Origin of the sequence: Streptomyces sp. NPDC058308 (assembly GCF_042880275.1) — a bacterium.
Classification (GTDB): Bacteria; Actinomycetota; Actinomycetes; order Streptomycetales; family Streptomycetaceae; genus Streptomyces.
This window is the reverse complement of sequence record NZ_JBHVZA010000022.1, coordinates 119,215-163,453: the sequence shown is the minus strand read 5'-3', so window position 1 is coordinate 163,453 and position 44,239 is coordinate 119,215. Positions and strand designations below refer to the sequence as shown.

39 protein-coding genes are annotated in these 44,239 nt (G+C 71.5%); 13 read left to right on the top strand and 26 right to left on the bottom strand.

Annotation, left to right across the window (positions count from 1 at the left end; translation table 11 throughout):
* Positions 1-137: 137 nt before the first annotated feature.
* Entirely contained in the window at positions 138-518 is a 381-nt protein-coding gene (locus ACFVYL_RS27470; RefSeq protein WP_389720326.1) for an ATP-binding protein, read from the bottom strand.
* Between the two features lie 183 nt (positions 519-701).
* Entirely contained in the window at positions 702-1,871 is a 1,170-nt protein-coding gene (locus tag ACFVYL_RS27465; protein WP_389720324.1) for an adenosine deaminase, read from the bottom strand.
* A 102-nt stretch (positions 1,872-1,973) separates the two neighbouring features.
* Here ACFVYL_RS27465 and ACFVYL_RS27460 point away from each other — a divergent pair, with 102 nt between their 5' ends.
* Positions 1,974-2,738: an alpha/beta hydrolase gene (locus tag ACFVYL_RS27460; protein ID WP_389720322.1), complete on the top strand. Its 765-nt coding sequence runs from the start codon at positions 1,974-1,976 to the stop codon at positions 2,736-2,738.
* Between the two features lie 46 nt (positions 2,739-2,784).
* Here the strand turns inward: ACFVYL_RS27460 and ACFVYL_RS27455 are convergent, their stop codons facing one another.
* Positions 2,785-3,813 carry a LysR family transcriptional regulator gene (locus ACFVYL_RS27455; protein WP_389720319.1) on the bottom strand — a complete coding sequence of 343 codons (1,029 nt, stop codon included), beginning with the start codon at positions 3,811-3,813 and terminating at the stop codon, positions 2,785-2,787.
* Between the two features lie 62 nt (positions 3,814-3,875).
* On the opposite strand from ACFVYL_RS27455, the gene ACFVYL_RS27450 reads away from it, so the two are divergent.
* Complete coding sequence (locus ACFVYL_RS27450; protein ID WP_389720316.1) at positions 3,876-5,177, top strand: MFS transporter; 1,302 nt, start codon at positions 3,876-3,878, stop codon at positions 5,175-5,177.
* A gap of 112 nt (positions 5,178-5,289) precedes the next feature.
* Positions 5,290-6,273 carry a sigma-70 family RNA polymerase sigma factor gene (locus ACFVYL_RS27445; protein WP_389720313.1) on the top strand — a complete coding sequence of 328 codons (984 nt, stop codon included), beginning with the start codon at positions 5,290-5,292 and terminating at the stop codon, positions 6,271-6,273.
* Here ACFVYL_RS27445 and ACFVYL_RS27440 read toward each other — a convergent pair.
* The 11 genes from ACFVYL_RS27440 to ACFVYL_RS27390 all read right to left on the bottom strand — a co-directional run bounded on the left by ACFVYL_RS27440 (position 6,184) and on the right by ACFVYL_RS27390 (position 17,968).
* Positions 6,184-6,573, bottom strand: coding sequence for an STAS domain-containing protein (locus tag ACFVYL_RS27440; RefSeq protein ID WP_389720311.1), 390 nt, complete (start codon positions 6,571-6,573; stop codon positions 6,184-6,186). The genes ACFVYL_RS27445 and ACFVYL_RS27440 overlap by 90 nt on opposite strands.
* 66 nt (positions 6,574-6,639) lie before the next feature.
* Positions 6,640-7,224 carry a Uma2 family endonuclease gene (locus ACFVYL_RS27435; RefSeq protein WP_389720309.1) on the bottom strand — a complete coding sequence of 195 codons (585 nt, stop codon included), beginning with the start codon at positions 7,222-7,224 and terminating at the stop codon, positions 6,640-6,642.
* Between the two features lie 180 nt (positions 7,225-7,404).
* Entirely contained in the window at positions 7,405-8,682 is a 1,278-nt protein-coding gene (locus tag ACFVYL_RS27430; protein ID WP_389720306.1) for a thymidine phosphorylase, read from the bottom strand.
* A gap of 120 nt (positions 8,683-8,802) precedes the next feature.
* The gene (locus tag ACFVYL_RS27425; protein WP_389720304.1) at positions 8,803-9,204 is read right to left on the bottom strand and encodes a cytidine deaminase; all 402 of its coding nucleotides are present in this window, start codon (positions 9,202-9,204) and stop codon (positions 8,803-8,805) included.
* Positions 9,201-10,463, bottom strand: a complete 1,263-nt coding sequence (locus tag ACFVYL_RS27420; RefSeq protein WP_389720302.1) for an ABC transporter permease — start codon at positions 10,461-10,463, stop codon at positions 9,201-9,203. Before ACFVYL_RS27420 ends, ACFVYL_RS27425 begins: the two co-directional genes overlap by 4 nt.
* A complete protein-coding gene (locus ACFVYL_RS27415; protein ID WP_389720300.1) occupies positions 10,460-11,617 on the bottom strand; it encodes an ABC transporter permease in 1,158 nt (385 codons plus the stop codon). The genes ACFVYL_RS27420 and ACFVYL_RS27415 overlap by 4 nt, the downstream gene beginning before the upstream one ends.
* A complete protein-coding gene (locus ACFVYL_RS27410; protein ID WP_389720350.1) occupies positions 11,614-13,194 on the bottom strand; it encodes an ABC transporter ATP-binding protein in 1,581 nt (526 codons plus the stop codon). Before ACFVYL_RS27410 ends, ACFVYL_RS27415 begins: the two co-directional genes overlap by 4 nt.
* Before the next feature lie 235 nt (positions 13,195-13,429).
* Positions 13,430-14,482, bottom strand: coding sequence for a BMP family protein (locus ACFVYL_RS27405; protein ID WP_389720297.1), 1,053 nt, complete (start codon positions 14,480-14,482; stop codon positions 13,430-13,432).
* A gap of 242 nt (positions 14,483-14,724) precedes the next feature.
* Positions 14,725-15,783: a BMP family protein gene (locus tag ACFVYL_RS27400; protein ID WP_389720348.1), complete on the bottom strand. Its 1,059-nt coding sequence runs from the start codon at positions 15,781-15,783 to the stop codon at positions 14,725-14,727.
* Positions 15,784-16,049: 266 nt separating this feature from the next.
* A complete protein-coding gene (locus ACFVYL_RS27395) occupies positions 16,050-17,294 on the bottom strand; it encodes an amidohydrolase (RefSeq protein WP_389720346.1) in 1,245 nt (414 codons plus the stop codon).
* Positions 17,295-17,425: 131 nt separating this feature from the next.
* Positions 17,426-17,968, bottom strand: coding sequence for a hypothetical protein (locus tag ACFVYL_RS27390; protein WP_389720295.1), 543 nt, complete (start codon positions 17,966-17,968; stop codon positions 17,426-17,428).
* A 256-nt stretch (positions 17,969-18,224) separates the two neighbouring features.
* On the opposite strand from ACFVYL_RS27390, the gene ACFVYL_RS27385 reads away from it, so the two are divergent.
* Positions 18,225-19,457, top strand: a complete 1,233-nt coding sequence (locus ACFVYL_RS27385; protein ID WP_389720292.1) for a serine hydrolase domain-containing protein — start codon at positions 18,225-18,227, stop codon at positions 19,455-19,457.
* A gap of 1,117 nt (positions 19,458-20,574) precedes the next feature.
* Here ACFVYL_RS27385 and ACFVYL_RS27380 read toward each other — a convergent pair.
* Entirely contained in the window at positions 20,575-21,060 is a 486-nt protein-coding gene (locus tag ACFVYL_RS27380) for an ATP-binding protein (RefSeq protein ID WP_389720289.1), read from the bottom strand.
* 231 nt (positions 21,061-21,291) lie between these two features.
* Between ACFVYL_RS27380 and ACFVYL_RS27375 the strand changes: the two genes are divergently transcribed.
* From ACFVYL_RS27375 to ACFVYL_RS27360, 4 genes are all read left to right on the top strand, one after another.
* Positions 21,292-22,146 carry a helix-turn-helix domain-containing protein gene (locus tag ACFVYL_RS27375; protein WP_389720286.1) on the top strand — a complete coding sequence of 285 codons (855 nt, stop codon included), beginning with the start codon at positions 21,292-21,294 and terminating at the stop codon, positions 22,144-22,146.
* Positions 22,147-22,160: 14 nt separating this feature from the next.
* Positions 22,161-22,346 (top strand): DUF397 domain-containing protein, encoded by a 186-nt coding sequence (locus ACFVYL_RS27370; RefSeq protein WP_389720283.1) that lies wholly within the window; start codon positions 22,161-22,163, stop codon positions 22,344-22,346.
* A 255-nt stretch (positions 22,347-22,601) separates the two neighbouring features.
* A complete protein-coding gene (locus ACFVYL_RS27365; protein WP_389720281.1) occupies positions 22,602-23,513 on the top strand; it encodes a glutaminase in 912 nt (303 codons plus the stop codon).
* A gap of 9 nt (positions 23,514-23,522) precedes the next feature.
* On the top strand, positions 23,523-23,969 hold the full coding sequence (locus tag ACFVYL_RS27360; protein ID WP_389720279.1) for a protein-tyrosine phosphatase family protein: 447 nt from the start codon (positions 23,523-23,525) through the stop codon (positions 23,967-23,969).
* A 20-nt stretch (positions 23,970-23,989) separates the two neighbouring features.
* Here ACFVYL_RS27360 and ACFVYL_RS27355 read toward each other — a convergent pair whose 3' ends face one another.
* From ACFVYL_RS27355 to ACFVYL_RS27340, 4 genes are read right to left on the bottom strand one after another with little or no spacing between them, the layout of a single operon-like run.
* Entirely contained in the window at positions 23,990-25,099 is a 1,110-nt protein-coding gene (locus ACFVYL_RS27355) for a hypothetical protein (protein WP_389720276.1), read from the bottom strand.
* A 29-nt stretch (positions 25,100-25,128) separates the two neighbouring features.
* Positions 25,129-26,082 (bottom strand): N-acetylneuraminate synthase family protein, encoded by a 954-nt coding sequence (locus tag ACFVYL_RS27350; protein WP_389720273.1) that lies wholly within the window; start codon positions 26,080-26,082, stop codon positions 25,129-25,131.
* A 13-nt stretch (positions 26,083-26,095) separates the two neighbouring features.
* A complete protein-coding gene (locus tag ACFVYL_RS27345) occupies positions 26,096-27,400 on the bottom strand; it encodes a cytidylyltransferase domain-containing protein (RefSeq protein WP_389720271.1) in 1,305 nt (434 codons plus the stop codon).
* A 26-nt stretch (positions 27,401-27,426) separates the two neighbouring features.
* A complete protein-coding gene (locus tag ACFVYL_RS27340; RefSeq protein ID WP_389720270.1) occupies positions 27,427-28,854 on the bottom strand; it encodes a DUF6716 putative glycosyltransferase in 1,428 nt (475 codons plus the stop codon).
* A 198-nt stretch (positions 28,855-29,052) separates the two neighbouring features.
* On the opposite strand from ACFVYL_RS27340, the gene ACFVYL_RS27335 reads away from it, so the two are divergent.
* Genes ACFVYL_RS27335 through ACFVYL_RS27325 form a run of 3 tightly spaced genes read left to right on the top strand, consistent with a single transcriptional unit; the run spans position 29,053 to position 32,554 of the window.
* Positions 29,053-30,030, top strand: coding sequence for a glycosyltransferase family 2 protein (locus tag ACFVYL_RS27335; protein ID WP_389720269.1), 978 nt, complete (start codon positions 29,053-29,055; stop codon positions 30,028-30,030).
* Positions 30,030-31,379 (top strand): polysialyltransferase family glycosyltransferase, encoded by a 1,350-nt coding sequence (locus ACFVYL_RS27330; RefSeq protein ID WP_389720267.1) that lies wholly within the window; start codon positions 30,030-30,032, stop codon positions 31,377-31,379. The genes ACFVYL_RS27335 and ACFVYL_RS27330 overlap by 1 nt, the downstream gene beginning before the upstream one ends.
* A complete protein-coding gene (locus ACFVYL_RS27325; RefSeq protein ID WP_389720266.1) occupies positions 31,376-32,554 on the top strand; it encodes an acyltransferase family protein in 1,179 nt (392 codons plus the stop codon). The genes ACFVYL_RS27330 and ACFVYL_RS27325 overlap by 4 nt, the downstream gene beginning before the upstream one ends.
* A 39-nt stretch (positions 32,555-32,593) precedes the next feature.
* Here the strand turns inward: ACFVYL_RS27325 and leuE are convergent, their stop codons facing one another.
* From leuE to ACFVYL_RS27310, 3 genes are all read right to left on the bottom strand, one after another.
* On the bottom strand, positions 32,594-33,256 hold the full coding sequence (leuE, locus tag ACFVYL_RS27320) for a leucine efflux protein LeuE (protein ID WP_389720265.1): 663 nt from the start codon (positions 33,254-33,256) through the stop codon (positions 32,594-32,596).
* Between the two features lie 79 nt (positions 33,257-33,335).
* Positions 33,336-33,914, bottom strand: coding sequence for a Uma2 family endonuclease (locus ACFVYL_RS27315; RefSeq protein WP_389720264.1), 579 nt, complete (start codon positions 33,912-33,914; stop codon positions 33,336-33,338).
* 85 nt (positions 33,915-33,999) lie between these two features.
* The gene (locus tag ACFVYL_RS27310; protein ID WP_389720262.1) at positions 34,000-35,580 is read right to left on the bottom strand and encodes a methylmalonyl-CoA mutase; all 1,581 of its coding nucleotides are present in this window, start codon (positions 35,578-35,580) and stop codon (positions 34,000-34,002) included.
* A gap of 141 nt (positions 35,581-35,721) precedes the next feature.
* Here ACFVYL_RS27310 and ACFVYL_RS27305 point away from each other — a divergent pair, with 141 nt between their 5' ends.
* Positions 35,722-36,594: a L,D-transpeptidase family protein gene (locus tag ACFVYL_RS27305; protein WP_389720260.1), complete on the top strand. Its 873-nt coding sequence runs from the start codon at positions 35,722-35,724 to the stop codon at positions 36,592-36,594.
* A gap of 253 nt (positions 36,595-36,847) precedes the next feature.
* Here the strand turns inward: ACFVYL_RS27305 and ACFVYL_RS27300 are convergent, their stop codons facing one another.
* The 4 genes from ACFVYL_RS27300 to ACFVYL_RS27285 all read right to left on the bottom strand — a co-directional run bounded on the left by ACFVYL_RS27300 (position 36,848) and on the right by ACFVYL_RS27285 (position 41,165).
* Positions 36,848-37,984, bottom strand: coding sequence for a hypothetical protein (locus ACFVYL_RS27300; protein WP_389720259.1), 1,137 nt, complete (start codon positions 37,982-37,984; stop codon positions 36,848-36,850).
* Entirely contained in the window at positions 37,984-38,649 is a 666-nt protein-coding gene (locus tag ACFVYL_RS27295) for an RNA polymerase sigma factor (RefSeq protein ID WP_389720258.1), read from the bottom strand. The genes ACFVYL_RS27300 and ACFVYL_RS27295 overlap by 1 nt, the downstream gene beginning before the upstream one ends.
* A gap of 306 nt (positions 38,650-38,955) precedes the next feature.
* Complete coding sequence (locus ACFVYL_RS27290; RefSeq protein ID WP_389720257.1) at positions 38,956-40,464, bottom strand: ATP-binding protein; 1,509 nt, start codon at positions 40,462-40,464, stop codon at positions 38,956-38,958.
* Positions 40,465-40,574: 110 nt separating this feature from the next.
* A complete protein-coding gene (locus tag ACFVYL_RS27285) occupies positions 40,575-41,165 on the bottom strand; it encodes an RNA polymerase sigma factor (RefSeq protein WP_389720255.1) in 591 nt (196 codons plus the stop codon).
* 391 nt (positions 41,166-41,556) lie between these two features.
* On the opposite strand from ACFVYL_RS27285, the gene ACFVYL_RS27280 reads away from it, so the two are divergent.
* The gene (locus tag ACFVYL_RS27280) at positions 41,557-44,130 is read left to right on the top strand and encodes an FG-GAP-like repeat-containing protein (protein WP_389720253.1); all 2,574 of its coding nucleotides are present in this window, start codon (positions 41,557-41,559) and stop codon (positions 44,128-44,130) included.
* The last annotated feature ends 109 nt before the right edge of the window (positions 44,131-44,239 follow it).

Below are 44,239 nucleotides of genomic sequence, written 5' to 3'. Positions count from 1 at the left end.
CGACACTCCCCTCGGGGGGGGGGGCCTGCGCCCCCCGCCGCCCCCGCCCGCCCCGCCGGGGGCCCCCTGCGGCCCCTTCCGCGGCGGGGGCCCCCCTCTGGTGAGGGGCGCCCCATCGGCGTACGTGCCGCGTCCGGTCAGCCGAGCGGCAGACCGTTGATGCCGGTGCCGCCCAGGGGCAGGCCGCCGAGCAGGCCCGAGACCGGGGAGCTGGAGTCGCCCGACTTGACGGGGGCGCCGGCTTTTCCGGCCGCCTTCTGCTGACCGAGGAGCGAGGGGACGGTGTTGGCGAGCGTGGGCTGGGCGGCCTGCAGGCCGCCGCTGAGCGCGTTCTGTCCGGCGGCCAGGGACTCGGTGGCGCCGGCCAGGCCCCCGACGGGCACCACCGAGGAGACGGGGCCCAGGGCGGTGGTGGGGTCGGGAACTCCGGCGGCGGCGTTCGCGGCACCGGCACCGGTGGCGGCGAAAGCGGCGCCGAGAGCGGCGACACCGAGGGTCTTGGCGGCAGACTGCTTCATCTTCAATGCGTCCTTGTGTCTTGGCGTCTGAGCTGACGGGGTTGAGCCACGGAATTGAAGGGGGGTCTTTCGGCGGTTCAACGACCGTGCGCAGCCCCAATCACGGTTGGCGGGCAAAGGAAAGCGGCCGGGAGTACAGGACTCCCGGCCGCCGACGCGCCACGCAGGGGCGGACGCCTTTTCTCAGCTCCCGACAGAAGCGCTGGTCGAGACCGTCTGGCGGAACAGCCACTCGGACTTCAGCTCGGCGTAGCCGGGCTTGATCACATCGTTGATCATGGCCAGTCGTTCATCGAAAGGAATGAATGCTGATTTCATCGCATTGACTGTGAACCACTGCATGTCGTCGAGCGTGTAGCCGAACGTGCCGACCAGGTGCTCGAATTCGAGGCTCATGCTGGTGCCCGACATCAGGCGGTTGTCGGTGTTCACCGTCGCGCGGAAGTGCAGCTTGCGCAGCAGACCGATGGGGTGCTCGGCGTACGAAGTGGCCGCGCCGGTCTGGAGGTTGGAGGTCGGGCAGAGCTCCAGCGGGATGCGCTTGTCACGGACGTACGACGCGAGGCGGCCGAGCTGGACCGAACCGTCCTCCTCGACCTTGATGTCGTCGATGATGCGCACGCCGTGGCCGAGGCGGTCGGCGCCGCACCACTGCAGGGCCTGCCAGATCGACGGCAGGCCGAAGGCCTCGCCCGCGTGGATCGTGAAGTGGTTGTTCTCGCGCTTGAGGAACTCGAAGGCGTCGAGGTGGCGGGTGGGCGGGAAGCCCGCCTCGGCGCCCGCGATGTCGAAGCCGACCACGCCGAGATCGCGGTAGCGGTTGGCCAGCTCGGCGATCTCCAGGGCGCGGGCCGCGTGCCGCATGGCGGTGAGCAGCGCGCCCACGCGGATGCGGTGGCCGTTGGCCTTCGCGCGGCGCTCGCCCTCGCGGAAGCCTTCGTTCACCGCCTCGACGACCTCTTCGAGGGTGAGGCCCTGCTCCAGGTGCTGCTCGGGGGCGTACCGGATCTCGGCGTAGACCACGCCGTCCTCGGCGAGGTCCTCTGCGCACTCGGCGGCCACGCGCTTGAGGGCGTCCTTCGTCTGCATCACCGCGCAGGTGTGGGCGAAGGTCTCCAGGTAGCGCGGCAGGGAGCCGGAGTCGGCCGCCTCGCGGAACCAGATCCCGAGCTTGTCGGGGTCGGTCTCGGGCAGTCCCTCGTACCCGCATTCACGGGCGAGGTCGACGATCGTGCCGGGGCGCAGGCCGCCGTCCAGGTGGTCGTGGAGGAGCACCTTCGGGGCGCGGCGGATCTGTTCGGCGCTGGGCGTTTCACGGTCCGTGTGACCGGTCGTGTGTGTCTGGCTCGTCATTTCGGCACTCTAGCGCCTACGCGCGTAGAACTCACTGGTCGATACGTAACAGTGACCCTGCGGACGGGTGGCGTACACCATGGCTTCTGACACTGTTCTGTCATGGCACAGGACGGGACCGCGGGGCCTGCGGGCGCGGCCAGGCTCGGGCGCGTGATCGGAACGGCACCTTCGGCGGTGAGCGGAGCGGTGCTCCTGCTGCCCGGCGGCGCCGAGACGTCCACGCGCAGACCCTCACCGCTGGCGGGCGCCGGCGTGCGGGCGCTGGGGCGCAGGCTCGCCCACGACGGGCGCGCGGCGGGCCTCGCCACGCATGTCGTGCACTACGGCTGCCGCGGCTGGAACGGCGCGCAGGCGCAGCTCGCCCACGACACGGCCTGGGCGGCGGACGAGATCGTACGTCTCTACGGCGACGTCCCCGTCTGCCTGGCCGGAGTGGACATGGGCGGCCGTGCGGCGCTTCGCGCGGGCGGCCACGAGGCGGTCAACTCCGTTCTGGCGATGGCTCCCTGGCTGCCCGAGGACGATGTGGCCGCGCCGCCCGAACCGGTGAAGCAGCTCGCGGGGCGGCGGGTTCTCATCGTGCACGGCACGAACGACGAGCGGACCGACCCCGAGCTGTCGTTCCGGCTCGCCGAGCGGGCGAAGAAGGCGAACCGGGACGTGTGCCGGTTCGAGGTGCACTCCGACGGGCACCGGCTGCACCAGCACCAGTCCGAAGTGCTGGCGCTGGCCTCGGACTTCGTGATGGGGACGCTGTTCGGGGCGGATTTCGCGCGGCCGCTGGAGGACGCGCTTGCGGCGCCGCCGCCGTTGGGGTTGCGGATGCCTCTTGCCTCCGGCTTTGGGCAGTCGCTTCGGAGGTGACCCCGCCACGGGGCTCGGTCCGTCACCGGCTTCGCCGAGTTCGTCCTCAATCGCCGGACGGGCTTGAGATCCCGCCGGGACCGGGCTCGGCGGAGGCGCCGGGGCCGGGCTGCGAAGAGGACGACTGGTGCAGCAGCCGTCCCTTTCTGCTCAGCAGGAACTTCTTGAACGCCGCCACCGGCGGCGTGTCCGGGTGGCCGCCCAGCCAGGCCACGCCGATCTCGCGGACCGCGCGCTGGCCCGTCACGGTCAGCTCCACGACTCCCGGGCGCGGTACGGCCGGTGGCGGCAGGAGCGCCACCCCCAGGCCCGCCGCGACCAGTCCGCGCAGCGTCTCCGCCTCCTCGCCCTCGAAGGCGATGCGGGGCCTGAAGCCCGCGTCCCTGCAGAGGTCGTCCGTGATGCGGCGCAGGCCGTAGCCGGGCTCCAGCGTCACGAACGCCTCCTCCGCCGCCTCGGTGAGGCGGACCCGCTTGCGCGCGGCCAGGCGGTGGTCGTCGGGGACCACAAGACGCAGCCGCTGCTCGTCGAGGCGGCGGGCGACCAGGTCGGGGGCGTCGGGCACGGGCGAGGTGAGGCAGAGGTCGAGCTCGCCCGCGCGCAGCCGCTCGATCATCGCCTCGCCGTAGTTCTGGACGAGACTGAACCGCACCCGCGGATGGTCGGCGCGGAAGGCGCGGATCAGGCCTGGCACGGTCTCCGAGCCCATGGTGTGCAGGAAGCCGAAGGCGACCTTGCCCGACTCCGGGTCGGCGTCCGCGCGCACCGACTCGGCGGCGCGCTCCACCTCGCCGAGCGCCCGCTCGACCGAGCCGAGGAAGGTGCGGCCCGCCGGGGTGAGCGAGACCGTGCGGCCGCGCCGGGCGAACAGGTCGACGCCGAGGTCACGTTCGAGCCGGACGAGTGCGCGGGAGAGCGTCGACTGGGGGATCCCCATCCGGTGGGCGGCGCGCGTCACGTGCTCGGTGCGGGCGACGCCCGCGAAGTAGGCGAGGCGTGGCGCGAGCAGCGTCACGATGTCCTCCGGGTCACTGTTCTGTGACACGCGCGGCTGTGACCTGTGCTGATGCTGCATGGAATGGATTATGGCGTTTCCATGCATTGGACGCATCAAAAAGCCGGCCGTACGTTCGTGGCATGCCTGCTGCCAGTACTGGGGCGTCCGCCACCCATGCGGTCGCCCCCGCCCCGTCGTCACCCTCCCCCTCCGCCCCGGCACCCGACTCCCGGATGACCCCTGGCGGGCCCGGCTACCGCCGGATGAGCTTCGCGCTCTTCCTCGCGGGGGTCGCCACCTTCGCCCTCCTCTACTCCACGCAGGCCCTTCTCCCCCTCGTCTCCGCCGACTTCGGCGTGAGCGCGAGCACGGCGAGCTGGACGGTGTCGGGGGCGACGGGCGCACTGGCTCTCTTCGTCCTGCCGCTGAGCGCGCTCAGCGAGCGCTTCGGGCGGCGCGCGGTGATGACCGCCTCGCTGACCGTCGCCGTCGCCGTCGGCCTCCTCGTCCCCTTCGCCCCCTCGGTCGAGGTGCTGATCGTGCTGCGCGCCGTGCAGGGCGCCGCCCTCGCCGGGCTCCCCGCCTCCGCGATGGCGTTCCTCGCCGAGGAGGTGCGGCCCAAGGCGCTGGTCGCCGCGATCGGCATGTTCGTCGCGGGCAATTCGATCGGCGGCATGAGCGGGCGCATCGTCACCGGCTGGGTCGCGCAGGCCTGGGGCTGGCGCGCGGCGGTCGGCGTGGTCGGCATCGTCGCGGTGCTGTGCGCGGTCGCCTTCCGCGTACTGCTGCCCGCGCCGCGGCACTTCGCCCCGGGCCCGCTCAGCCCCCGGGCCCTCGCGCGCACGGTGCGCGGCCATCTGTCGGACCCGCTGCTCTGCCGGCTCTACGCGATCGGCGCGCTCTTCATGACCGTCTTCGGGGCGGTCTACACGGTGATCGGGTACCGCCTCACCGAGGCGCCGTTCTCGCTTCCGCAGGGCGTCATCGGATCGGTCTTCCTGGTCTACCTCGTCGGCACCGTGTCGTCGGCGGCCGCGGGGAAGCTGGTGGGCCGGCTCGGGCGGCGCGGGGCGCTGTACCTGGCGGTGAGCACGACGGCCGCCGGGCTGCTGCTCTCCCTCTCCCCCTCCCTTGTCCTGGTCCTGCTGGGGCTCGTGCTGATCACCGCGGGGTTCTTCGCGGGGCACGCGGTCGCCTCCTCGTCGGTGAGCCGTACGGCGACCGAGGGCCGGGCGCAGGCTTCGGCGCTCTACCAGTCCGCGTACTACCTGGGCTCCAGCGCGGGCGGCACGCTCGGCGCGGTCGCCTTCCACGCGGGCGGCTGGGCCGGGACCGTGGGCCTCGGCGTCCTCGCGGTGCTCGGCGTCGTGTCGGTGACGGCGTGGGGCTCGCACGCCGCGCGCGTGCGGGAACGGCGCACTCTCCTCGCCCGCTCCTGCTGATTGCACCTGCGGGTTTCCCCACTCCGGGGGCCGTTGTCAGTGGGCTGCGGTAGCTTCCGATGTGTTGGGCCTCACATCGGGCCCATCTCGGGATTGCGCAGGGGTGGGTGGGATGAGCGACATCGCAGGGACGACGACCGATCTGGACGGCACGCTGGAGAAGCACCGGGTCGAACTGACCGGGTACTGCTATCGGATGCTGGGCTCGGCCTTCGAGGCCGAGGACGCCGTGCAGGACACGATGGTGCGGGCCTGGCGCAGTTTCGAGAAGTTCGAGGGACGCTCCAGCGTCCGCTCCTGGCTGTACCGCATCGCGACGAACGTCTGCCTGGACATGCTGAACGCGGGCAACCGCCGCGCCCGCCCCATGGACCTGACCGCCGCCGCCCCACTGGCCCAGGCCGCGCTCAACCCGCGCCCGGACAACACCTGGCTGGAGCCGATGCCGGACGCCCGTATCCTGCCGACGCCGGGCGACCCCGCCGAGGCCGCGGTGGCCAAGGAGTCGGTGCGCCTTGCGTTCGTCGCCGCCCTGCAGAGCCTGCCGCCCAAGCAGCGGGCGGTGCTGATCCTGCGCGAGGTCCTCGCCTGGAAGGCCAGCGAGGTGGCGGAGCTGATCGACACCTCCGTCGCCTCGGTGAACAGCGCGCTGCAGCGGGCCCGCGCCACCCTCGCCGAGCGTCCGGAGGACGACACGGCCGTCTCCGACCCGCTGGACGAGGAGCAGAAGAAGCTCCTCGACCGCTATGTCGCCGCCTTCGAGGGCTATGACATGGCGGCGCTCACAGCGCTGCTCGCCGAGGACGCCATCATGACGATGCCGCCGTTCGACCTGTGGCTCCGCGGTACGGCGGACATCACGGGCTTCATGTCGACGATGGGCGCGTCGTGCGCCGACAGCCGCCTCTTCCCGGTGAATGTGAACGGCACACCGGGCTTCGCGCACTACAAGCCCGACCCGGACAACGGCGGGTTCGCGCCCTGGGCGATCCAGGTCATCGAGATCTCAGCGGGCCGGATCACCGGCTTCCACTGCTTCCTGGACACCGAGCGGTGGTTCCCGCTCTTCGGTCTTGCCCCCCGTCTCGACGACTAGTCCGAGGAGTTCGACCAGGCCGACGAGCCCGAGGAGGGCGAGCAGGGCGGGTCCGGGGTTCCTGAGCCGGATCCGCCGCCCGGCCCTGCGGGCCGCGAGGTGCAGGCGGGCGACGGCTTCGACGGTGGTGAGGTCGGCGGTGGTGACGGCGGAGACGTCACAGATCACGTCGCTCGTCGCGCCGTCGCCGGGTCCGTGCCGGGCGGCGGCGACCTGCTCGCACAGGGACGGAATGTCGCCGGCGCGCAGGGGGCCCTCGATGCGGATGAGGTGCTCTCGGTGCTCTCGGGAATCGGCCACGCAGGGTTGACCGGAGCGGTGGGCGGAACTCATCGGTGATCGCGCCCGGGGTGGGACCTGCCCGCGTCAGTCCGTGGGGAACGCGCTGGTGTCGAGGTCCAGGCCGAAGGGCTCGGGGAGCCTGACGGGTTCCCCGAACTTGCAGGCGCTCAGGACTCGGTAGACGTCGCCTCGAGGTTCGCCGTACAGGGTGATGGTGGGGCCGCCGGGGGCCCAGCGGTCGATGAGGAGGTAGAGGGGGACGCCTGCGGTGGCGTAGGCGGCGGGCTTGCTGATGCGGTCGTGTCGGGCGTTGGAGGGAGAAGTCACCTCGACGACGAGCTCGGCGGCGCCGGCCGGAACGTACGTCTGTGTAGGTTCGACGTCTGTCAGTGGGATCACGACGAGGTCGGGGATGAACATCCCGAGCTTCGACGGCACAGCGACGGACAGCGTCTGAAAGACACCCCAGTCATCCGGAAGCACGGAGTACAGCAGGCGGTGCACTCGCTGCGCGACGAGATTGTGGCCATTGGCAGCACTGGGCGACACAGTGATGACCCCTTCGATGATCTCCACCTTGCTGCCCTCGGGCCACTCCATCTCCTCCCGGAGCCGGACGAGGTCGTTCCAGTCCCGGCCGGGGTCGTGGTCCACGGTGAGTGCGCTCATGGCGGTCTCCTCTTTCGGTGCGTCACCGATCCCAGCATGCCGAACGGGACCGGCGGCGGTCCACCGATCCCGTTCACCCGTACGAGTACGCCCTGGTCAGGGCCCCGCCAGGGGCGCGGGGAACTGCGCGAGCAACCCCCACACCCCCGCGGACGGCAGAGCACCCGCAGAGCCGAGCTCTCAGCCGATCCGCCCCCGCACAATCGCCCCCGGCGAGAACTCCGTCCCCGCGGGCGCGATGTCGTACGACCCCTCCACCGACTCGACCGCGTACGCGAACCGCTCCGGCGTATCCGTGTGCAGGGTCATCAGGGGCGCCCCCGCCTCGACGGAGTCGCCCGGCTTCGCGTGCAGCTCGACGCCCGCGCCCGCCTGGACCACGTCCTCCTTGCGGGCCCGGCCCGCGCCCAGGCGCCACGCGGCGACGCCGACGTCGTACGCGTCGAGGCGGGTCAGGACACCCGACGACGGCGCGGTGACCACATGCCGCTCCCGCGCCACCGGCAGCTCCGCGTCCGGGTCGCCGCCCTGCGCCGCGATCATGCGGCGCCATACGTCCATCGCCGATCCGTCGGCCAGCGCCTTCGCCGGGTCGGCGTCCTTGAGGCCCGCCGCGTCGAGCATCTCGCGGGCCAGCGCCAGGGTCAGTTCGACCACGTCCGCCGGGCCGCCACCCGCGAGGACCTCCACGGACTCGCGGACCTCCAGCGCGTTGCCCGCCGTCAGGCCCAGCGGCGTCGACATGTCCGTGAGCAGCGCCACCGTGCGGACGCCGCTGTCGGTGCCCAGTTCCACCATCGTGGAGGCCAGTTCGCGCGCGTCGTCCAGGTTCTTCATGAACGCGCCCGTGCCGACCTTCACGTCGAGGACCAGCGAGCCCGTGCCCTCGGCGATCTTCTTGGACATGATGGAGGAGGCGATCAGCGGGATCGCCTCCACCGTGCCGGTCACGTCGCGCAGCGCGTACAGCTTCTTGTCGGCGGGGGCCAGTCCGTCGCCCGCCGCGCAGATGACCGAGCCGACGCCTTCCAGGACGTTCAGCATCTCCTCGTTGGAGAGCAGCGCGCGCCAGCCGGGGATGGCCTCCAGCTTGTCCAGGGTGCCGCCGGTGTGGCCGAGGCCGCGTCCGGAGAGCTGCGGGACGGCCGCGCCGCACGCGGCGACCAGCGGGGCGAGCGGCAGTGTGATCTTGTCGCCGACGCCGCCCGTGGAGTGCTTGTCGGCGGTGGGGCGGGAGAGCGAGGAGAAGTCCATGCGCTCGCCGGACGCGATCATCGCGGCGGTCCAGCGGGCGATCTCCTTGCGGTTCATGCCGTTCAGGAGGATCGCCATCGCCAGGGACGACATCTGTTCGTCGGCGACCGCGCCGCGCGTGTACGCGTCGATGACCCAGTCGATCTGCTCGTCGCTGAGCTCGCCCCGGTCGCGCTTGGTCCGGATGACAGAGATGACGTCCATGGCGGTCCTTCCAGCAGTACAACGGCGTACGTACGTAGATATGCCGCGACTCTACGCGCATAGAGCCGGGAGCTGAAGGCGGCCCCGCACCCAAGATCTCCAAGGGGGCGGGGCCTGCGCTCAGTTGAGGTGCTCGGGCCCGAACGCGTCCGGCAGCATGTCGCCCAGCGTCCGCACGCCCGACGACGTCTCCAGAAGGAGCTCCGCGCCGCCGAACTCGTACAGGAGCTGGCGGCAGCGTCCGCACGGCATCAGGATCTCGCCCTTGCCGTCCACGCAGGTGAAGTGCGTGAGGCGGCCGCCGCCCGTCATCTGGAGCTGGGAGACGAGGCCGCACTCGGCGCACAGACCGAGGCCGTAGGACGCGTTCTCCACATTGCAGCCGGAGACGGTCCTGCCGTCGTCGACCAGGGCCGCGGCCCCGACCGGGAAGCCCGAGTACGGGGCGTACGCGCGGGACATGGCCTCGCGCGCCGCCTCCCGCAGGGCGTCCCAGTCGGCGTCGGCGGCGATGAACGTCACTTGCCCTGTCCCCTTCGGTACGGCATTCCGTCCGCCTTCGGCATCCGCAGCCGCTGGGCGGAGAGCGAGAGGACCAGCAGGGTCACCACGTACGGAGTGGCGGTGACGACCTGGTTGGGCACCTCGTCGGTCAAGCCGTACCACAGGAACATCAGCGCGGAGACGGCCGCGGTGATCACCGCGGGGACGTACCGCTTGCGCCAGGCGAGGTAGACCGCGCCGATGACCAGCAGGATCGCGAGGAGCAGCAGGAGCGCGTGGACGTTCGTGCCGCCACCCCGGAGCTTCAGGCTGTCGGTGTAACCGAACAGGCCCGCGCCGAGCGCGAGTCCGCCCGGCATCCAGTTGCCGAAGATCATCGCGGCGAGGCCGATGTAGCCGCGGCCGCCGGTCTGGCCCTCCAGGTAGATGTTGGAGGCGACCAGCGAGAGGAACGCGCCGCCGAGGCCCGCGAGCCCGCCGGAGATGACCACGGCCAGGTACTTGTACTTGTAGACGTTGACGCCGAGGGACTCGGCCGCGATCGGGTTCTCGCCGCAGGAGCGCAGGCGCAGGCCGAACGAGGTGCGCCACAGGACCCACCAGCTCAGCGGCACCATCGCGACGGCGACCACGGTGAGCGGCGACAGGTTGGTGAACAGGCCGCCGAGCAGGCCCGCGAGGTCGGAGACCAGGAACCAGTGCTTGCCGTTGAGGTCCATCAGCCAGTCGGAGAGGCCCGGCACCGAGAAGTCCCCGAGGGATTCGACGGGCGGCGACTGCTTCGACGTACCGCCTTCCTCGCCCTCGAAGGCAAACGTCGCGAGGTAGCGCGTGACGCCCAGGGCGAGGATGTTCAGGGCCACACCGGAGACGATGTGGTTGACGTTGAAGGTGACCGTCACGATCGCGTGCAGCAGGCCGCCGAGCGCGCCGCCGAGGATGCCGAAGAGGACGCCCACCCACGGGCCCCACTGGAAGCCCGCCCAGGCACCGAACCAGGTGCCGAGGATCAGCATGCCCTCTAGGCCGATGTTGACGACGCCCGCGCGCTCGGCCCACAGACCGCCGAGACCGGCGAGGCCGATCGGCACGGCGAGCTTGAGGGCCGTCGACATCTGTCCGGTGGACGTGATGCCGTCGGCGCCGGTGGCGATGCGGACCACGGAGGTCAGCACCAGGACACCCGCGATGATCAGCAGGAGGACGGGGAGCGAGACGCGGCGGCGGCCCGGCGCGGGCTGCTTGGCCGGGGGCTTGGCGACGGATGCCGTGCTCATCGGGCAGCCACCTCCTTCACGGAGTCGTTGTTGCCGTTGTTGCCGTTGTTGCCGTTGTTGCCGTTCGCCCGGGCGGCGGCGGCCAGTTCCTCACCGACGCGCCGCTGCTGGCGGCGCAGGCCCCAGCGGCGTACGGACTCGGAGGAGACGACGACCGCGATCACGATGAGGCCCTGCATGATCACCGCGATCTCCTTGTCGTACGCGACCGGAGACGCGTAGTCCAGGGCGGGCGAGGCCTTGTCGAGGAAGGCCCACAGCAGCGCGGCGAGCGCGATGCCGACCGGATTGTTGCGGCCGAGCAGCGCGATGCCGATGGCGGTGAAGCCGAGTCCTGCCGGGAAGCTGAGGCTGTAGGTGTGGGTGTCGCCGAGCAGGATCGGCAGCCCCGCGAGGCCCGCCATTCCCCCGGAGACCAGCATGGCGGTGAACACCATGCGCTTGGCGTTCACGCCGGAGGCCGCGGCGGCCGACTCGGAGGCGCCGGTGGCGCGCAGGTCGAAGCCGAACCGGGTGCGGTTGAGGACCAGCCAGTACAGGACGCCCGCGGCGACGGCGACGAACACGAAGCCGTAGACCTCGCCGCCCGCCAGCTTGATGCCGGGGAACCAGCCGGACTTCTCCATCACACCGGTGGTCTGGTTGTTGCCGACCGGGACGCCGAAGTTGTCGGTGAGGGTGAGGTAGCCGATGACGCTCGTCGCGATGGAGTTGAGCATGATCGTGGCGACGACCTCGCTGACCCCGCGGGTGGTCTTGAGGATGCCCGCGATGCCGGCCCAGAAGGCGCCGGTGAACATGGCGACCACGATGAGCAGCGGGATCTGCAGGGCGGCCGGGAGCGCGACGTGCGCGCCGACGACCGCGGTGACCATCGCGGCGAGGCGGTACTGGCCGTCCACACCGATGTTGAACAGGTTCATGCGGAAGCCGATGGCCACCGCGAGCGCCGCCAGGTAGTACATCCCGGCCTGGTTGACGGTCAGGACCTGCACGTCGGAGTAGGAGATCTGCTTCAGCATCAGGGTGTACGGCTCGATCGGGCTCTTGCCCGAGGCGAGCAGCACGACCGAGGTCAGCGCCACGGCCACGATCAGGGCGATGACCGGTCCGGCCACCGCGAGGAGCACGCGCTCCTTGTCGAACTTCTTCATCGGGTCTCGTCCTCCTCGGAGCCGTCACCGGACTCGGGGTGTTCCAGGTGACCGGAGGCGGCACCCGTCATCGCCGACCCCAGCTCCTCCGGCGTGATGGTGGCCGGGTCGGCGTCCGCGACGAGCCGGCCGCGGTAGATCACGCGGAGGGTGTCGGAGAGGCCGATCAGCTCGTCCAGGTCCGCGGAGATCAGCAGTACGGCGAGGCCCTCGCGGCGGGCCTCGCGGATCTGGTCCCAGATCTGCGCCTGCGCGCCGACGTCCACGCCGCGGGTGGGGTGGGCGGCGATCAGGAAGCGCGGTTTGTGGCTCATCTCGCGGCCGACGATCAGCTTCTGCTGATTGCCGCCGGAGAGCGAGGCGGCCGTCACGTCGATGCCGGGCGTACGGACGTCGTACTCCTCAACGATGCGGCGGGTGTCGGCCTGGGCGCCCTTGGGGTCCAGCCAGAAGCCCCGTGCGTTCGGCCGCTCCGTGACGTGGCCGAGGATGCGGTTCTCCCACAGCGGGGATTCGAGCAGCAGGCCGTGGCGGTGGCGGTCCTCGGGGATGTACCCGATGCCGTCCTCGCGGCGCTTGCGCGTGGGCACGGCGGTGATGTCCTCGCCCGCCATGCGGATCACGCCGGAGTCGGCGTGCTTGAGGCCGATGAGCGCGTCGATCAGCTCGGTCTGGCCGTTGCCCTCGACGCCCGCGATGCCGAGGACCTCGCCCTCGTGGATGGTGAAGGAGATGTCGTCGAGCAGCGCGCGGCCCGCCTCGCCCCCGGCGAGCAGCTTGAGGCTCTCGACCTCGACCATCGCGCGGTCGGTGACCGTCGACTCCGCCGTCTCGGGGGTGGGCAGTTCGCTGCCCACCATCAGCTCGGCGAGCTGACGGGGCGTCGTCTCGGCCGGGATCGCCGTGCCGACCGTCGTGCCGCGCCGGATGACGGTGATGTCGTCGGCCACGGAGAGGACTTCGCCCAGCTTGTGCGAGATGAAGATGACCGAGAGGCCCTCGGCCTTGAGCTCGCGCAGGTTGTCGAAGAGCGCGTCGACCTCCTGCGGCACGAGGACGGCCGTGGGCTCGTCGAGGATCAGCGTGGTGGCGCCGCGGTAGAGGACCTTGAGGATCTCCACGCGCTGCCGGTCGGCGACGCCGAGGTCCTCCACGTACGCGTCGGGGCGCACCCCGAGGCCGTACCGCTCGGAGATCTCGGCGATCTTGCGGCGGGCGGCGCCGCCGATGCCGTGCAGCTTCTCGCTGCCGAGCACGATGTTTTCCAGGACCGTCAGCTGGTCGGCGAGCATGAAGTGCTGGTGCACCATGCCGATGCCGCGCACGATCGCATCGGCGGGGCTGGCGAAGGCGACCTGTTCGCCGTCGACGGTGATGGTGCCCTCGTCCGGCTTCTGCATGCCGTAGAGGATCTTCATCAGGGTCGACTTGCCCGCGCCGTTCTCGCCGACGAGGGCGTGCACGGTGCCTTTGCGGACGGTCAGGCGGATGTCGTGGTTGGCCACGACGCCCGGGAACCGCTTGGTGATGCCGACGAGTTCGACGGCGACGGGCGGAGGGTTGGTGGACGCGTCGATGGCGCACTCTCCTCGGGGGCCAGAAGGCCTGAAGGGCCTGAAGGAAAGGGGCCGCCTACGCGCGCAGTGCCCCTGCTACTACCGGGAAGTCCCTGCACGAATTCGCCTCGTTGCAGGGGGTGTTGAGATGTGGCCCGCGCGAACGGGGCGCGGGTGAACCATCGTCCCCCACACCCCGTTGCACGAGAATCACGCTGCCGTTACGGCAGTCGGCAAGGCGGCCGTGCGCCGTGCCTTACGGCGTGGTCTTGACCTTGATCTTGCCGCCCTTGATGCCCGCTTCGGCCTTCTTCAGCGCGGCCTGGACGTCCTTCATCTTCTGGAACTCGGGGTTCGAGCCGGCGAGCGCGACACCGCCGGACTTGAGGTCGGCGCGGACGACGCCGCCCTTCGCGCTGCCGTCCTCGACGGCCTTCGCGAGGTTGTAGACCGAGCCCGCGACGTCCTTGGTCGCCGAGGTCAGGATGTACTTCTTGTACTTGGCGAGCGCGTCCTGCTTGTACTGGTCGGAGTCGACGCCGATCGCCCAGACCTTCTTGGCGGCGGCTGCCTCGATGACGCCCTGACCGGAGAGGCCCGCGGCGTGGTAGACCACGTCGGCGCCCTTCTCGATCTGGCCCTGGGCGGCGGTCTTGCCCTTGTCGGGGCTGGAGAAGCCGCCGTCCTCGGCCTTCTCGGTCAGGTACTGCTTGACGACCTTGACCTTGGGGTCGGTGTCCTTGACGCCCTGTGCGAAGCCCGCCTCGAACTTGTGGATCAGCGGGACGTCCACGCCGCCGACGAAGCCGACGGTCTTGGACTTGGAGGACTTGGCGGCCACGACGCCCGCCAGGTAGGACGCCTCCTGCTCGCTGAAGACCAGGTCGGAGACGTTGTCGGCCTTGACCGTCTCGTCGTCGACGATGCCGAAGGTGGTCTTCGGGAACTTCGCCGCGACCTCCTTGATGGCGGGCGCGTAGGCGTAGCCGACGCCGATGACCGGGTTGTAGCCCTGCTTGGCGAGCTGCGTCAGGCGCTGCGCCTTGTCGGCGTCGGACTCGCCGTCGACCGGCTCGACGGCCTTCTCGCCGGTCTTGAACTCCTTGGCGGCCTTCTTCATGCCGACGGTCGCGGCGTCGTTGAAGGACTGGTCGCCGGCGCCGCCGACGTCGTAGGCGATGGCGATGCCCTTGTTCTTGTCGTCCTTGCTCGCGGCGGCGTCGCTGGACGTGCCACCACAGGCGGAGACGGTTACCGCAAGAGCGGCGGTCGCGGCGCCCGCGACAGCTATTCGAGACACCCGGCGCATAGAGACGAACTCCTTGAGTCAAGCAAGCACAAGCACGTACAAGCACGCATCAGCGCCTCACCTGGCGCTGATTTCGCCGCAGCGTAACGCGCGTAGACCTGACATAAGAACCCTTCTGTCCGGTCCGTTATCGAGCTGTGGCCACCGGGTGTCGAGTGCCCGAACGACGGGTGGGCACCCCCTTCGGAGGGGGTGCCCAGTCGCCGCAAGAAGTACTACGTAAAACGTCTCAGGACCGCGCGCTACGGGACGATCTTCACCTCGACCTTTCCGCCGATGATGTCCTTCCTGGCTTTCTCCACGGCGGCGACGACGTCCTTCATCGCGGCGTACTTCGGGTTCGAGTCGGAGAATCCGACGCGGCCGGACTTCAGGTCGTAGCGCTGTTCGCCCTTCATCGGCTTGCCCTCGACGACCGACTTCGTCAGGTCGTACACCGCGCCGCCGACGTCCTTGAAGGCGGAACCGAGGATGTACTGCTTGTACTTGGCGAGGGCCTTCTGCCTGTACTGGTCGGAGTCGACGCCGATCGCCCAGACCTTCTGCGAGCCGGCCTCCTGGATGACGCCCTGACCCGACAGTCCCGCGGCGTGATAGATCACGTCCGCGCCCGCCTCGATCTGTCCGCTCGCCGCGTTCTGTCCGCGGTCCGGACTGGAGAATCCGCCCTCCTCGGGCTTTTCGGTCAGATACCGCTTCTCGATTTTGATCTCGGGGTCGACCGACTTCACGCCCTGGACGAATCCGGCCTCGAATTTGTGAATGAGCGGAATGTCCACGCCTCCTACGAATCCGACGTGTTTGGCCTTGCTCACCTCGGCCGCGGCAACACCCGCCAGATAGGAGCCCTGCTCCTCGTGGAAGACCAGGTCGACGACGTTGTCCGCCTTCACGGTGTTGTCATCGATGATCCCGAAGGTGGTCTTGGGGAACTTCTCGGCGGCCGCCTGCACCGCGGGCGCGTAGACGAATCCGACGCCGACGACCGGGTCGTAGCCCTGCCTGGCGAGCTGTTCGAGGCGCTGGACCTTGTCGGCGCTGGACTCGCCGTCGCCCGGCTCCATGTCCACTCCGCCGATCTTGAACTTCTTGCGGGCCTTCGTGTAGCCCGCGTAGGCGGCGTCGTTGAAGGACTGGTCGCCCTGGCCGCCGATGTCGTACGCGAGACCGATGCCCTTGGCCTTGTACGACGACGAGCCCGTGGAGCCCTTGTCCTTGCCGTCGTCGTCCTGCGAGGCCTCGCTGCTGGTCTTGCCGCAGCCCGCGGCGGCGAGCGCGAGGACGGCGAGCGTCGCGGTGATGTGGGTGGCGCGGGCATTCCGGGCACGGGACGGCCGAAGACGCCGGGAATTCGAAGAGAGACGACGCACAGGAAGCACCCCTTGATCGTCAACGCGCCGCGTACGGCGCTGATTTCGGCGCACATTAACGCGCGTAGAAAGCGAGGGGAACGGGTTTTCGCGGTGCTGTTACCTCTTCGTGCTTTTCGCGGTGCTTTTCATGCCGAGGGCCGGTTGTGTCCACGTGAACGGGTCGTACACAACCGGCCCTACCGAACCAGCCGTCCCTACCGCCCGGCGTCCAACAGAGCGGCGGCGGTGAAGAGTTCGACGCCGACGGTGATCGCGGATTCATCCACGTCGAAGTCGCCCTGGTGGAGGTCCCGTACGGTCCGCTCCCCCGGCTTGCGCACCCCGAGCCTGGCCATGGCGCCGGGCACCCGCTCCAGGTACCAGGAGAAGTCCTCGCCGCCGAGGCTCTGCTCGGTGTCCTCGACGGACCGCGCGCCGCGCCGCGCGGCCATGGCATCGCCCAACAGGTCGGCGATCACCGGGTCGTTGACGACGGGCGGCACTCCTCGGATGTAGTTGATCTCGGACTTGGCGCGGTAGAGGTCGGCGATCTCCTGGACGGCGCCGTGCACCAGGTCGGCCGCGTCGCGCCAGGCCGCGAGGTCGAGGCAGCGCACGGTCCCGGAGAGCTCGGCGTGCTGCGGGATGACGTTCGGCGCGTGGCCCGACTCGATGCGGCCCCAGGTCAGCGAGAGCCCGGAGCGCGCGTCGACGCGGCGGCCGACCAGAGCGGGGACCTCGATGGCGACCTTCGCGGCGGCGGTGACGAGGTCGGTGGTGAGGTGCGGGCGCGCGGTGTGCCCGCCGGGCCCGGCGAGCGAGACCTCGAGGCGGTCGCAGGCGGAGGTGATGGGGCCGTGCCGCAGCCCGATGCGGCCCGCGTCGACGCGGGGGTCGCAGTGCACGGCGACGATCTTGCCGACGCCGTCGAGAGCGCCCGACTCGATGGCGTCGGTCGCGCCGCCCGGCAGCACCTCCTCGGCGGGCTGGAAGATCAGCCGCACGGGATGCGGCAGCTCTCCCCGGGCGGCCAGCTCGGCGAGGATGAGTCCGGCGCCGAGGACGACGGTGGTGTGCACGTCGTGGCCGCAGGCGTGGGCGCGGTCGGGCACGGTCGAGCGGTAGTCCACGCCCAGCTTGGTGTCCGGGATCGGCAGCGCGTCGATGTCCGCGCGCAGGGCGAGCATGGGCCGTACGCCGTCCCAGGTGCCGATGTCACAGATGAGCCCCGTGCCGCCGCCGAGCACATGGGGCCTGAGGCCCGCCTCCTCCAGCCGGGCCTTGAGGGCCGCGGTGGTACGGAACTCCTGGTTGCCGAGCTCGGGGTGCATGTGCAAGTCGCGGCGGAAGGCGACGAGTTCGGCGCGCAGCTCTTCGGGCAGCGCGCCGGGGAGCATGCCCGCCGGCGCGGACTCCGATTCGGACACGTCGTCGGACACCTCTTCGGACGCACGGGACATCAGTTGGTTCACCCTTTGAAGGGTAAGGCGACAGACCGGTCAACTGACCCACGATCAACAAAAGTTCAGCCCGATAGGGGAAGAAAATGTGGCCGCGTGGCGCATGACCGTTGGTCGCGATGGGTAAACTTTTACGCCGTCTCGGGGGATGCGTAAGTCGTGCGACGCCTGTAATAGGCCAACGCGACCGCCGTGAGCAGGGGCGGCCAGGCGATCAGCGGGGCGTAGCACGCGACCAGGACGGCTGTCTGGTCCACACTCCCGGTGACACCTCCCTCTCCGCTTCTGCCTCCGCTTCCCTCTCCGAGGCCGGCACTCTGAGCGTAGAAGGCCCACGCCAGGATTCCGAACAGCGCGGCGGCGCCGGACAGGGCGGGCACGACGGCGGCGAGCGGCCGCACGGGCCGCCCTCCGATGACGGGTATCCACCGCGGCACGACCTCGCCCCACCCCCGCACCAGCCCGAGGGTCATGAGCGCGAGCCCCTCCGATACGACGCTGAGCATCAGGATGTACGCGGCCTCACCGGCGCCCCGCTGCGGCTCCGCGGCCACGGGGAGTCCGGCGACGAGGGCCACCCGCCACAGCCCCGAGGGCAGGGTGGCGAGGGGTACGGCGTGCGCGGCGAGAGCGGCCCAGCGCGGGACGCCGGGAAGAGCGGTGACTTTCGGCATGGGTGCGATGCTGCCGCCGGGGCGGGCGACGGCGCGTCATCTCGGAGGGCTGTCGGGGTCCGCCGGACGGGGGAGGCGGGCCGCACCGTGAGGAGGGCGGTGGGGAGCACGGTGGGGAGCACCGGGGGTTAGCCCTACCCGGGACCGGGCGGGTAGCGGGATCGTCCCGGAGGTCCACTTCCGGACACGCTGGACCCGGCACAGCCCCTGTGCCACTGGTTCCCCGTCAATGCACCCGATCCTCAGGAGTTGGCCCGTGCGTGAGCAGGCATCGCAGACGTTCCGTTCGTCCCGGCGGCGCGGCGGTCGGCGCAGAACCGTATCGGTCGCGGCCGCGGCGGCCGTCGGCGCCCTGACGATCGGCGCCTTGGCCCCGTCCGCCGCTTCCGCCACGTCCGCCACGCCATCCGCGTCCGCTGCGTCCGCTGCGTCCGCCACCACCGGACCGGGCTCCGTACAGCGGGGCCTGGACGCGCTGGTGCGGGCCGGTGACGCGCCCGGTGCGCTCGCGGGCACCAAGGACATCGACGGCCGCACCCGTAACTACACGGCGGGGGTCGGCGACGTGGCGACCGGCGCGAAGGTGCCCATGGACGGCCGGGTGCGGATCGGCAGCAACACCAAGACGTTCACCGCGGTGGTCATGCTGCAGCTGGTCGCCGAGGGGAAGGTCCGCCTCGACGCCCCGGTGGACGACTACCTGCGGGGGCTCGTCCGCGGCAACGGCAACGACGGCCGCCGCATCACCGTCCGCCAGCTCCTGCAGCAGACCAGCGGCCTCCCCAACTACAGCAACTACCTGGGCGAAGAGGTCCGGTACTTCACCCCCCACGAGCTCGTTCGCATCGCACTGCAGCATGCGTCCGAATTCGAGCCCGGGAAGAAGTGGAAGTACAGCAACACGAATTACGTGCTGGCCGGCCTCATCATCGAGAAGGTCACCCACCACTCCCTCGCCGAGGAGATGGACCGGCGCATCATCAAGCGCGTCGGCCTGCACCACACCTACTTCCCGGCCCCCCGTGACGCGACCATCAAGGGCCCGCACCCCAAGGGCTACTACCGGACCTCGGCGGACGCGCCCCTGCTGGACGTCACGGAGACGGACCCCTCCTGGGGCTGGGCGGCGGGCCAGTTGATCTCCACGAACTCCGACCTCAACCGCTTCTTCACCGCGCTCCTCGACGGTGACCTGCTGCCGCGGGCCCAGCTCGCCCAGATGCGCAGGACGGTCCCGGCCGAGGCCACGTTCGGCGACGGCGCCCGCTACGGCCTGGGCCTCGTGAGCAAGCCGCTGCCGTGCGGAGGCCTCTACTGGGGCCACGGCGGCAGCTTCCCCGGCTACGAGACGCGGGGCGGCGCCACGGACGATGGCCGCGCGGCGAACGTCGCGGTCACGATGCAGCTGAACGACGAGGTGGCCAGGGGTCGCGTGGACGGGGTCGTGGAGAAGGCGCTGTGCGACGAGGCGTCCGGCCGCACGCCGTGATGCCCTTGGGCCACCTCATGTCGCGGGGCTAGGCCCCGGGCCGGTCAGGGACGGAGGCTGCGGCTTGCCCGCACCGGTTGGTTACCGGGGCCGCCCGGCTTTTTGCGGAGTGTGGCGGTTCCGGGCCGGGAGTAAAGGGCGCTCCCTGCGGTCGCGTCGGCTGCGCCGATTCCGCTGCGCTCCACCCTTGACTCCCGTCCCTCCACCGCACGTTGACCTTTGACCCGGACGGCCAGGGTGGGGCGGCGGGCTGGCCTAGGAGGGTCATCACCTTTCACTGCCGGGTGCGGTCCGGTCCATCGTGGCCGACCGTCACAGTTCACGGCTCGGCCAGCCGCGCGGCCTCACCGCTCGGGCCATCCCCTCTCGCTGCCGGGTGCGGACCGGCCCATCGTGGCCGACCGCCCCAGTTCGCGCTCGGCCAGCCGCACGGCCTTGCTGCTCGGGTCATCGGCTCTCGCTGCCGGGTGCGGTCCGGCCCATCGTCGGTGACCGTCACCGTTGCGGCTCGGTCAGCCGCTCGGCTCATCGAGTCACGTCTCTGGGGGGGACGGGGTATCAACTTTTTGAAAGTTGCGAAGGGGGTCGCCGTGCGCCCCCGGGTCACGCCCCGCACGCCCCCGCAGACACCACCCAACACGAGGTTCTGGCCCAGCGGGCTCGCACAACTGACGGCGCATTGAGCATGGCGGGGGGCGCGCGGCACACCCCTTCGCAACTTTGAAAAAGTTGATGACCCATGCCCCCCCAAAGTGGAAGGTCCGGGTGCCTGCCGGCGCGCACCGACCGTGGCACCTGCCCACGATGGACCGATCCGCACCCGGCCGCGAAAGCCGATGACCCGAGCAGCGCGGCCGCGCGGCTGGCCGAGCGCGAACCGGGGCACCCGCCCACGATGGGCCGGACCGCACCCGGCAGCGAAAGGGGATGACCCTCCTAGGCCCGCCCGCCGCCCCACCCTGGCCGTCCGGGGCAAAGGTCAACGTGCGGTGGAGGGACGGGAGTCAAGGGTGGAGCGCAGCGGAATCGGCGCAGCCGACGCGACCGAAGGGAGCGCCCTTTACTCCCGGCCCGGAACCGCCACACTCCGCAAAAAACCGGGCGGCCCCGGTGACCATCAAAGACACCGGCCCACCGAAGGCAACCCCCTCTCCGGCAGCCTCAGCTCGAACCACAGCAGCTTGCCGCCCGGCCCGAAGAGGTCGTCGCCGAGCAGGTATCCGCCCCACGCCTGCGCCCACTGCGCGACGAGCGCGAGCCCCCGCCCGCCGACGGCCTCGTGCGGGACGGCACGCAGGGGGCCGCGTCGGCAGGGGGGCCTGTCGAACGGGGCGGGGATGTACGGGTCGGTGTCCCACACGCTGACCCGCAGCCCGTACGGGTCCTCGGTCGCGCGCAGCCGCAGGCCGGCGGGGCCTTCGGTGTGCCGGTAGGCGTTGGTGACGAGCTCGGACGTCAACAGTTCGGCCACGTCCGTGAGTTCGGCCAACCCGTACGCGGGCAGGACGGCACGGGACGTCATGCGGGCGATGCGGGGCGCCCGGGGGTCGTGGGGCAGGTGAAGGGCGTACGACCAGGTGTGGGGCGGGGATACGGTTGCCATGTCGCCTCCTCGGGGGCGGAGTTCGATTCGCTCACTGCGTGCGCTCGGCGGTGGCATGCCGCGGGTCTTGCGTGCGGTGCGCTTCCGGGTTACGGGGCGGGGCAGTTGAGCGGGTCGAGCCACACAGTAGGGCGTAACGTGGTCTGTATTCCATGACCAACGAGGAATGCAGACCTTATTCCCTCGTGTGAGGTACCCATGCAACGTGTGCGCGGACGAGGAGACCAGCTGATGCCCGAGCCGAGTTCCCTGCCGACGGTGCGTCGACGGCGCCTCGGTACCGAACTGCGCCGACTGCGCGAGCGCGCCGATCTCAGCGTCACGGCAGCGGCGGCACTCCTGGGCGTCCCCCAGTCCCGTATCAGCAACATCGAGGCAGGACGCTACGGCGTGAGCGGTGACCGTGTGCGCGCGCTCGCAGGCCACTACGACTGCACGGACAGCGAGCTGGTCGACGCCCTCGCCGCCATGCCCGGCGAACGGCGGCGCGGCTGGTGGGAGGAGTACCGGGAGATCCTGGCACCGCGCATGCTGGACCTGACTGAGCTGGAGCATCACGCAGCACGGATGCGCGTCGCCCAGATCATCAACATTCCGGGCCTCCTCCAGACGAACGCGCACGCACGAGCCCTCTTCGAGCAGACCGTTCCTCAGCTGAAGCCGCACGAGATCGAACACCGCGTCTCCCACCGCGTAAAGCGCCAGGCCGTACTCCACGGTGACCGGCCCACGCCCTATACGGCGATCATCCACGAAGCGGCTCTGCGGATGCGGTTCGGCGACCGGGCGACAGTACGGGATCAGCTGGGCCACCTCATCGACATGGGTGACCTCGACCACGTCACCCTCGCTGTCGTTCCCTTCGACAGCGGCCCGTTCCACACGTCGGGCCAGGGCATCGACTACTTCCACGGCTCGGTGCGGCAACTCGACACGGTCCAGCTCGACACTGACCACGGAGGCGAACTCATCGACGCCCCTGCGCAGTTGGAGCGCTATCGCCTCGTCCTGGACCGCATGGAGCGTGCCGCACTCGCACCGGTCAAGTCCCGTGACTTCATCGCCCAGCTCCTTCAAGAAGCCTAGGAACCCACTCCGCCATGACCGAACTCGCCTGGCAGAAGTCGACGTACAGCCAGGAGGCCTCCTCCTGCGTCAACATCGCCACCGCCCCCGACGGAACGATCCGCCTCCGCGAAAGCGACGACCCTGAAGTCGCCCTCACCACGTCCAGAGTCCAACTCGGCGCCCTGATAGGCACATTGAAGGGCCGGGTGCGCCCGTGACGGCCACGCGCTTCCGGAGCAAAGCTCGCGCCCTGAACGGGGGGCAGCGAGCGCGGGCGACACCGCCTGCGCCCCGTGGTCACGCACTCCGGGACCCCGCTCGCGCACGTGGGGATGGTCGGCAGCGGTAGCCTCCGCCGTCGAGGCCGGGCGTCCAGGCACGCGTTATCCTGGGGGGGGACCGACGACATACCCCCGTAACCAGCGGCTTTTCAGGATGAAACGGTCGCGTCGTACCTGCAGAAGGCTCACGCTGTGGACTACCAGGCCGTTCTCGAAGAAGTCGCCGCCTTCGCCCGGCCGCTGGTGGGCCGGGGGCAGGTGGCCCGGTACATTCCGGCGCTCGCGGACGTCGACGCCGAGCGGTTCGGTATCGCCGTCGCCGACGTCAACGGGGAGGTGTACGGGGTCGGTGACTGGGAGGTGCCGTTCTCCGTGCAGTCCATCTCGAAGGCCTTCAGCCTCGCCCTCGTCCTCGCGGAGGGCGGCGAGCGGATCTGGGACCGGGTCGGCACGGAGCCGTCCGGCAACCCCTTCAACTCGCTGGTCCAGCTGGAGTACGAGAACGGCATTCCGCGCAATCCGTTCATCAACGCCGGTGCGCTGGTCGTCACCGACCGGCTGCAGAGCCTCACCGGGGACGCCGGTACGACGATGCTGGAGTTCCTGCGCGCGGAGAGCGGCAACCCGGACGTCTCCTTCGATCCGGAGGTGGCCGCCTCCGAGGCCGAGCACGGCGACCGCAACGCCGCCCTCGCGCACTTCATGGCGAGCTACGGCAACCTCGACAACCCCGTCGCCACCGTCCTTGAGCACTACTTCCGGCAGTGCGCGATCAGCATGAGCTGCCGCGACCTCGCCCTCGCGGGCGCCTTCCTGGCCCGGCACGGACTCCGCGGCGACGGCACGCGCCTGCTGCCGCTGCGCGCCGCGAAACAGGTCAACGCGATCATGCTCACCTGCGGTACGTACGACGCGGCGGGCAGCTTCGCCTACCGCGTGGGCCTGCCGGGCAAGAGCGGCGTCGGCGGCGGCATCGTCGCGGTGATCCCGGGGCGCTGCACCCTGTGCGTCTGGAGCCCGGGCCTGGACGCGTACGGCAACTCCGTGGCGGGTGTCGCGGCGCTCGACCACTTCACCAGCGTGACCGGCTGGTCGGTGTTCTAGAGTCCGCCCATGACCGATCACGGCAGCGCACCGACCTGGCGGCCCGGCGCACCCGGCGTACTGCGGCTGCCCTCCGGGCGGCTCGTCAGGGGGCGCGGGCTGCGGCGGCCACTGCCCGAGGGGGACGTACCCGGTCTCGGGGTGTATCTGCTGGGGAAGCAGCCCGCCGAAGTCCCGTGGGAGGCACGGTGGTTGCGCTGGCCCGACTTCCGGCTGCCCGTTGACCGGGAGGCGGCGCGCAAGCTGCTGCGCGAGGTGTGGGAGCGGGCCGCGGACGAGCGCGTCGAGGTCGCCTGCGAGGGCGGGCGCGGCCGGACCGGGACCGCGCTGGCCTGCGTCGCCGTGCTGGACGGCGTGCCCGCCGCGGAGGCCGTCGCCTTCGTACGCGAGCACTACGACCGGCGCGCCGTGGAGACCCCGTGGCAGCGGCGTTACGTGGCCCGCTTCACCCCGTAATCCCCCGTAGCCGTCCTTCGTTACGCCGGGGCCGCGTGCCGTACCGACGTCAGGCGGTGCACGTCCCGTGCCGTCCCCGTCACGCCCGACAGGAACCCCTGCGCGCGCGGGGACGCCGTCTCCGTGAGCCAGGCCGGGTCGATGTCGCAGACCGCCACCTTCACCTCCGTGCCCGCCAGGGCGAGCGGCAGGGTGTGGACGACCGTCGAGGGGAAGCTGAGGATCGTGCGGCCGATGGGGCCGCGACGGGCGATGAGTTCCAGGGGGAGGTCCGGGCGGACCACTTGGAGACCCGTCTCGACCGCGAGCCGGTGGAGCTTCTCGGAGCTCTCGCGGCGGTGGGCGAAGTAGCGGTTGGCTCCGTGGGCGAGGGAGAGGGCGCGGACCGCTTCCACGTAGTGGTCCGGGTCGACCACTCCCGTCTCCACCAGGGACGTGCCGACCAGGTCGGCGCCGCGCGTGATGCGGGGCGGGCCGAAGCGTTCCCTCGTCCACGCGAAGGCGTTGACGGAGACGGTCACGCCCTGCGGCGCGCTGTCGATCGGCATGGAGGAGAAGACCTCCACGGTGCGCGTCCCGCCGGGCGTGAGGCGGCGGCGTGCCGACGCCGAGACGGGGGCGAAGAGGAGGTCGCGGGGGCCCGGTCTGCCGCCCTTGCGGTGCCAGCGCTGGAGCCGCTCGCCGTGGGCCAGTTGGGAGATGAACTCCATGGTGGCCGTGCCGTCGTCGACCACGACCAGGGAGCGGGCCCGGGTGATGGTGAGCAGGAGCTGCACGTAGCGGGAGAACGGGTCGCCTATGACGACCCGGTCGGCTCTGCGCAGGGCGCCGGTGAGGCCTCCGACGGTGTGGAACGGCGCCGACGCGCCGCCGCGCGCCTCCTCCCAGCGGACCTCGACGCCCTCGTCGCGGGCCAGCTGCGCCATGCGGCGCAGCTGGCCACGCGTCATGGGGTCGTTCGGGGAGAGGACGACGACGGTGAGGCCCCCGGCCGGGCCGGTCGCGGCCGCGGCGTGCGCCCACTCCAGGACGTTGAGCAGCTGAACCGGGCTCTCCACGAAGGCGAGCGTGGAGTCCGCACCGGCCGGCGCGGCTGTGGTGTCGGCGCCTCGGCCGACTCGGGGGCTCATCGTTGGGTGTCCGTCTCCCGGTAAGAGGCTCAGACCGCGACCGGCTCGGCGTCCGCGGAGTTCTCGCTCTCGGCGACGACTCCGGCCACGCGGCGCAGCTTCTTCATCGGGCCGAGCTCCGACTCGTAGACCTTCTTGACGCCGTCACCGAGGGACGCCTCGATGGTGCGGATGTCACGGACGAGGCGGGTGAGGCCCTGCGGCTCGACCGAGGCGGCCTGGTCGGAGCCCCACATGGCGCGGTCGAGGGTGATGTGGCGCTCGACGAAGGTGGCGCCGAGGGCGACGGCGGCGAGCGTGGTCTGCAGGCCGGTCTCGTGGCCGGAGTAGCCGATCGGGACGTTCGGGTACTCGGCCTGGAGGGTGTTGATGACGCGGAGGTTGAGCTCCTCGGCCTGGGCCGGGTACGTCGACGTGGCGTGGCACATCAGGATGTTGTCGGAGCCCAGCACCTCTACCGCGTGGCGGATCTGCTTCGGGGTCGACATGCCCGTGGAGAGGATGACCGTGCGGCCCGTGGCGCGCAGGGCACGGAGCAGCTCGTCGTCCGTGAGGGAGGCGGAGGCCACCTTGTGGGCGGGCAGGTCGAACTTCTCCAGGAACGCGACGGCCTCGGTGTCCCACGGCGATGCGAACCAGTCGATGCCGCGCTTGGCGCAGTGCTCGCTGATGGCCTGGTACTCGGACTCGCCGAACTCCACACGGTGGCGGTAGTCGATGTACGTCATGCGGCCCCAGGGGGTGTCGCGCTCGATGTCCCACTGGTCGCGCGGGGTGCAGATCTCCGGGGTGCGCTTCTGGAACTTGACCGCGTCGCAGCCGGCGTCGGCGGCCACGTCGATGAGCGCGAACGCGTTCTCCAGGTCGCCGTTGTGGTTGATGCCGATCTCGCCGGTGATGTACACGGGCTGACCGGGACCGGCCGTCTTCGAACCGAAGCGGCGCAGGCGGGAGGTGGCGTCGATGGGGGTGATGGAGCTCATGGCAGAACTGTCCTTAACTGTGGAGGGAGTCGAGAGAGGGGCCGAGGATCCAGGTGGCGATCTCTCGGATCGCGCCCTCACCACCGGGGACGGTGGTGACCGCGCGTGCGGCGCCGCGTACGACGTCGTGGGCGCTCGCGACCGCCACGGGCCAGCCCACGAGGGCGAAGCACGGGAGGTCATTGACGTCGTTGCCGACGTAGAGCACGCGCTCGGGAGCGATGCCCTGCTCCTCGCACCACTGCTTGAGTGCGAGGTCCTTGCGGTCGATGCCGTGCAGGACGGGAAGCCTGAGCTTCCCGGCGCGCGCGGCGACGACCGGGTTCTGTTCCGTGGACAGGATCAGCATCTTCAGGCCGCTCCTGCGGAGGGCCGCGATACCGAGTCCGTCGCCGCGGTGCACGGAGACGAACTCCCGTCCCTCGGAGTCGACCAGCACCCTGTCGTCGGTCTGGGTGCCGTCGAAGTCGAGGACGACCGCGTCGATGTCGGCGGCGGTCGGGAGGGCGTCCGCCCGGGCCGCGTCGAAGAGCGGGGCCAGCGCGCGGGCGCGGGCGAGATCGTGCGGGTCGTCGATCTCCAGGACGCGGGCGGGATCGGTGCGGACCGGTTCGGTGCGGCCGAAGAAGCGGTGCTTCTCGGTGCGGAAGCCGGCCGCGTCCATCGCGTAGGCGGCGCCGGTCTCCAGGAGGTCCTGGGGGCGGTCCTGGCGGCGCGGGCGGAACGACTTGTCGTGGTTGACGCCGTAACCGCCGCGGGTCCTGGTGGAGTTGGCGAGCGTCGCCGTGCCGCCCGCCGCGTCGGTGCGCTGCGCGGGGACCTCGGCGGGGCCGTCCGCGTCGTCCGCCGCGTCGCGCCAGACGAAGCCGTGGAAGGGCGCCACCGTGACGGCCGTGTCCGCGCCGTGCTCGGCGACCGCCGAGGCCACCTTGTCGACGTCCTCGCGGGTGAGGAAGGGGCTGGTGCACTGCACGAGCAGGACCACGTCGACGGCCGCGCCGTGCAGCGTCTCGTGGGCGTCCATGGCGTGCAGGACGGCCGCCTCGCTGGTCGCGGTGTCGCCGGCGATCGCGGCGGGGCGCAGGACCACCTCGGCGCCGGCGGCGCGGGCGGCCTCGGCGATCACGTGGTCGTCCGTGGAGACGACGACGTCCGTGACGAGCCGTGCGGCCAGGCACTCCCGTATGGCGCGCGTCACCAGGGGCACGCCGCCGACCGGGGCGAGGTTCTTGGCGGGTACGCCCTTGGAGCCGCCGCGGGCGGGGATGACGGCGAGCACGCGGCGGTCCTGTGCGCTCGCGGGGGCGGGGTGGGGCATGGGGGCTCCTTGGAAGGGACGGGGGCTCACAGCTCGCCCATCCGCCGGATGACGGGGGCCACGCGCTGCACTCCGTGGCGGTAGGCGCCGCGGGCCGCGCGGCGCACGATCTGCCGTACGGGTCCGGGGTCCTTGTCGGCGGCGGGGGCGCCCGGCAGCGGCGCGCCGTCGGGGCCGAGGTGGTGGCGGGCGAGGATGCCGGGCAGATAGCCGCGGGCGGTGCCGAGGCTGTAGTAGGGCGCGAGGGGCGCGAGGCCACCCGCGGCCGCCTCGGCGAGCAGGTCCTCGACGCGTTGGCGTGCCGCGTCGAAGGCCTTCTCGTACGCTCCGTCGGCGGCGACGCCCTGCCGTGCCAGCCACCGCTCGTCGGGCTCGGGCAGGTGGCCCGCGTCCAGCTGGTCCCAGGAGGCGAGGCATCCGGAGCCGGTGAAGTGGTGGTTGCCGAGCGCCTCGCGCACCCCGAGGTCGGTGAGGACCGCGGTGGGGATGCGGCGGTGCAGGGATTCGAGGGCGGCCGTGGAGCTGACGGTGACCAGGAGGTCGGTGCGGTCAAGTACCTCGCCCATGTGCCCGTACACGAGGCGGCAGTTGGCGGGCAGTCCGCCGTCGATGCGCTGCGCCAGCTTCTGGTAGGGCAGTTCCTCGATGTGCGTGGTGTGCTCGCCGGGCTTGCTGCGCAGCTTGAGCAGGACCTCGCGGTCGGGGTGCAGCCGGGCGTGCTCGGCGAGCCGGCGCAGCAGGTAGGTGCGGTGCGCGGCGGTCTCCGGCACGGAGGGCTGGGCGGCGAAGACGACGGTGTAGGGGTGCCGCTTCTCGTCCGCGTCGCCGCGCTTCTCGTACGCGTCGTCGTCGCGCCTCTCGTCCGCGTCGTCGCGTTTCTCGTACGGTGCGCCGCCCAGGAACGGCAGCGCGGCCTCGGTCACCGCCGAGGCGTCGGCGCCCACCCCCTCGTACACCGCGCGGAAGCGCTCGGCGTCCTGGCGGGAGTTGGCGAGGACGACGTCCGCGCCGTGCCGCAGGAGGAGGCCGTCGGCGAGCTTCTCGTAGACGACGCCGACGTAGCCGGTGACGACGACGGGGCGGCGCGCCCGGCCGCCGGTGAGGCGGGCGTCCTGGGAGATGCGGGCGAGTCCGTGCAGCACCGCCTGGACCGCCCCGCCCACCAGGGCGAGGACGATCACGTCGGGTGCGTCCCGCTCCGTCTCGCGCAGGAACTCGACGGCGGTGACCTCGCGCAGGGAGTCCGCGCGCACGCCCACTTCGTCGAGCTGCCGGGGCGTGGGGGTGGCCCGGCCACGGAGCAGATACCCACTGAGCCGGTGGCCTTCGGGGGCGCCGCCGTCGGACCGAGCGCCCGATACGATGCGGTTCGCGGTGAGAGCGCCCCATTTCCATCGCGTATCGGAGTCGGCGAGCACGGCGACCCGCAGCGGGTTCTGGTTGCTTGCTGGCACGTCCCAGACGCTAGGAATACATTTCGATTCGCGGCCCAACTCGGGTGCAACAAACGGTTAACAGCATGCCGACGAATGGCGAATCAGCCCGGGAACGGCTTTTCCGGCGGCCTGGTTAACCATTCCGCCACGCGTCGTTCACCTGCCATCCCACTGCGGGTCGACCCGAATGACGGGCTGCCACCTAACGTCACCCTCGTGGTTAAGCTCTCCGTCATCGTGCCGTTCTACAACGTGCAGCAATACGCTCCCGACACCCTGCGGAGTCTGCGTGCGAACGCACGTGACGACTTCGAATTCATCCTCGTCGACGACTGCTCGCGCGACGAGACTCCGGACATCCTGGAGCGTGCGGCGCGCGAGCTTCCCGGCGCCGTCCACCTCCGACACGAGACCAACGGCGGCCTCGCGACCGCCCGCAACACGGGCCTCGACGCGGCGCGCGGCGAGTACCTCACCTTCCTGGACGGTGACGACTGGCTCGCGCCCGGCTACTTCTCCCAACTCCTGGCCTGCATCGAGGAGTTGGGGTGCGATTTCGTGCGCACCGACCATGTGCAGTGCACCGCGCGGGCCCGCACCGTGCACCGTGTCCCGCACGGCAGGCGCGGCGTGGTGATGAATCCGCGCGACGTGATCCTGCCCGCCGACCGCTCGACGTCCGTCGACTACGCGTACGCCTGGGCGGGCATCTACCACCGCGGACTCGCCGACCGGGGCCTGCTGCACTTCACCGACGGCCTGCGCACCGCGGAGGACCGGCCCTGGATCTGGCGGCTGCACCGCGAGGCGGAATCCTTCGCCGCGGTGAGCCTTCTCGGGGTGTTCTACCGGCGCGGCGTCGCCTCGTCATTGACGCAGATCGGCGACGTGCGCCAGCTCGATTTCATCAAGGCGTTCGACCAGGTGGTGCGGGAAACCGCGGCGGACCGCGACGCGGACGAACTCCTGCCGAAGGCCGTACGCACTTACTGCGCGATCATCTCCCACCATCTGGGATCCATCGAAAGGTTCGAGCCATCCGTGGCGCGGAAATTGAAGTCAATGAGTGCGGCCGCGCTGAAGCGGATGCCGCAGGGCGTGCTCGACGACGCGCTCGACTCCATGGACGTCCAGCGGGCGACCCGGCTGCGCAGGCTGCGCCGGCGTCCGGTGACGGCGGAGGTGGCCGCGTAATGGCCACGACGCAGATCTTCATGGCGTCCACGCTGTACGGCACCGCGACCCTCGCCGCCGCCCTGGACGCCGACCGCTTCGGCCCCGCCGACCGCCGCATCCTCCTGGTCAGCAACAACGCGGCGACGCCCGAAACGACGACGCCCCTGGACGAGATGCCGGGGTTCGAGCGGCTGCGCGGCCGGTTCGACGAGGTGCGCTCCTGGAACGAGGCCATCTCCCCTTTCCACCCGGGCGGCTGGGCCCCGCGCGGCGACGACGTCGTGCTGTGGGAGCGCTACATCCGGCTGCTGTGGGGCCTCGGTGACGACGACATCGAGCTGGCCGTCGAGTCCATCCAGGTCAACCCCGCGCTCGCCCTCGCCCAGATCTTCACCGGTGTCCCCGTCGACGTCTACGCGGACGGCCTGATGAGCTACGGCCCCACCCGCAACAAGCTCGACCCGCTGGTCGGCACCCGCGTGCGGCGCCTGCTCCACCTGGACCTGGTGCCGGGGCTCACCCCGCTGCTCCTCACCGAGTTCGGGGTGGAGCCGGATGTGGTGCCGACCGAGGCGTTCGTGAAGGTGCTCGCCGAACTGGGCGCCCAGGACCACGAGTTGCCCGAGGTCGACGCCCCCGCCCTCGTCCTCGGCCAGTACCTCTCCGCGCTCTCCATCCTCACGCCCGAGGAAGAGGAGGAGCTGCACATCCGCATGGTGCGCGGCGCGGCCGAACTGGGCCACACCCAGGTGGTGTTCAAGCCCCACCCCACGGCGCCGGCCCGCTGGTCGCGCGCCCTGGAGAAGGAGGCGCGGAAGATCGGCGTCGAGCTGACGGTGCTCGACACCCCCGTACTCGCCGAGGTCCTCTACCAGCGGATGCGGCCCGTGCTCGTCGTCGGCTGCTTCTCCACGGCGCTGCTCACGGCGACCGCGCTGTACGGCCTGCCCGCCGCCCGCACCGGCACGGACCTCCTCCTGGAGCGCCTCGCGCCCTACCAGAACAGCAACCGCGTCCCGGTCACCATCGTCGACGCGCTGCTGCCCGAACTCACCGACCGCGCGGCGGTCCAGGCGCGCGAACCGGGCCTGGGCACCGGTGAGTTGACCCACCTGCTCAAGGCCGTCGGCTTCGCGATGCAGCCGCAGATATACCCCCGCCTGCGCCCCGAGGCCGAGCGCTACCTCGCGCGGAACCTCACCCCCGCGACCTGGCGCTACTTCAAGCGGCGCCGCCTCACCGCGCTCGCGCTGCCCGGCGCCGTCCCCTCGCAGCTCGCCTTCATCCCGCGCAACGCGGCCGTCCGCCGTGTCGCCCGCCGCGCGCGTTCGGTGCAGCGTTCGCTCAAGCGGACCGCTCTCGGATGACGCCGCCCGCCACCACGGACACCGCCGGGCCCGCCGCGATATCCGCCGCGGTGTCCGCTCCCGCCGCCGGCCACACCGCCCGGCCCGCCCGCGGGAAGCCCCGGCTGCGCGCCCTGGACGGGCTGCGCCTTGTCGCCGCGCTCATGGTCGCCGCCTACCACTACGGCGGCCGTGACGGCGAGATCGCCCGAGCCTGGGGCAGCTCGCCCAGGGAACAGTTCCCGACGGCCAGTGAATGGTTCGCGTACGGCTGCCTCGGCGTGCAGATCTTCTTCGTCATCAGCGGCTTCGTGATCTGCATGAGCGGCTGGGGCAAGCCCCTGCGCTCGTTCTTCGCGTCCCGGGCGTCCCGGCTGCTGCCCGCCTACTGGGTGGCGATCGTCCTGGTCACGGCGGTCTTCGCGCTGCCCGCCGTCGCGTACAGGACGGTCTCGCCCAGCGACGCGCTGGTCAACCTCACCATGCTGCAGCAGCCGCTCGGCGCGGACCGGGTGCTCGGCGTGTGCTGGACGCTCTGGGCGGAGCTGCGCTTCTACGCGCTGTTCGCGCTCTGCGTGGTCCTGCCGGGCGCGACCCGCGCCCGGGTCATGCTCTTCTGCGCGGTGTGGACGCTGGCCGCGGCCGTCGCCGAGGCCGCCGACGAGCCGCTGCTCGAACTGGTCCTGATGCCGGAGTACGCGCCGTTCTTCATCGGCGGCATCGGCATCTACCTGATCCACCGGGACCGCCGCGACCTCACGGCGTGGGGCATCACGGGCGTGAGCTGGCTGATCGGCCAGCACTACGCGGTCAAGCAGCTGTGGCACGCGCCGGACCCGGACTTCTTCTCCTACCGCTCCGCGTCCGTGATCGTCGCGGTGGTGACGGCCGGTTTCGCGGCGGTCCTCGTGATCGCCCTCGGCCATCTGGACCGGGTGAACTGGCGCTGGCTGACCGTGGCCGGGGCCCTGACGTACCCCTTCTACCTGGTGCACGAGCATCTGGGCTGGGTGACGGTGGAGGCGCTGCACCGGCACCTGGGCCTGCCCTCGTACGCGACGTTCGCCCTGACGATCGCCGCGATGCTGGTCCTCGCGTGGCTCCTGAACCGGTTCGTGGAGGAGCGGCTCACCCCACTGATCCGCTCGGGCCTCACCCGGGCCCCCACGCCCCGGGAGCTCACCGCCCGAAGGTGACGAGCGTGGCCCCGGCCCCCGCCACGACCGCGGCGCGCCTCAGACGCTGCTGAGCGACAGCTTCACCGCGAACCCGAGGAACAGCGCACCCGCCGCCGACGAGGCGCCCGCCGAGAGGCCCTTGCGGCGGCGGAAGGCGTCCGCGAGCCGGGTCCCGCTGAAGATCAGGGCCGTCAGGTAGAGGACGCTGGCGAGCTGCGCGAAGGCGCCGAGGACGACGAAGGAGAGCGCCGGGTAGGCGTAGTCGGAGTCGACGAACTGCACGAAGAAGGCGATGAAGAACAGGATCGCCTTCGGGTTGAGCAGACTGATCACCAGAGCCCTGCGGAACGGCCGCTCGGCGGCGCTCCCCGCGGCCCCGCCGCCCTCACCCGCCGCGTCCGCGGCCTTCTCGTGCCGCGAACGCCACAGGGCGGCGGCGCCCCGCAGCATCCCGACCGCGAGCCACGCCAGGTACCCGGCGCCCGCGTACTTCACGAGCCCGAAGAGCACCGCGTTGGCCTGCAGCAACGAGGCCACCCCGGCCGCGGACAGCGTCATCAGGACGGTATCGCCGCACCAGACGCCCGCGGCCGCGGTGTAGCCGGTGCGCACGCCCCGGCGGGCGGCCACGGAGAGGACGTACAGCGAGTTCGGACCCGGCAGCAGAATGATCAGCGCGAGGCCCGCGAGATAGGTCGGAAGATCGGTGACACCCAGCATGGCCGGAGTCTCGCACGCGCGTACGGAACGACCCGAACAGCGTCCGGACTGCGGACACCGGCTCCCCCTGCGGCGGCTGTCAGTCGCCGTCCAGGAGGGTGTCGACAGGGAGGTCGAGGCTGATGCCGACGTGGGGAGCGAGCGAGAAGGTCTGGCCGCGCTGGTAGCAGGAGCGGACTCCGTACCCCTCGCCCGCGGGCCCCGAGTGCACCAGCACCTCGCCGTGTTTGCGATCCACGACGACGTAGACGGGGACACCCGCCCTGGCGTAGGTCTCGACCTTCGTCACCAGGTCGTTGCCCCAGTTGGACGACGTCACTTCCAGGACCAGTCGGAACACGTGGGGGGCGTAGCAGTTCTTCTCGACGACCGCGTTCTCGTAGTCGTCATCGACGACGGACAGGTCGGGCACCGCGTAGTCGTCGGGGCCCGTCGGCAGCCGGAGGCCGATGCCCTGCAGGTAGCGGAGGCCCGCCTTTCGCGCTCCCGCGTCATGGAGTGCGTCGGTGAGCCAGGACAAGGTCTCCTGCTGCGAGCCATCCGGCGGTGGTGTCACGACAATGCTCCCGTTGAGGATCTCCACCCGGTGTCCGGGCAGCTCTTCCCAGAGGCGGTCGGCAGCATCGGCGAGCGACGACTCATGCAGTATCACGGCCACAGCAGCCTCCTTTCGGGAGCACTCTTCATGAGCGTAACCACCTCCGTGGGCATCCCGCTCCGGATCACTCGTCCGAGGCCGCCCCTCAGAACGCGTCGGTCGGTACGTACGACCCCCACACCTCCCGCAGCGCGTCGCACACCTCGCCCACCGTGGCCCGGGCGCGCAGGGCCTCTTTCATCGGATAGAGGACGTTGGCGTGGCCCTCTGCCGCCTCGCGCAGGGCCGTGAGGGCCGTGTCGACCGCCTGCTGGTCGCGTTGCGCGCGCAGGCGGGTGAGGCGGGCCGCCTGCTGGGCCTCGATCGCGGGGTCGACGCGCAGCGGCTCGTACGGCTCCTCCTCGTCGAGCCGGAAACGGTTGACGCCGACCACCACGCGCTCGCCGCTGTCCGTCTCCTGCGCGATGCGGTAGGCGTTGCGCTCGATCTCGCCCTTCTGGAAGCCCTGTTCGATGGCGTGCACCGCGCCGCCCAGGTCCTCGACCCGGCGCATCAGGTCGAGGGCCGCGCCCTCCACGTCGTCCGTCATCCGCTCCACGACGTAGGACCCGGCGAAGGGGTCCACCGTCGCCGTCACGTCCGTCTCGTACGCGAGGACCTGCTGGGTGCGCAGGGCGAGGCGGGCCGACGTGGCGGTGGGCAGCGCGATGGCCTCGTCGAAGGAGTTGGTGTGCAGCGACTGCGTGCCGCCGAGCACCGCGCCGAGGCCCTGCACGGCGACCCGGACGAGGTTCACCTCGGGCTGCTGCGCGGTGAGCTGGACGCCCGCCGTCTGCGTGTGGAAGCGCAGCATCAGGGATTTCGGGTTCCGCGCGCCGAACTCCTCCCGCATCACACGGGCCCAGATCCGCCTGGCCGCACGGAACTTGGCGACCTCCTCCAGGATCGTCGTACGCGCCACGAAGAAGAAGGACAGGCGCGGCGCGAAGTCGTCCACGTCCATGCCCGCCGCGACCGCCGTACGGACGTACTCGATGCCGTCAGCCAGCGTGAAGGCGATCTCCTGCGCGGGCGAGGCACCCGCCTCCGCCATGTGGTAGCCGGAGATCGAGATGGTGTTCCAGCGGGGGATCTCGGCCCCGCAGTACTGGAAGGTGTCCGCGACGAGCCGCAGCGAGGGCTGGGGCGGGAAGATGTACGTGCCGCGTGCGATGTACTCCTTGAGCACGTCGTTCTGGATCGTGCCGGTCAGCTCGGCGGCGGCGACGCCCTGCTCCTCGGCGACCAGTTGGTAGAGGAGGAGCAGCAGCGCGGCGGGCGCGTTGATCGTCATCGACGTGGAGACCTTGTCCAGCGGGATGCCGTCGAACAGGACCCGCATGTCCTCCACCGAGTCGACGGCGACGCCCACCTTGCCGACCTCGCCGCTCGCGATCGGCGCGTCGGAGTCGTGGCCCATCTGGGTCGGCAGGTCGAAGGCGACGGACAGGCCGGTCGTGCCGTGCTCGATGAGCTGCCGGTAGCGGGCGTTGGACTCGGTGGCGGTGCCGAACCCGGCGTACTGCCGCATCGTCCAGGGGCGGCCGGTGTACATCGTCGGGTAGACGCCGCGCGTGAAGGGATACGCGCCGGGGGCGCCGAGCTTCTCCGCCGGGTCCCAGCCCGCCAGATCCTCGGGGCCGTACACGGGTTCGATGGGCAGTCCTGATTCCGACTCGTGTGTCATGCGTCCAGCTTGCGCCCGCACCCGGGACGCGTCACTCGCGGCAAACCGGGAAACACTTCCTGATGTGGTGTCCAGGGGCGCCGTTCCGGGTGTCGTCCGGGCCGCCGTCCCGAGTGTCGTCTACGAACGCGGGGAAGCGTGATGGGCAGGGGCGCGATATCGGCAGGGGCCGTGGCGGTGCTGGTCCTGGCGGCGGGGTGCAAGGCGGTCGCGGTCAACACGGGCGGGGGGCCGTCCGGCGAGGACGGCAAGCGGGGCACGGCGGCCACCCGGCCGCCGACGCGGACTCCGGCGCGGACTCCGGCCCCGCCCCCGGCCAGGACCCCCACCTCGCCCGCCACACCCCCGCCCGCCGCGACGCCCTCCCCGCCGCCGCCCCGCGCCATGACGCTCATGCGGCAGGGCGACCGCGGCGGCCAGGTGCGGGAGCTGCAGGCCAGGCTGCGGCAGGTCGCCTGGTTCTTCGGCAACCCCACGGGGACGTACGGCGAGGCCACCGCCAGGGCCGTGGAGGGCTTTCAGGCCAAACGCGGCCTGCCCCGCACCGGCGACACCGACACGCTCACGCTGCGCAGGCTGGTCGCCATGACGCGCGAGCCGACGCGGTACGAGCTGTACGCGGGCGGTGGCATGCCCGCCGCCGCCCCGGACAAGCGCTGCCTGACCGGCCGGGTCCTGTGCATCGCCAAGAGCACCCGCACACTGACCTGGATGGTCGACGGCAAGGCCGTCTCGACGATGGACGTGCGGTTCGGCTCGCAGTACACCCCGACCCGCGAGGGCGCCTTCACCGTCTACTGGAAGTCCCGGCACCACGTCTCGACGCTCTACGACACCGCCATGCCGTACGCCATGTTCTTCAGCGGCGGCCAGGCGGTGCACTACTCGTCGGACTTCGCGGCGCGCGGCTACTCCGGCGCGTCGCACGGCTGCGTGAACGTACGGGACGAGAGGAAGATCGCGAGCCTGTTCGCGCAGGTGCGGAGCGGCGACCGCGTCGTCATCTACAAGTGATCGGTGGCGGAAAGTGACCCGGTGACGAAAGACCGGTGACGGAAAGTGCCCCGATGGCGAAAAGTGCCCCGGTGGCGAACCCCGGTGAAAAGCGGCGTGGGCGGGATCGGGGGAACGTATCCCGCCCACGCCGAGGGCACGGAGCCGAAGGTACGGGGGGAACCCCCGGCTCGTGCGCGGGCCGATGACCAGTCGGCTCACTTCTTACTGCGCCACCGCCGCCGAAAACGTCACACCCGGGTCCGGGAGCCCGCTACGGCAGGTGCGGGAGGGGACTGTACGAGCCCGTGGGGGCCGTGGGAGTAGTCCGCGGTACGGACGGCGAGGACATGGGAGGCCCGGGGGCGCCGCCGCTGTCACCGCCCGAGCTGCCGCCCTCGTCGCCGCCGTTCTCCCCGTCGCCGCCCTCGCCGCCGTGGCTGCCGCCGTGGTCGCCGCCGCCCCTGCCACCGCCCTGGTGCCCGCCGCCCGGACGGCCGCCGAGGACCCGGCCGCAGAACTCCTCCACGCGGGCCGGGCCCCTGGCCGCCTCCTCCAGGCGGCGCCGCTTGTCGCCGTCCAGCTCACCGCTGCGATAGGCGCGGCAGGCGGCCACCGCCTTGCGGTACCAGCCCTTGGCCTCGTCGCGGTGCGGCGGGGCGGCACTGTCCGGCTGCCGCGGGGCGCCGGTGGGGCCGTCGTCCGCCTCGGCCTCCGACGGCGGGCCGTCCTGCGGCTTTCGCGTCGGCTCGTCGTCGGGCGCCGTGCTCTCGTCCGGTGCCAGGTCCTCGGACGGCTCGCGCTCGTCGTCCGACGGGGCGGCCGACGGCTCCTCGGGGGTGGCGGCGGACGTGGCGGAGACGGCGGGACCGGGGTCGGCGTGCGTGCCGAACGGCGAGGGCAGCACGCCCGTCCCCGCGGCCACGGCGACCCCGCCGATCATGCAGGCTGCCAGGGCGGCGGCGATGCCGAAGCGGACCGGGCGGCCCCAGCGGCTGGGCCCCGGACGGTTTCCGGCACGACCGAGGCGCACGGTCTCGCCCGCCGCATCGCGATGGGCGGCGCTCGCGTACGGCGCGGTCCTCGAACGGCTCCCGACGTCCTGCGGGAGCTCCGCGCGGGCGGCCCGGAACGCGGCCAACGCGGCGGCCTCGCCCGGGAGTTCACCGGAGAGCGGGCCGGGTCTGTGACCGGCCGCTCCGGCGACGGCGCCGGTCTCGGTGCCGGCGGGGAGGTCGGTGGCCGCCCGCTCCGGGGCGGCGCCGCGGTCCTGCTCGGCCAGCGCGGCCAGTGCCTGGGCGAGCCGGTCGGCCTGCGCGCGTGCGCCGGGGTCGATGCCTTCGAGGGGCTCGCCGCGCAGCAAACGTTCCGCCGTGTCGCGGTCCAGCCACTTGTGCTGCTCGTCGGCCATCACATGTCCTTCTGCGTCCGCGTACGCGATTGCGTCACACCGCCGGACGTCACCGCGCACCCGCGCGGTTCTCGCTGAGGGGGTACGGCGTCGAGCGCGTCCCTGGGGTCCGCGCCCTGCGAGCCGAGCAGCTCGGCGAGCCGCTTCAGGCCGCGGTGGGCCGCCGTGCGGACGGCTCCGGGGCGCTTGCCGAGGGTCTGGGCGGCGCTCTTCGCGTCGAGTCCGACGACGACGCGGAGCACGACGGCCTCCGCCTGGTCCTGCGGGAGCCGGGCTATGAGGGCGAGGGCCTCGCCGGTGGCGAGGGACTCCATCGCCTCTGTGGCGGTGTCCGCGTCGCCCGGCTTCCCGGCCAGCTCCGTCTCGTCGCCGCCCACGGCGGGGCGCCTGCCGCGCATGCGCAGGTGGTCGAGGGCGCGGTTGCGCGCGACGCGCGCCGCCCAGCCCCTGAACCGGTCCGCGTCACCGCTGAACCGCTCCAGATCGCGCGCTATCTGCAGCCACGCCTCGGAGGCCACGTCCTCGGCATCCGGATCGCCGACGAGCGTGCGTACGTATCCCAGCAGCCGTGGGTGCACGGAGCGGTACACAGTCCGGAAAGCAGTTTCGTCCCCGTCCTGCGCCGCAAGCACCGCGGCGGTCAGCTCCGCGTCGTCCCCCAGCACTCTCTCAATCCTGACACTCGGAGATCTGCGCCCGGCCCCGGCGCGAAGCAGCACGCTACGGGCTGGGACGGGCCTACGTCCATGTTTGTACAACGTGCAACTAGCGGGTGACAGAACGCGGTGTGACACAAAGCGCACGCGCGGCGCTGAAGGGAGTACGGACCGCACGCGGTTCGTACCGTGTGCCGGCCGGGGCCTCTCCTGTGGGGGGTGGCGGCCCCGGCCGGCAGCTCGGTCCTCGTATCTGATCGCGGCGGCGCGGTCCGTACTCCGGCCTCCGGCCGAACTCGCCGAGCGCATGGCGACTTACGGGGTGCCGTAAAGGGCAGGCAGATCGACCAAGAGGAGATCGTCACGGCGGTTGGCCAGGTCGACCAAATCGGGGTAGAAACCGTGCAGCGAGTACAGGGCCAGAGTGGTGGCAGCGGTGTCGTACCCCTGATCCGCGAGCAGGGCACGGATGCGTTCCAAGCGCTCCAGGTCACCGGTCCCACGGCGGGCGGCCGTCGCCTTCGCCTCGCCAAGGAGCGCGATCCTCGCGCGGGGTGCCTGCGGGCGCTCACCGGCAGCCAGGGCGATGACATCCACCTCGTGCTTCGTCCGGGCGGCCTGGTCGGCGACCTCGGTGGTACCGACCGGGCCGGGCAGTCCACCGGGCAACAGGGTGTGGGCGTAACGACGGGTGAAGTCGCGGGCCAGGTCCTCGAAGTGCGGCCCGAGGATCTTGGAGTTGAAGGTCGGAGCGGCCTGCTGCCACACCTGCTCGGCGAAACCCTGCTCCACGGCAGCGGCCTGCGGGAGGGTGATGAGCTGGTTGAAGCGGATCACGGGGTCAGCGAGCGTGATGACAGGGTGCCTGGAGCGGAGGATGTCCTGTTCGCGCCGGATATAGCCGGTGGATTCCAGGACTCCGAGGGGGTGGGCCACGGCGTTGCGCGGGCGTTCCAGGGCAGCGCCGATCTTGCTGGGGGTGGTGGCGCCGTTCGCGATGGCGGTGAGGATGTCGTAGTACAGGGTGTGCTGCGTAATCCTGGGATCTTCGCGCAGCAGGTACTCGGTTTCGGTGCGTGAGTACACTGCCCGGCCCGGATCGAGCAGCGTCCGGGTGAGCCAGGCATCGAAGCCCTCGTCCGGATGCGGACGGGCGGCCACCGGCCGGTAGCCGGGAGCCCCGCCGAGAACCGCGTGCACCTTCAGCGCGGTCAGCGGGTCGGCGATCTGCCAGAAGGTCCGGCTGTGACGATAGTCGAAGGCACCCAGCCGTAGATCGACCACGGCACGGCCCCGCAGCGGCTTGGTCCCCGAGAGCAGTTCGTGCATGACGCTCATCGCGGAGCCGCACAGGATCAGACGCGGGCCCGGCCCGGCGCCGGGCCGGGCGCCGCGCTGGCGCTCGTCGTAGAGCTGCTGGAGCAGGCCCGGGATCTCGGGTGAGTGCTGGAGCAGGTACGGCAACTCGTCGATCACCAGGAGCGGGTGGGACGAACGGGCGGTCACATCAAGGGCGTTGGACAGGACGTCACGCCAGTCGGTCAGCCGCAGACTCCCTGGTCGCAGGCCGGCGTGGGCGGCAACCGCGTCACTGAAACGCTGGATCGCGGGCAGCCGCCCCTCCTCCCGGACCGCTGTGACGTACAGGCCGTCGACCTGCTCGGACAGGGCCTGCAGAAGGTAAGACTTTCCATGTCGGCGCCGACCCGACACGATGCCGAGCCGCATCGCCGGATCCGGATCGGTGAGGAACTCCGCGAGCAGATCCCACTCCCGGTTCCGGTCGACCACATCGTCCGGCTTGGCCAGCAAGCTCTCCTTCACTCGCTCTCCCACTCATCGACTACGACGCTTTTCGTCTAAGTCTACTTCGACGGAAAGCGTCGTCCTGGAATTCACCCAGGCGCGGTTTGGAATCCGCGCACACGCTCCGCTCAGGCACCGTCGCGGCGCATCCGTTCGCCCAGTCTCCGCAGACCCCGGTACGCGGCCGTCCGTACCGCGCCCGGGCGCTTGCCGAGCACGCGCGCCGCGGACTGGCCGTCCAGGCCGACGATCACCCTCAGCAGTACGGCCTCCGCCTGGTCGCGCGGCAGGGTGGCGACCAGGCGGAGGATCCGTTCGGTCGAGAGGGTCTCCAGGGCCGACGCCGATGTGCTGTGCGGGGCCGGGAGTTCGAGGAGGTCCTGTTCCAGCGGGGTGGTCCGCGGGCGGGTCTTCTGGCGGCGCAGGTGGTCGAGGGCCCGGTGCCGGGCGATCGTCGCGGTCCAGGCGCGGAAGCCCGCCCCGTCCCCGCGGAACCTCCCGAGGTCCCTGGCGATCTCCAGCCACGCCTCGGCGGCGACGTCCTCGGCCGCCTCGCCGTCCGTGCCGACGAGACCGCGCAGATAGCCGACGAGCCCCGGCTGGACCAGGCGGTACGCGACCGCGAAAGCGGCCTCGTCCCCCTCCTGGGCCGCCGCGACGGCCCTGCCGAGCTCCTCGTCGTACGGCTGCGTGCGACGAGGTCCCCCACCCTGGCCCAACCCGCTCCCATCCGGTCGACCCGGGCACAGTCCACGGCGGCTGCGCCTCCACGGTCGACTGCGCCGCCGGGAGCGGAAATGTCACGCTCACAGAGCCGCCAGGTCGCAGCCCCGACTCGCGCGACAACCGCACACCTGTCACATGACCCAGCGCACCGGCCCGCCCGGGCGTCACACCGGATAGGTGCGGGATACATCACGCGACAAATCACCCGCCCCGCTACAACCCTTTGCCGCGTCGATCAGTCGTACGAACTCGCTGAGTTCACCTGAAATTCGCTGAGGGGTGGGGTAATTGAGGCCGCGCAAACCGCGTGAAAAGGCGCGTACCACGCATGCGTACAGACCGCTGAGTCTGAAGCGCAGGGCGTGGCTGACGATCGGGGCCGTCGTGCTGGGCGGCGCCGGGGCGGTGACGTACGCCGTGGCCGGCCCCGCCGACGGGGAGGGCCCCGGCGCCGATCCGCGCGCGAAGCGGCCCGCGAGCGTGCACGATCTGGCGCTCCGGGGCGACGGCGCGGCGAAGCGGGGCCTCTCCCGCACGTCGACCGAGCAGTTCTCGCTCCTCGGCGTCTCCTGGAGCGGTGCCACCGCGGAGCTCGACGGCACCGCCCAGGTCCGCACGCGCGCCCTCGGCTCCGGCACCTGGACCGGCTGGCGCTCCCTGGACCTTCGGACGCATCCCGCGGAGAAGGCGGAGGCGGGCACGCGGGCCGCGTCCGATCCGCTCTGGGTCGGCCCTTCGGACGGCGTGGAGGTCCGCGTCGCAGCGGCCGACGGTACGTCAACGCACGAGCTTCCCAAGGGACTTGAGGTCAACCTCGTGGATCCGGGCGTGACGTCCCAGGAGGCGCGCAACCCCTCGCTCGACCGCCGCGCGGGCACGGGCATGTCCCCCGCGGCGTTCACCGTCGACGAGACACCCGCCGACGAGACGCCCTACGGTGACGCCCCCGCCGACGAGGCCCCCGACGCCCCGGACCCCGCCCCGACCAGGCCGACACCCCCGGCGTCCACCGTCACCCGGCCGCCCGTGATCGACCGTGCGGCCTGGGGCGCCGACGAGTCCCTCGTCAAGGACCCGCCGGAGTACAACGACAAGGTCAAGGCGGTCTTCGTCCACCACACGACCGGCACGAACGACTACAGCTGCGCCGAGTCGGCGGCGCTGGTCCGCGGCCTCCTGACGTACCACGTGGAGACCGAGGGCTGGAACGACCTCGGCTACAACTTCCTCGTCGACAAGTGCGGCCGGATATTCGAGGGCCGCGGCGGCGGCACCGACCTGCCCGTGCGCGGCGCGCACACCTACGGCTTCAACGGCGACTCGACGGGCATCGCCGTCCTCGGCGACTTCGAGGGCGACCCGGCGACGGGCAAGCCCGCGGGCAAGCCGACCCGCGCCGCCCTGGAGTCGGTGGCGCGCGTGGCGGCCTGGAAGCTCGGCCAGTACGGCGGGGATCCGGCCGGCAAGGTCACGCTGACCGCCGCCGACGACACGGGCGTGTGGAAGAAGGGCGAGCAGGCCTCGCTGCGGACCGTCTCCGGTCACCGCGACGGCTTCACCACCCTCTGCCCCGGCAAGAACCTCTTCTCCGGGCTCGGCGAGATCCGCCGCTACGCGGGCACCGTCGGCAGGAACTCCGCGATCCCCACGACGGACTACAACCGCGACGGCATCACGGACCTGGTCGCGGGCACCCCGAAGGCGTCGTCGAGCCGCGGCCGGGTCACCGTCGTACCCGGCGGCCTCGGCGGTCCGGTGGGCGCGTCCCGCATCTCCCTCACCCAGGCGAGCACCGGCGTCCCCGGCACCTCGGAGACGGGCGACAACTGGGGCGCGGCCACGGCGTGGGGCGACCTGAACGCCGACGGCCACGCGGACCTCGTCATCGGCGCGCCCGGCGAGGACGACACCTCGGGCCACGCCGACCGCGGCGCGGTCACGATGCTGTACGGCCCGAAGTTCACGTCCGGCACGGACATGCAGCTCTCGCCCGACTTCCACTACCCCGGCGCCAAGTTCGGCTCCGCGGTCGCCTCCGGTGACTTCAACGCCGATGGCAGGGCGGACGTCTTCGCCGTGGCGACGGGCACGGGCGGCTCGTGGGCCGCGCGGCTCGACCCGGAGCACGAGTCGGGCGGCAGCCTCACCTCGGGCGACACCGCCATCGCGTATCCCGACGCCGCCTCCGGCGACTTCAACCGCGACGGCTACGCGGACGTGGCGCTCACCTACCGCGACCAGGCGGGCAAGGGCAAGGTCGCCTGGTTCCGCGGCGGCCGCTCCGGGCTGAGCCGGGTCGGCGTCCTCTCCGTCCCCGGCGGCCGGTCCGTCGCCGTGGGCGACGTCAACGGCAACGGCTACGACGACCTGGTCATCGGCCAGCCGTACACCTCCGAGTCGGGCGCCCACGCGGGCGGCCAGGTCACGGTGGTCCCGGGCACCTCGACGGGGTTCACGACGACCGGCATGCGGACGGTCCACCAGGCGACGTCCGGTGTGCCCGGCGCCGCCGAGGCGGGCGACGCGATGGGCTGGTCGGTCGCGGCGGGCGACTACGACCTCGACGGCTACGCGGACGTCCTGGCGGGCGCCCCCGACGAGGACATCACCCGCGCGGAGAAGAACCGCAAGGACGCGGGCACCTCGCTCCTCCTGAAGGGCTCATCGGCCGGCCTCACCGGCACGGGCGCGAAGGCCTTCTCGCAGGACGAGCCCGACGTTCCCGGTTCCACGGAGCCCGGCGACCGCCTCGGCTCGTCGGTGACCCTGGCGGACCTGTCCGGCTCCGGCCGCGCGGACCTGGCCATCGGCGTCGAGGGCGAGGACGCGGGCGACGGCACGATCCTCCAGCTGGACGCGGGAAGTTCGGGCGTTCCTGGTGCGAGCGGCGTCTACTACGGGCGCACGCTCCTCGGCACCCCGGCGGGTGCCCGGCTGGGCCAGACCCTGACGCCGTGACGGCGGACGCGGCCCGGCCCCCCCCCGGGGGGGGGGGCGGGCCCGGGGGAAACGGGTTGGGGGGGGGCCAGTGACTATTAAAAAAAAGAGGCGGGCCCCCCAAGTAAGG

Coding starts and splice junctions, on each gene's coding strand:
- ACFVYL_RS27470 (WP_389720326.1), bottom strand. CDS start 518: ATGAAGCAGTCTGCCGCCAAGACCCTCGGTGTCGCCGCTCTCGGCGCC.
- ACFVYL_RS27465 (WP_389720324.1), bottom strand. CDS start 1,871: ATGACGAGCCAGACACACACGACCGGTCACACGGACCGTGAAACGCCC.
- ACFVYL_RS27460 (WP_389720322.1), top strand. CDS start 1,974: ATGGCACAGGACGGGACCGCGGGGCCTGCGGGCGCGGCCAGGCTCGGG.
- ACFVYL_RS27455 (WP_389720319.1), bottom strand. CDS start 3,813: ATGCAGCATCAGCACAGGTCACAGCCGCGCGTGTCACAGAACAGTGAC.
- ACFVYL_RS27450 (WP_389720316.1), top strand. CDS start 3,876: ATGCCTGCTGCCAGTACTGGGGCGTCCGCCACCCATGCGGTCGCCCCC.
- ACFVYL_RS27445 (WP_389720313.1), top strand. CDS start 5,290: ATGAGCGACATCGCAGGGACGACGACCGATCTGGACGGCACGCTGGAG.
- ACFVYL_RS27435 (WP_389720309.1), bottom strand. CDS start 7,224: ATGAGCGCACTCACCGTGGACCACGACCCCGGCCGGGACTGGAACGAC.
- ACFVYL_RS27430 (WP_389720306.1), bottom strand. CDS start 8,682: ATGGACGTCATCTCTGTCATCCGGACCAAGCGCGACCGGGGCGAGCTC.
- ACFVYL_RS27420 (WP_389720302.1), bottom strand. CDS start 10,463: ATGAGCACGGCATCCGTCGCCAAGCCCCCGGCCAAGCAGCCCGCGCCG.
- ACFVYL_RS27415 (WP_389720300.1), bottom strand. CDS start 11,617: ATGAAGAAGTTCGACAAGGAGCGCGTGCTCCTCGCGGTGGCCGGACCG.
- ACFVYL_RS27405 (WP_389720297.1), bottom strand. CDS start 14,482: ATGCGCCGGGTGTCTCGAATAGCTGTCGCGGGCGCCGCGACCGCCGCT.
- ACFVYL_RS27395 (WP_389720346.1), bottom strand. CDS start 17,294: ATGTCCCGTGCGTCCGAAGAGGTGTCCGACGACGTGTCCGAATCGGAG.
- ACFVYL_RS27390 (WP_389720295.1), bottom strand. CDS start 17,968: ATGCCGAAAGTCACCGCTCTTCCCGGCGTCCCGCGCTGGGCCGCTCTC.
- ACFVYL_RS27380 (WP_389720289.1), bottom strand. CDS start 21,060: ATGGCAACCGTATCCCCGCCCCACACCTGGTCGTACGCCCTTCACCTG.
- ACFVYL_RS27375 (WP_389720286.1), top strand. CDS start 21,292: ATGCCCGAGCCGAGTTCCCTGCCGACGGTGCGTCGACGGCGCCTCGGT.
- ACFVYL_RS27370 (WP_389720283.1), top strand. CDS start 22,161: ATGACCGAACTCGCCTGGCAGAAGTCGACGTACAGCCAGGAGGCCTCC.
- ACFVYL_RS27360 (WP_389720279.1), top strand. CDS start 23,523: ATGACCGATCACGGCAGCGCACCGACCTGGCGGCCCGGCGCACCCGGC.
- ACFVYL_RS27355 (WP_389720276.1), bottom strand. CDS start 25,099: ATGAGCCCCCGAGTCGGCCGAGGCGCCGACACCACAGCCGCGCCGGCC.
- ACFVYL_RS27350 (WP_389720273.1), bottom strand. CDS start 26,082: ATGAGCTCCATCACCCCCATCGACGCCACCTCCCGCCTGCGCCGCTTC.
- ACFVYL_RS27345 (WP_389720271.1), bottom strand. CDS start 27,400: ATGCCCCACCCCGCCCCCGCGAGCGCACAGGACCGCCGCGTGCTCGCC.
- ACFVYL_RS27330 (WP_389720267.1), top strand. CDS start 30,030: ATGGCCACGACGCAGATCTTCATGGCGTCCACGCTGTACGGCACCGCG.
- ACFVYL_RS27325 (WP_389720266.1), top strand. CDS start 31,376: ATGACGCCGCCCGCCACCACGGACACCGCCGGGCCCGCCGCGATATCC.
- leuE (WP_389720265.1), bottom strand. CDS start 33,256: ATGCTGGGTGTCACCGATCTTCCGACCTATCTCGCGGGCCTCGCGCTG.
- ACFVYL_RS27310 (WP_389720262.1), bottom strand. CDS start 35,580: ATGACACACGAGTCGGAATCAGGACTGCCCATCGAACCCGTGTACGGC.
- ACFVYL_RS27305 (WP_389720260.1), top strand. CDS start 35,722: ATGGGCAGGGGCGCGATATCGGCAGGGGCCGTGGCGGTGCTGGTCCTG.
- ACFVYL_RS27300 (WP_389720259.1), bottom strand. CDS start 37,984: ATGGCCGACGAGCAGCACAAGTGGCTGGACCGCGACACGGCGGAACGT.